Consider the following 57,671-nt stretch of genomic DNA (forward strand, 5'->3'; position numbering starts at 1 on the left):
CACGCCGCCAGCGTTCGTCCTGAGCCAGGATCAAACTCTCCAATAAATTATATTAGAGAACCTTGATAGGCTCTTTAAAAATCTAAATTATCTTTTTTGTTAAAAGAAATTGTTAGTTGTTGTTTTCAAACGCAAGCGTTCGAAAACCGCACATCTGGCTTGATACATGTTGGTGTACATATATCTTTTTGTTTTCTACATTGTTTAGTTTTCAAAGAACACGTTGCTGGCACTTGCTTAAGTCAGCTTGTATAGATTATCACATCCGCAAACGGCTGTCAATATCTTTTTTCGAAACCAGTTGATGACTTGCGTTAAAGACAAGTGAATCGATGATTTCGTTTTTTGTTTTCGCCGTTGTTATTGGCGACTTGTAATATACTACACTCTTTTAGTTTTGCTGTCAATACTTTTTTTCGTTATTTAGATGAATTTGTAAATAATTAAACCAATGACGCCAGGTATACCGAAAATACCAGCAATTAAAGCATTTATCAAATTGATTTGTAACCCAACACCAAACAAATTAATAATCCAAAGCATAATTCCGCCGATAATGCTGTTGGTAATAAGTTTCCACAGTAAACGCATCGGCAGAGAAACAACTTTACCAATTGCATAAAGAACAACTAAGCCTATAAAAAAGGCAATCAACATACTAAATTCCATAAAAGTACCTCCAATTTATATTGCAACCGGAGCAAGCCAGTAGCTGCTCCAGTTCTTTGTTTATATTTCACGACGATTTTCGAGTGCTTTCGATAAAGTGACTTCATCTGCATATTCAAGATCGCCGCCAACGGGCAGACCATGTGCGATACGCGTTACTTTGATACCGATTGGCTTCAGAAGCTTGGCAACATACATTGCCGTAGCTTCACCCTCGACGTTCGGATTCGTCGCCATAATAATTTCTTTGACATCCGAGCTGTACAGCCTGTTTAAAAGTTCTTTAATCCGAATATCATCTGGTCCAATTCCTTCAAGCGGTGACAATGTGCCGTGTAAAACATGATACAATCCTTTAAAATCCCGCATACGTTCCATCGCTCCAACGTCACGCGGCTGTTCAACTACGCAAATGATAGAACGATCTCTATTTTCCGATGTACAGATTTTACAAGGATTTGTATCACTTAAATCAAAGCAGGTATTGCAAAAACCAATTTTTTCTTTGGCTTCGATAATTGCATTTGCCAATGCTTTCGCTTTTTCAACATCCATATCTAATATATGGTAAGCCAACCGCGTTGCTGTTTTCGCCCCAATACCAGGTAACGAACGAAAATGCTCAATCAATTTAGCCAGGGGTGCGATATATTGCATTTAAAACATTCCTGGTGGTAAATTCAATCCGCCGGTAAGTTTGCCCATTTCGCTTGCCATCAAATCGTCCACTTTTTTCACAGCTTCATTAATTGCTGCTGAAATCAGGTCTTGCAGCATTTCTACATCTTCAGGATCAACCGCTGCCGGATCGATGATAAGTGACTGGATTTGTTTTTCACCATTCATGACAACTTTAATTGCCCCACCGCCTGCAGATACATCAATTGTTCGAGTTTTTAATTCTTCTTGCATTTTCCCCATTTCGGCTTGCAGTTTTTGAACTTTTTTCATCATACCGCCCATATTCCCCATGTTTCCCATTCCGTTAAACATATAAATGGCCTCCTTCATACTATTGCAAATTTATTTCATTTTGGATTAAATAATCTCTATATCATAGACTATCAAAATTGTGGATTCTCGTCAAACCCTAAATTATCGTTTCAATTGATTATTTCAAATCTTCTTTTTTGACAAAATTATCACCAAATACCGCGACCGCTGTATCAAGAGTTTGTTTTTCCTGCTCCGTCATCGTTGTGTAGTCAATCTCCAGCTTAGCCGGCTGCGTTTGAATCGGCTTCGGCTTGGCTTTTGTCGGTGCTTTCGGCGGAGCGGCAGTTTCTAATGTACAAACAATCCGAATTGGGCGCTGACAAATCTCTTGCAAGATCTCTTCCAGCATTTCGCGATAATCATTTCGTTCAGTACGTGCTTTTTGAAAGGATCCTTTAAATGCAATAAACATTTGTGTATCCGTCAACCCACGCAATACCCCCTGACCAACACATGCTAAAACAGGAGCCTTGCCATGTTCTTTCAGCGTGTTGAGCAGCTGCTGCCAAACAGATTGTGCACTTGCATCAATAGCCCCATCGCTAGGAAGATCCCGTACTTCACTTGTTTTAGGCTGCTGCTTTGCATACTGTGCTCCACCTGAAGGTCCACTTGTCGCAACAGACACTGGCCTCGAAGCTGCGACTGGTTGTTTTTTCATAAGTTGTAAAACCGCTTTCAGCTGCGTCTCCAGCTCGTTCACACGCTCTAGTAGTCCATCATCTGTTGCTAGAACGTCGCCAGAAGTCGATGCGTTTACTTTTGAAAAGCACAATGACAAAAGGGCTGCTTCTGTAGTAATCCTTGGCTGAGGCGACCATTTCGCTTCACTCAGCGCTTCATGCATCTTTTGAATAATAATCGCCAGTTCATTATGCGTAAATTTAGCCGCATGTCCTTTTAAAATGTCTTCACGATCACTGTATAAGTCAATACCAGCAACACTGCCAGCGGCCTGATAAATCATTACGCTTCGCATATGTAATGCAATTTCTGTCAAAATCTGTTTTACATCTTTCCCATTGCGGATGAGTTCATCCAAAATGGTAATAATTTCTTTTGAATCTTTATCTGCCAAAGCATCGGTAATTTTCCAAATCCATTCATGTCCAACCAATCCCAATAGCTGCCGAACTTGATCGGCACTAATTTTTTCAGAATCATTTGCACAACACTGATCAAGGATACTGAGCGCATCTCGCATCCCCCCATCCGCATGAATCGCAATCAATTTCAAAGCTTGCGGTTCAGCGGGGATCTTTAAATCTAGCAGGACCAATTCAAGACGCTTTTGTATTTCAGCTACAGTAATGCGTTTAAAATCATACCGCTGGCAGCGCGAATGAATCGTTGCCGGCACTTTATGTGCCTCCGTTGTCGCTAAAATAAACACGACATGTGACGGTGGTTCTTCCAGTGTTTTCAGCAAAGCATTAAATGCTTCTGTCGTCAGCATGTGTACTTCATCAATAATATAAACTTTATAGCGTCCATCCACCGGAGCAAATTTCACATTTTCACGCAGGTCACGGATTTCATCAATCCCACGATTTGATGCTGCATCAATTTCAAATACATCCATGGATGTACCTTTATTTATTTTTTCACAATTTGCACATACGTTGCAAGGATCAGCCGTTGGACCATTTTCGCAATTCAGTGCCTTGGCAAGAATTTTAGCCATGCTTGTTTTCCCTGTACCGCGCGGCCCCGAAAACAAGTAAGCGTGAGCAATTTTATCTAAATTAATAGCATTGGCCAATGTTTTACTGATATGTTCCTGCCCAATTAAATTCTCAAAATTACTTGGTCGCCATTTTCTATATAATGCTACGTAGGCCATTACCATCTCTCCCTGCCTTACAAATGCCTTTATGCTGCTTAATGCTTATTATAACAAAAAAGCAACCCGACAGGTTGCTTTTATTTTCTATACAATTCCTTTTTAACGTCGGGCCGCAGCCCCCAGGCAACCTCACGGCACATGAAAATGATCACTTACCGCTGCTTCCTTCCGGACCTGACGGGATTCGCAAGTTTCCATTGCGCAAGACCAAGGCACCGCGGTCCGACCTTAAAAAGGAATTTTTATTTTTAATTTTAATGGCGGAGAGTTAGGGATTCGAACCCTAGGTACAGTTTCCCGTACACACGCTTTCCAGGCGTGCTCCTTCAACCGCTCGGACAACTCTCCATTGTGCTTGAATATTGATGAATATTTTGTTACGTTGCATGTCATCTGCAACGATATATATATTATCATCTATTGGCATTATTGTCAACATTATTTTTTTAACGCCAGACTGCTAATATTACAGGGGATCTTAATGATCCCTGAACTCCTGTAATATTAGCATTTAAAAAATGATTTCATCGGCAGCAATAATCAATTCAAAGCCGCCAAAGCGAGTATTTACATGTATAATAGCCTGTTTATTGCCAAACGGTACTTCATTGCGAGCAAATTTTTGCGGTTCCAAGTCAACATCTAAATGCCGGTTGGACAAATTGACAACAAATAATCCATTTGTCACATTTAAAAATTCAGACACACTGTCAATCGCCAATTCATTCACTTCTGTAATATCTTCCTGACTATAACGTCGGGCCATTTCCAAGAAAACGGCTTCTTCTGCCAAAATTCCTGTAGTTAAAATAACATCGCCCATCAACCGCTGCGATACCACAACCGTTTCTTTGTCCGTATGAACCAACTCAGCATGGGGATCAACAACAGCTGCTGTATCCATAAAACGAAGGACTGAGCGTAAGAAAAGATCCGTATATTCCGTATATAATTCGCGAACCTCTTCAATCTCAGAAAAGTCAATTTTGCTCAACTGGATAAGACTTAATGCATCGGTCAAGACCATGTTGCTGTTCTTTTTATAATCTTGAATAACTTTTTCCAACTGAGGTAAAGACATAATATTTTTATCAATGATTGCTTGTCCCAAATTTAAGTTACCACTGTCTTGTGCATGCAAAAGTGTCTTAACTTGTGATTCTGTCAAATAACCTTCATCAATGGCCACTTCACCAAAAAGTCGGTCACAGCTGACCTGTAAATGATGCACTTGTTCCACTTGTTCTGCTGTCATTAGGTTTTGACTCATCGCCAAGACGCCAAGTTTGACATGATGTTTACTTTCAGCATCAAGCAGTTCACGAACCTGCTGCGCTGTCAAGAAATGATGGTTCAGTAGATATTGAGCAAAATATTGGCTAAGCATCCGCCTCAACCTTCTTTCTGATATCATCCAGTGTCTTTTTTATCTGCTGGGTCGTATAGGGCTTTTGAATAAAATCAATGGCTCCGAACTTCAGTGTTTCCACTAGTTTACTTGATGTTCCCGTTGAAGATAACATAATAACTTGCGCTTTCTCATTTATTTTGCGAATTGCCTTTAAGGCTTCAAGCCCCCCTACTTCCGGCATAACGATATCTAAAAAAGTGCCATCCGGCTGATTTGCCAGATACATCATGACCGCTTCTTTACCGTTTTTAGCTTCAAATACTTCGCAACCCAAACTTTCAAGTTCCTGTTTCAACTTTCTGCGTAACAATAGTGAATCATCCGTGATTAAAATCTTCAATTTTCTAGTCAATATCATCCGTCCCCCTTAGCGAATCTGAATGTCTTGCATCCTAAATCAACCCTGTGAACTACCAACTCCAAATATCCATTTTATTATAACATAAATCGTTTTGAATAAACATTCACAAAAATAAGAATTTAGACCTGTTTGTCCGTTTATCAGAAAGAAATTCTTACTTCATCCTATCATTCGTTGAACTAAATATTCTTTGCGTAATTTCCAGTAAGTGGATAAGTGAAGTAGCCTTCTTTAATTCAACTTACCATACTATCCTGCCTTATTATATTCGTTAGCAAAAATAGTTTCCCTTTGTCCAATGTTAATTTTTTAACAAGAATGACTGATTTTATGCTTTTTTCGCATACTCTATTTTTTCAATGTTAGCACCATCTACCGTTCAATTTGTCGATATACAGCTCGTTCTTGTTTTAATTCTTTGATCGTCAAGTTGCGCAAATAGGAATGATGTTGTTCTTCATTTTGATAAACAAAACCAACATGTGTAACAAATGGCTCAATTGTGGCAATTTTTAATAGCGGGGTTACAACCAGCAGTTGTAAATCAAGCTTTTTAAAAAGTTCTAACCCAAATCTGGCGGAATCATCCGAACTTTTTAAAAAGGCTTCGTCGATCACAACAAAACGAAACGATTGTATCCGTTTATTTTTTGCTTCCAGCCCAAAATTATAGACCAGACTCGCAGCTAAGATTGTATAGGCCAATTTTTCTTTTTGACCACCAGATTTCCCGCTTGAATCGGTATAATGTTCATATTCCTCATCGGTTTCACGCCATTTTTCCGATGCAGCAAAGGTATACCAGTTCCGTACATCAATCACTTTATCCATCCAGTGTTGATCTTCTTCAGCGAAATTAGCCCGCCCCCGAAAGCGATCCAGTATTTCTCTGATCTGGTTGAATTTTTCTTCCGTATACTGTTCATCATCATTATTTGCCAGCGCACTATCTGTACAAGATTTCAGCTGCATGCGGAATTGTTTAATTTCATGTTCGGCTGAAATAGTATATTCAATTTGAATATACCGCCCATCATTGTAATCAATGGCATTTAAAGAGTGATTAATCATATCAATACGCTCACGAATTTGTGCACAAGCCAACTCAAGTTTTCCATGAAATAAAGCAATCTGATTGATTGTATTTTCTTTCAGTAATTCTCTGAATTTCGTCTCAAAACGCGGTAAATCATCAAGTTCAAGCCGCTGTAAAATTTTTTCATATTCCCCCACAGCTTCCGGTGCAGCATCGATCGACATCGTCTCTTGCGGGTAAACGACCGAAAACTGTGTCATAAGTCGAGTTAGACTTGTCGCCGTTTCAGCTAAAAGGCAGCTCGCTGTTTCCAGTTGTGCCGAAATCCAAATTGCATATGTATTTTCAAGCGATATGATTTCAAGTAGATTGATCTTTTTATCCCCCAGGGCTGCCGTATAATTTGCTTCAAGATACGGATAAGCCTGCTTTTGGATTGTTGCTTCCACTTGGTCGGCCAACATGCGATTGACCTTCATTTTCGCATTTTTTTGTTCTAGTAACAGCTGTGTCTGGTATAAATGTTTATTTGTCATATTCAAAATTCTTGCTGCATTTTCTTTCAAGGATGTTAATTCTTCTTGTTTTTCTTTTAAAGTTTGCAACGTTTCATTTTGATGTTCAAGCTCCGTCAATCTTTGCAGTTTAGCAAGAATCTGCTTTTCTACGCCAGAGCAATCAATCGTTTCAAAGTCCGTTACTTCCGTTACTATTGTAATCGCCGTAATTCGTGTTTGATTTTCAATTTGTTTTGTTTTGATTTCACGACGGAGTTTTTTCCAGCGTTTTACTTCACCCGTCAAATTTTCAATTTCCTGTTCTAACAGCGAAATTTTCTTTTGATTTGAAAACCCTAAAATGTAGCGGCGCTGATCGTTTAAACTATGTCGATCATCTTTTTCATGGCGCTGTTTGCCAGTTTTAATCTGCCCGCCTTTTGTCAACGCATAGTCGGCAGTTTTAAACTCCTGTACTGTTTCGGCGCATATATGACGGAATCGTTTATGTACTTCGCTGCGCACCCAGTCAGAAAATCTGGCATCCCGTTTAAAATTCAACTTTGTATAGACCATCATGCAATCGTCATCTACTTTAGCTATCGCAACCGCTTCATCCACGATACGATAATACACAAAACGTAAATGCAGTGGTGTTTTTTCAATCCAATTCACGACCTCGGTATAATGGGAATCCGGTATTAACAAGGATAGACCAAACGTATGCAATAACTGCTCAATGGCGCCTTCCCAATCGCTTTCTGTGTTTTTCACTTCAATCAGTTCACCAATAAATGGCATTTCGCTTACAGCTAAATCAAGGCTGCAACATAAACGATTGCGAATTTCAATATACTCACGCGGTATACTTGATTGGCGCAGTCGCAGAGATTCTAGTTCTTCACCAATTTGTTTACGTTCTTTTTCCACTTCATTACAGCTAATTTCATAATCAGCAAGCTCTTCAGCCAGTTCCTGCGCAAGGTCTCCTTCGTCTCGCTTACAGATAGTTAGCTGTTCGCGGTTACAGTGAAAAACAGCTTCTGAAACTGGTGTCGCAAGCCCCAACAGTTCTGCCTGCCGATTGTACTGCTCCAATGATTTTTTACAGGAGGCAAGCATCTGCTTGTCTTTACTAATTTCGAGCTGCAATGTCTCCAGGCGTCGTCCGCCGTTTTGATCCATTTCACGAGAGATCGTGTTCAGCTCAGTTTCCACTCCTTGTAAAATAACCGTTTGCCCTGTACATCTCTGTTCCGTCTCGCTGAGATCAGATGTCAAGTCCGTAACTTCGTCAAGTAAAAGCAGATTTTCTTTTTCAGCAAACCATGGTTTTAAAGTCAACTGCATTAATTGCAGCTGCTTCGTATGTTTGCCCGCCGCATCATAGGTCTTGCCTAATTCGACAAGCGGCTGCAATAGCGCTTGTTGGTTTTTGGCTTTAAGTACTGTTTGATGTGCCATATCCAGATCATAAAAATGCCCTAATAAATTTTTTACATCATCGGCTGTATCTGGTACTTCAAGCATGTTTTGTCGAACAAAGCTTGTCAGTTCATCCACTTTTTTCATTGAAATCGTTTGTTGAAACAAGTCCATGGCTTGCGCTTGGCGAATGCCAAACCGATGACGGAATTCACGTGCATAAGGCGGGTAATCCTCATAGATGTGAATGTAATGATCACGATCCAGCCTTTTCTTGAGATTTTTAATATCACTGCCAAAATTACTGAAGTGCTCCGTAATAAGCAGTGTTTTATCCGCTAAGACAAAAAAACGAGCCGGCCAGCGCTGTTCATCTTTAAACCAAAAGACCTGTGCTAAGGTTACGACTTCACCGAGATTTATATCAGAGAAAGTCGCTAAAATCACGGAATATTGATCGGAATTGCGCAGTGATTCTGGTTGTCCCCCGCCTTCACGCGTCCGCTTTTGTCCATAATACCCACGCACATAGGAAGTTAAATTCCGCTCTTTTGCACTGGCATCCGCAGCTTTGTTATACATCACTTTACGCGGCGGTACCAAAAGTGTACTCAGTGCATCGACCAAAGTAGATTTCCCTGAACCGACATCCCCTGTCAATAAAGATGTATCCCCATTTAAATTTAATGTCCATACTTTATTATGGAATGTTCCCCAATTATAGATTTCAAGTTTTTGTAAACGGAAACCAAGTTTATCGATGCCTTCAGGATTTTCAAAATCAAATAAGTCCATTCATGCCATCCTCCTCTTTCGTTTCCGATTTTGCACCATATTCTATGTAGTCTGCCAATCGTTCATCAAATTCTTGCAGCCATTTCGCATTGACAAAACTCCGCACAATCCGCTCTACCTCATAGGTATCATCCTGCGTTTTCAGTTTGCGTAAAAAGCCCATTTCTTCGACTTTTGCTATATGGCGATCAACCTCCTGGCTGAATTTTATTTCATTCGTCGTAGCCGCAAAGAAAACTCGCATCTTATCCACAATATCATATTTTGTAATCAGCAATTGACTGTCACCATTCACAGAATCATATTCTCCCAGCTGTTTACGCAGCAAAACAAGCAATACAGAAACTGGATAGCTGAGTTGTCGGCGTGGTACCAGACGAGGCAGCGAGTCTTGTTCGCTTTGCCTCAAATATGCATATTCATCCATTTCATCAATAATTAGGATCAGCCCTAACCGTTTCACATAATCAGCAATTAAATGACGATGCTCTAAGACGGACTGCCATAGAGCCAGCTGCCTTTCTTTAAAGACAACACCACGCAGTAATGTAATCAAGACCCTTGAAAAATTAATTTCTTGTTCTTTGTCCATTATAATACCTCCGGTTGAGACGAAAATGTAATCTTCTCTAACTTTGTCAACAAATCTCGCCCTTCCATATCTTTCATAGCTATTTCCTCAAAATCATGTTCACTAAATCCAGCATCGGCTGTTTTACTTGCCAGTACCATATAACTTAATAATTCAGTGAGTCCTTGTTGTAATGGATAGGCATCAATTACCTCAGCCAGTGAGACAGACGTCTTTGTTTTCAATAAAGTTTCAATATTTTGCTGCAAAATCTTTTTATCAACATATACCTGTTCAAACATTGTTTCCACGGATGGTTCTTCTTTCCCTGTTTGCAAAAACTGATTTTGCAGCTGTATATGCTGCGGTGGTACAAAGAGGGGACGATCCATCGGCAGTTCAAAGTCAGGCACTATGGCATCTATCATCATAAAATCACCACGTGGCAAACAATCGCGAACCTGCAGTGCTTTCACTTCGATATTTTGCAGCAAGGCATAAATTCGTTGTTCTTCCGACAGATAATTTTCATCGACATAACGGCGAAGCTGTTTTGATAAAACGGCAATCGTAGACTGAACCTGAGAGGCTGCCGTGAACCAATCTCTATTAATCTGGGTCATATCAATTTCTTTAGCCGCTTCTTCTAAACTTGTAATATGTAAAACTTTATCCATTGTCTGTTGGAAATCTTCTTGTTGAGATGACCGCATTAAAAATTTCCAAAATGCATTAAAACTACGACCTTGCTCCGAATGATTGATACCATCTGACTCTAGAAAAATTTCTTCTAAAAGCTCGCCCTTCCCCTGCGTCCAGGTAACAATTTTATCGAGCATTCGCCTCTCCAAAGCACGAAAATTCTCCTCAACTTCACGAAAATCAGCCAAAATCCCCTGTGCCGTAGCAGCTGCCTGCAAAAACCGTTCCTTGATCTGGACATCGTCTAAGACTTCTATTTTCCCAGCTTTGACCTGTTCAATTTCCCGTTCAATGTTTCGTTTTTCTATTTCAAGATGCCTGAGCCGTGCTTCTGCATTCTGCTCTGAACCCTCTACAATTTGATGCAAAAGATCAAAAACCGTTCGCAGCCTTGATTCCGTTCCGACGAACCGTTGTCGCTTGAGGCTCAAAACCCATTCAATCGCTTTTTGCGCTGCTGACGTCAAATCATAATTTGCTTCATCCTTTAAATAAAAGCGTCTAAGCCAGGCATGCTGAGGATCAGCCCAAATTTCAAGGTATTCTTTAGCTGGTCGGTTAAACTTCTCTTCATTGCCGGATTGATTCACTATATATATAAAATCTCTCAAATCGGCAATCAGTTCAGCCTCTGTAATCGAACGCCGGCTCACAGCAATGAATTCCTGATTTAAAAAAGCCAGAATCAACTGTGTCTGCGGCGCTGCCAAAAGCCGCCAGGCAGCATTACTCGCACGTAATTCGCCAAGCATTTCATATGTCATATGATCTGCAATGTTCACCATATCTTTCACACCTGCTTATTTCAATTTATAGCGTAACCCTAATTCTATGCAAAGCATCCCCAAAATGCAAGGGTTACCTGAATTTCCCTCAATTTTTCATAATCTAGATAAGCTGCATTAAATATTCTACATATAAATCGTCAGAATTTCAAATTCATCCGTCCCCAAAATATTTTTATTTTGTTTATTTAGGTCAAAAGTCTGTTAATTCAGTGGAGATTTTTTTGCATTTTTGCTATAATTAAGAATAATGTGCACTTTATTTAGGAGAGGACGTTTTTTTTATGCAAATCAAACAAAAATTCTTTATTTTAGCTGGTATTGTGGCTTGTATCTTAGGAATTGTTTCGATCACAGGTTATTATACAGCGCAAAAATATCTAACCGCCAGTATTGAAAAAGAAATGACTGGCATTGTAAAATCAAATTCTGCCGATCTCGATCATTGGCTTACGTCGAAAGGCAATGAAATTGAAATGATGTCCCATACACTGCAGACAATGGATATTGCCGGTTCCATTCCTTTGACGCAAGATCATTTAAGCGGTGCCCAAGATGACAAAGATATTCAAGAAGTATATTTTGGCAGCAGCGATGCAAAATTTATTTCGCACTCCAAAGGTCTTGGTGATATTAACCCCTTGACTCGTGGCTGGTACAAAGATGCCAAAGCTCAGAACAAGCTCATCTTTACTGCCCCTTATGTCGATGCATTAACTGGTAAAATGGTCGTATCCGCAGCCTATCCACTTAAAGATAAAGCCGGAAACTTCAAAGGCGTTTTAGGTGCGGATATCGCTCTCGATATTCTCGAAAAACAAACGGAATCTTTAAAATACAACGGTAGCGGCACGGGCTTCATCCTAAATGCCGATGGACTTATTATCGCCGATGGCAATCAAGAAAATATATCGAAAAATATATCGGATCTGCCTGAACTAAAAGAACATGCCAATGACATCCTACATAACGGTACCGGTTTTTTCACGTATGACCTGGGCGGTGACAGAATGATTTTTACCTATAATACAGTACCGTCTACAGGCTGGATTGTAGGCTGCGTCATCCCCGAAAAAATAATATACAGTGACCTGGCTGCCCTCAAATATGGGTATAGTCTTTTAACACTGCTTGGACTTCTTCTTATGATTTTTATTTGTTTGAAATTCTCCGGTAAAATTACACGACCAATAACAAAATTGACGAACCAGGCAAATCAAATGGCAGAAGGAAATCTTCGCTTGGAAAAAATGCCGATCGAATCCGCTGATGAAATCGGACAGCTTACGAATGCATTTAATATTATGAATTCTCATTTGCATGACCTTATCTTTAAAATGTCTACCGTCTCGGAACAAGTTGCCGCATCATCCGAAGAACTCACAGCGGGCGCATCACAATCAGCTGAAGCTTCTAATCATGTAGCAGAAACCATCACCCATGTATCCAATGGAATGTCCCATCAAATGGATACGATTGAAACCACGACAAATCATGTGAATACAATCATTCAGGAAATCACCAAAACCGCTGACCATACCAGCAAAGTAGCTGAAATAACGGTCACAACGGCTACTGCTGCCGAAAACGGCAAAAAATTAATGAATGACGCTATCACGCAAATGAATCATATCGAAACTTCGGTAGGACAGTCGGCTGATGTCGTAACCAGACTGGGCGAAAACTCGAAAGAAATCGGCCAAATCATTGATGTGATTTCTGGAATTGCTGATCAAACGAACCTCTTAGCTTTGAATGCGGCGATTGAAGCCGCCCGTGCCGGAGAGCAAGGCCGCGGATTTTCTGTAGTAGCGGAAGAGGTGCGCAAACTTGCTGAGCAGTCGCAACGTTCTACCGAAGAAATTAAACACCTCGTGGCTACAATCCAGCAAGATACACAAAATGCGATACAAGTTATGCATAATGGTACGGAAGAAGTAAAAACCGGCTCCGCTGCCATCACAAATGTTGGCAGTGAATTCAATCGTATCATTGCTATGGTAGAAGCAATCAGCGCAAAAATGCAGGAAATATCAGCCTCCGTGCAGCAAGTCTCTGCCGGCGGACAAAACATCCTCCAATCCGTCGCAGATGTTAATACGGTAAGTCATGAAACGGCCGAAAAGACGCAGACAATCTCAGCCGCGACACAAGAACAATCTGCTTCCACGCAGGAAATTGCTTCTTCTTCACATGCCCTAGCCGAGTTGGCGGAAGAAATGCATAATATGATCAACAAATTTAAAATTTAACTTATATATAACGCAAAGATTGATATGTAATCAATCTTTGCGTTTTTTCATATATTTTTCAGATAAAAAGTATATAGTAAATCTTGCTTATAAATAAATAAGCCATATTATAAAAACAAATTTATAGATTCCGTTAGGTGAGGTTCCTGTATGAACACAGGCCACTGCCCCGAAACATCGAGAGATGCCAACGGGTAGAACAGGTATTATCGACATAAGGTATTACTTAAGGTGGCTGAGAATTATTTGACTCTACGTTGTGCAGTGCTAAAACTTGAACGATTGGGAAGGCTTCGTCAGCTGTTTTTTCTATGGGAAAATTTTGGACCTTCCGTCTTGCGGAAGGTCTTTTTGTTTTGAAAGGGGTGCTTAAGAATGGACGATAGTGACAGTCGATCGTGTAGTTCAATTTTATTAGAAAGTCAACTAAAAATAGCAACGATATTCTTAATGCATGGAGGTAAATTATCATGGCTTTATTTACAGCAAACATATCAAAACGAAAATTTAGTATAATAGATTTTTTTATTTTAGCCTTTATTTTTATTTTATTCTATACGATTTTAAAACTCGGGGCAGGTATGAGCATTCCTTTTTCACCAGAACAGCAGCCGGCAATCTCACTTGAACCAGACATGCTGCCTTATTACGCCGGACGTTCTTTGCTCAGAATGTTTATTGCCTTTGGAGCTTCTTTAATCTTTACATTTATCTATGGCTATATTGCAGCAAAAAACAAATTTGCCCAAAAGATATTAATTCCATTACTGGATATTCTGCAATCCGTTCCAGTTTTAGGTTTTCTATCCGTAACAATTGTTGCTTTTATGGCGTTCTTTCCCGGAAGTTTACTGGGCGTGGAATGTGCTTCTATTTTCGCCATTTTTACCGGGCAAGCCTGGAATATGACATTCAGCTTTTATCACTCTTTGGTTACAACACCAAAGGATTTGCAGGAAGCCGCCGCTATCTTGCATTTGAACTGGTGGCAAAAATTAATAAAGCTAGAACTTCCCGTAGCAATGATCGGCTTGGTTTGGAATGGCATGATGTCTTTTGGCGGTGGTTGGTTTTTCCTCGCCGCCAGTGAAGCTATCAGTGTTTTAGGCGAAAATATTCATCTACCTGGTGTTGGCTCCTTTTTAGCGGCTGCGGTAGAAGCTGGTAATATGGAAGCAATTTTATATTCCATATTCACTATGCTCTGTATGATTATTTTAGTCGATCAAATATTTTGGCAGCCCCTCGTCGTATGGAGCCAAAAATTCAAAATTGAGTTATCCGAATCCGCAGATATACCTTCTTCCTATGTCTATAATTTGCTACAACGCTCTGCGTTAATTCGCTTAATCAATGAATGGGTTTTGAATCCTTTATGTAAAGTCTTTAACTGCGTCTTCAATCAAATAGCGGAACTTTCAACCGCTGCCAGTCTGCGTATGCAAAGCCAAACATCGATAAAAGGTCTGCCGACTATTGTGCCACTTTGTCTTACCGTTGGCGTTCTTTATCTGTTAGCCGAGCCTGCCCAGGAAGCTTTTGCCATGCTCGCTGCGATGGAGCCTCGTGAACTTTTCTCGATCCTGCAATTAGGCTTCTATACATTTATCAGAGTCATCATTGCTTTGTTATTAGGTCTGATCTGGACCATTCCAATAGGCGTAAAAATCGGTCTAACGCCTAAACTGTCAAAAATATTCCAACCTGTTATTCAGATAGCCGCTTCTTTTCCGGCAAATATGTTATTTCCCTTTATCACCATTTTATTTGTTAAATTCCATGTAGATTTTCAGTGGGGCTGCATTGCACTCATGATGCTCGGTACGCAATGGTATATCCTGTTTAATGTAATTGCTGGTGCTTCCAGCATCCCCAATGATTTAATCGAAGTATCCTCCATATTCAATATGAAGGGTTGGAAAAAATGGAAAACATTGATTCTACCCAGCATTTTCCCCCATCTCGTCACTGGTTTGATTACCGCTTCCGGTGGGGCCTGGAATGCAAGCATCGTATCCGAGTTAGTCAGCTGGCACGAAAACGATCTCGTGGCCACTGGATTAGGTGCCTATATCAGTCAGGCCACAACACAGGGCGACTGGCCCAAAATCGTTTTGGGCATTACGGTCATGTGCATTTTCGTTGTAATGATCAATCGCTTTGTCTGGCATCGCTTATATCGTTTAGCTGAAGTTAAATATCACATTGACTAGGAGGTATGGTTTATGAAAAATTTAGTTGAAATCAAAAATGTAAATAAAACATTTGCTATAGAAGGACGCAGTGCTGCTTCTATTTTAGAAAATATCAACATCAGCATTCAGGAAGGTGAATTTCTGGCCATCTTAGGCCCATCCGGTTCCGGTAAATCAACCTTACTGCGAATTATTGCCGGTCTCATCCCCGCCTCCAACGGTACAGTTTCCTACCTGGGATCTCCTATTGAGGGTGTCAATCCAGGGGTCGCCATGGTCTTCCAGTCCTTTGCCCTTTTTCCGTGGCTTTCCGTTTTAGAAAATGTTATGCTGGGGCTTGAAGGTAAAAACCTTACAAAAACGGAAAAACAAGCAAAAGCCTTACAGGTCATTGATATTGTCGGTTTGGATGGCTTTGAGAATGCCTATCCCAAAGAATTATCGGGCGGTATGCGGCAAAGGGTCGGGATTGGACGGGCGTTAGTTAGTGAACCGGATGTACTCTTAATGGATGAAGCTTTTTCCGCTTTAGATGTGTTAACGGCTGAAAATCTCCGCCGTGATTTGTTGGAATTGTGGCTCGACAAAAAAATCCCCACAAAAGCGATTATTTTAGTTACGCACGGGATTGAAGAAGCGGTCTATATGGCCGATCGAGCCATTATTTTATCAAAAAGTCCTGCTGAAATCGTAAAAGATATCGAGATCACAATTCCGCGCTGGCGTGACAAAAAATCACCTGAATTTCTAGCCATTGTAGATGAAATTTATTCCTTCATGACCAAAAAGAAGATTGCTGCCCTGCCGCCATCTTTGCCACAGTTAAAAAAACTGACACAACTGCCGCAGGTATCAGCTGGTGCTTTAACAGGTTTCTTGGAATTGTTGGAAGATCTGAACGAAAAAACCGATCTTTATAAATTAGCCAGCCGTTTTATGATGGATATTGAAGATTTTTTCCCTTTAGTGGAATTATCAACGTTACTGCAATTTGCTCAAGTTGTGGAAGGTGATATTGAACTTACTGCCGAAGGTATCCAATTTGCCCGAGCGACTGTCCTTGAACGCAAAAAGCTATTCAGCGAGCAGCTATTGGCTCATGTTCCTTTTGTTCAGCAAATGATCACAATTTTGCAGTCCAAATCCAATAAAAAAATGAATATCGAGTTTTTCGAAGATTTACTGGCTCGTACCTTTGGTGATAAAACAGCCCAATCACAAATGGCTTTACTGATCAGCTGGGAACGTTACGCTGAACTTGTCGAATATGACCAAAATAAAGAGCAGGTTTATTTAGAAAGCACCATATAGAAAAAACGCACCTCTCATCTGTTTCAATTGATGAGAGGTGCGTTGTTCTATATTAAATTTTAAATTTCGCGGTAATCGCATTGAGATCTGTTGCCATTTGAGCCAAAGCATCCGAGCTTGCACTCACTTCATGCAAACTAGCACTTTGCTCCTCGGCGGCTGCTGCAACAGTTTGTGCACTGCTGCTCGTTTCGGCTGCAACAGTGCCAATGTTTTGGACATTGTTTACAACAGACTGCATACCATGTGCTGTTTCATCAACAGCCTGACTAATCTGCCCCATACCATGTCGAACTTCCGATAGTTTGCTGATAATAGTCTGGAACCCTTGCTGCGTTGCGTCCGTTGCGTCTTTCCCAGCCACCACTTCCTGATTGGCCTTGGCTACGACATCAACGGTGAACTGAATATCCGCTGTCATTTTTTCAATAATTTCGCCAATCGTATTTGTAGCACCCGCACTCTGTTCGGCAAGTTTGCGAACTTCTTCGGCTACTACCGCAAAGCCCCGACCGACTTCGCCCGCTCTGGCTGCTTCAATTGCAGCATTTAATGCCAGAAGATTCGTCTGTCCAGCAATCGAACGAATCGTTGTAATAATTTGCTGAATATCGCCCGACCCTTTTACCAAAGCTTCTGAAACATTTGTAATATCGATCATAGATGTCTGTATTGTATCATTTTGTGCAACTAACCTATGTATTAACTGCATTCCATTATCCGCATCCCCTACAGCATCCTGCGTAACCTGATTGACATGTGAGGCACTGGCACTCATTTCTTCTGTACTAGCACCAACCTGCTCAATCACAGCTGATATTTCCGTTATGTTTTTGGTATTTTTATCCGCACCAGCTGAAACCTCAGTGATGGTTTTCGCCACACTTTCCGATACCTGCATTTGTTCTTCGACAGATGACGAAAGTTCTTCGCTGGAGGCCGCAAGCACATCTGCATTATTTCTCAGTAAACCTACAATATCACGCAGTGCTTTTTTCAGCTTGATAATTTCGCCTGCCATATCACCGATTTCATCATTACGAGTCGCCTGCACATCGGGATGCGATAAATCCAATTTACTTACAAATAAAATATTCGTTTGCAAACTTTGAATTCGTCGTGATAAATTCCGACTGTATAAAAATAAAAGAACTACGATCATGAAGATTCCGATTAAACTGGTAATAATTACACTTTTAAAAATCGTCGCCTCTTTGTCATTGAGGTTACTAATTTTCGTTTGCAATGCTTCAGCCTGAAGTGTCATCGTCTTATCAAACAAGACATTGACTGTTTCGGTTTTTTTACGCAATACTGTGAGTTGATTGTTATCCTGCAGCTGATTCTTTTTTTTCAGCTCGATGATCTGTTTCATCTCATCTATATAGCTACGCATTTCTTCCTGTAAGGTTTCGCCTGTTTGTTTATTGCCTGTTGTTCCATCCATTGCTGCCGTAATCTTCGTTACAGCTTCAGCACTTTGTCCAAGTAAAGTCAATGTATCCACAGCATATTTTTCATCATTGTAAGCAAAATAGCCGCGAAAATCGCTTAAACCTTCGTGGAAATCATCTTGGGCACTTTGCAGTGCCATGGTTCGTGAAACAGTTCCACTTAAAATACTCTGGTACTCCAGATTCGTTTCTCTCAGTTGATAAAGTAAAATCCCAACGAGAATAACCATTAATGTTAATGCAATTCCCATCAGCATACCTAATTGAATGCCAATTGGCAGACGTTGTTTCATATGCATTCCTCCTAGAATTTTATTCATTTATCGCGCCAAAAGGTTGTATAGCCTATTGGAAACAATCTTTTAATCCAGACAAGTTATCTCGTAAAAAATCGGTGCGCTCACTCATCTTATGATATTTCCTCGAAACAGCTTTTAACCAATCGGCAATTCTAATAAATGTTGCTACTAGCAAGGAATGGTTCTATGTATTGTATTATTTATCGATCTACTACATTTATCTTACTGAATTGACCCTAGTTCACCTTTCCTAAGAAAAGCTCTTTAATGCGGCGTTAGCAAGTTTCTGTAAATACATCATTTTATATTTTATGCTCACCAGTATGATTCAAAAAAACATATCATGCTCATTCTATAATTTTATCCTTTTTAGTATTAAAGTCAATACATATTTGTATGGTAATTGGTAAAAATTTTTATGCTACACTAGCTATACGAGTATATAAAAAGGAGCATAAATCATGAATATTGGCGAAAAAATCAAAAATATAAGGAAATCACAAAATATAAGTATGAATTACTTAGCAAAAAAAGCCGAGGTCTCACAAGCAAATTTAAGCCGTATTGAAAACGGACAGCAGCAGCCAACGTTTGATACGATCAAACGTATTATTGCAGCCTTAGGATATAATCTCAACGATTTTTTTGCAGCCAGCTCCAAAGAAGAACCCCCTGATACAAAACATCTGTTAGACAGTATTCGAAAATTGAATATTGAACAAAAACAAGCTTTGCAATTGTTTTTGGAAGAGATGCTAAAATAAAAAGCATAGCAAAAAAACCTCACGTATACAAAGATAAATGTGAGGTTTTTTGCTATCCCCTTATTATATTTTCCGATTAACCAACTAGCTGCAAAAAGACTTGCATTATGCCGCCGCAGGCCATGCCTTCTTCACTGGCAGCACCGTTAAGCATCGTGACCGTATGAAGTGATGATTTTCCTGCATCGAATACACATAATGCGGCCATTTTCACGTCCGCTTCACCGCAGCCGCCGCCAATCGTCCCCCGTACCTGCCCATCAGGAAAAATAAGCATTTGGCTGCCGGTTTTTCGTGGTGTAGAACCTTTGGTTTCGACAATCGTCGCTAAAACAACTTGTTTTGACTCTTTTAATGACTCACAGATATGAGGAATTAATGTTATGTCCATTTGTTAAACCTCCAACCTTTTCAAGGGATCGTGCTCACCATTAAAAACATCAATAAGCTCGGCTGCAATGCTTACGGCAATTTCAGCCGGAGATTGCGCAGCAATCGCTATACCAATCGGCGAATGAATTTTACTCAGCCGAGCCGGATCTTCACCTTCTTCGAGCAGTCTCTGCATCGTCGCTTTGACACGAGATTTGCTGCCAATCATCCCCAGATAGCCAAAATTCGCCCGCAGAAAATTTTTCAAACAAAGAAAATCATAGCGATGTCCCCGCGTAACAATAACAATAGCTGTATTGGCATCAACTGTCGGCATCAGGCGAGAAATAATATTTTCGAAACTATCACACAGCACCATCTGTGCCGTAGGAAAAGACCGTGTATTCGCAAAGTCAGGACGGTCATCCGCCACGATTACCTCATATTCCAAAATCGATAAAATAGCTGCCAACGATCTGCTTATATGTCCAGCACCCAAGATGAGAACCTTGGGCTGCGGTAAAACGCAATCCCAAAAAATTTGCTGCGATGCCCCCTGCGCATCGACCATGGTAAACAAAACAGGTTTGTTCCAACTGTGGTTCTTTTGATAGGACTTTATTTTGTTGGTAAAATCAAGATTGATAATTTCACCGACTATTTCTCCATTTTTATAAAGCAGGAGCATTTGCGGTTCGCCAGATGAACTGATCAGCGTCATAACATCAACACTTTGTTTTTGCTCAATTGCTGCCTGCATCGCGGCAAAAGCTGATTTTATTGGATTTTCTTGCATAACAAACCTCCTGCGATATGTTTTATTGGTTAAGCGCGGCGCAAAACTTTGCCGGGGCATCTTTTTTCATAAATTCCTTGCTGTAAAACGAGTTCACCATTTATAAAAACAGCCTGAATTCCATCTGGATACTGAATTGGTTCAATGAAGGTCCCCCGATCCAGTATGACGTCTGGATCAAAAATGACAAGATCAGCAAAGTTACCAATTTGAATCATGCCTCTGTCTTTAAAACCAAATACCGCAGCTGGTTTTCCCGTCATTTTATAAATTGCGGACTCCAAAGTCAGTGCTTTTTCTTCCCGCACATATTTACCCAAAACTCGTGGAAATGAACCATAAACCCGAGGATGCGGTTTCCCGCCCAAAAGACCATCCGTGCAAACATTTTGTTCTGGTCGGCACATAAATCGAATGACATGTTCTTCTATACCATAAAAATCAACCATGCCAACGGCATTTTCCTCTTCATACAATAAATCAAAAACCGCCTCATAGGTATCTTTCTGACGAATTTGACCAATTTCCACTAAGTTTTTACCAATAATATCCATGTTTTTCTCTGATTTGACACTCGTTACAAAAATCTGGTCCAACCCGGCAAAATCAACAAAATTATCCCAGCCATACAAACCATGTTCCATATCGTAAATCATTTTTTGCCGAAGGTCTGCATCTTCTAATCGCTTCAACAGCTGATCTGTACCACCGTCATGGGCCCACGGTGGCAGGATAACACCAAGCATGGTGCTACCGGCAACATATGGATATTGATCAAAAGATACTCGTAGACCTTCCGCTTTGGCCTTATCTAAAAGGGCAATCACCGATTCGATAAAGCGCCAGTTTTTGCGACCGCACACTTTAAAATGGGAAAAGTGAAGTTTGACGCCCGATTGACGGCCAATTTCCAGGATCTCTTCCATCGATTCTAAAATAGTATCCGCTTCACTGCGCTGATGAACAACAAAAACGCCATCGTACTTTGCTACTACTTTACACAAAGCGACAATTTCGGAAAGCCCCGAATAGGCACACGGCATATAAATAAGTCCAGTTGACAAGCCATAGGCACCGGCCTGCATTTCACGATTAGTTATGTCACACATTTTTTGCAGTTCCTGCGCTGTCGGAGGGCGATTCGTAAGCCCCATCGCTTCCATGCGGACATTCCCATGTGGTACTAAATAAGCTTCATTAAGTCCAACACCTTGTTTTTCCAAAAGTTTCAAATATCCGTCTGTCGTCTCGTAAGACCAATCAATCGTATCACTGTCACCATCGAGCCCTGCCAGATTTTTTCGCCAAGGTGAGATGTACTGAGCAGGCAAGGGAGCCATTGAAATACCATCTTGTCCCAACAACTCCGTTGTAACTCCCTGCCGAATTTTCGGTTCAATATAAGGGCTGACCAATACCTGCAAATCAGAATGACTATGTGTATCAATAAATCCTGGCGCAACAATTTTACCTCGGACATCGAATATTTGATCAACATCCGCTACATCAATAGCATCAATAGCACCAATAGCTGCAATTCGTTCATTTTCGATAAGCAGGTCCCCCGCAAAACGTTCTTTGCCTGTGCCATCGATAATCTGTCCATTTTTTATCAGGTATTTCATTGGATTCACCCCACTTTACAGACTGCAGTCAATATACCATAATACCCTGCCATAGCTTTTTCAAGCTGATCTACTTCAATATATTCATCAATTGTATGTGCTAAATTTTCCCGTGATGGACCAAACCCGATTGTTTGAATACCAGCTTCCCCCGCATAATGGCTGCCATTGGTACAAAATGAATATTGGGTAATTTCCGGTTTCAAACCAGCCTTGCACAATCCAGTAAAAGCTGCCTGAACAAATTCATCCTGTTCATCATACAGCCACCCCGGAAAAAAGCGTTCGCCAGCGATATGATTTCCCGTATAACATTTTTCTTCGCCCTGGGAAAAATAGGCCTTGGCTTTCAGCTTTGGATCTTCCCTCTGGCACGTATCAATGAGTTCTAAAATCGGCGCCAAAACAGCTTCTTTGCTTTCACCCACTAATAAACGGCGGTCATACGTTGCACGGCATAAATCAGGCACTACCGACGCGCCCGGATAAGGTGAAGATTTTATATCCGTCAACTCCAATATTCCCTGTCCCAAGACTGGATGTTTAGTCATGGGCAAATTACAGATTTTAGCAATGAGATTTGCCATTTTATAAACCGCATTAATACCCATCTGCGGATTTGCTGAATGAGCGGATTTGCCTTCCGTTTCAATAACAATTTCAGCTCGGCCGCGCTGTCCGCGTTTTAAATTGAGTTCAGATGCTTCGCCAATGACCACATAATCCGGTTTTACCCTTTTACTAATAGCCCTAGCAGCAATTCCTTCGAAGCATTCTTCATGGACAACACCAGCAACATAAATATCTCCGGCAAAATCATGTTGACAATCTTTGGCAAAATAATGTACCGCCAAAATCATGGCACTAACTGCACCTTTCATATCAGAAGCGCCGCGTCCATATATCCGGCCCGCTTCGACTTCTCCGGCAAACGGATCATGCTGCCATTTAGCAGGATCAGGGACTGGCACCGTATCAATATGTCCATCGAGTAAAATCGATTTCCCTGGTCTTTTCCCTTTCATATGGCCAATAATATTTCCATATTCATCTACAATAATCTCATCGTAACCCAGTGTTTCAAATGTTTTTTTAATTTTATCCGCCACTAAATTCTCTGATCCAGAATAGCTTTTCTGCTGAATCAAGCCTTGACACAAACGCATCACTTCTTCCGTTCTCGCCTTTACTAGCATAGATTTTCGCCCCTTTTCATCTGTTTTTATTTATAAACTCTCATTTGCATATAAACCATCCCAAACAATTTTCCTATATGCATCTGGATCAGTATCTCCTTCCGTGCTAATCAAAAGAACTTGTGAGGTTTCATCGAGTCCCAGCTGTGCTTTTGCCGTTTGCAGTTTTGGATCTGTCAGCAGCAAGCAAAGCAGTCCCATGGTTACAGCCCCAGACTCACCTGATATAATACGACTGTCATCGCCGCTTGGGTTGCCTAAGACACGCATTCCATGCGCCGTAACTTCATCTGGGCAAGAAAAAAACAGCTCTCCATTGTCACGCAAAATGCTCCAGCCGGTCTCATTGGGCTGACCACAGGCTAATCCAGCCATAATAGTTGCCATATCCCCCGTTACAATTCGTGCGGATTCATCCGCTGCCAGTGCTGATTTATAAATACATGCTGCTAAATCCGGTTCAACCACACTGATTTTGGGTTTATTCTGCCCAAAATAATCACTAAAGTAACCAGCAATCGCTCCCGCAAAAGAACCAACACCAGCCTGTAAAAAAATATGTGTTGGTTTCGCTGCTTTATACTGCTGCAGCTGTTCCAGAGCTTCCGCGGCAATCGTACCATAGCCCTGCATAATCCATTCGGGAATATCCTTATAACCTTCCCAATCCGTATCTTGAATAATGACCCAGCCAAATTCATCAGCCTTTGCCGCTGCCAGACGTACGGCATCATCATAATTTAAATCGGTAATGGAGGCTGTTGCACCTTCCGCCTGAATATTTTTCAAACGTATGTCGGATGATCCTTTCGGCATGTAAATAACGGCTTTTTGCTGCAGCTGCCTTGCCGCCCAGGCCACGCCGCGCCCATGATTGCCATCTGTTGCCGTAACAAAGGTTATTTCTCCTAACCGTTTTTTTATAGCTGGCGAACGCAATAAAGCAAAATCTAAATCCTGAATATCCATATCCAGACGTTTCGCCAAATATTTTGCAATCGCAAAAGAAGCTCCCAGCACTTTAAACGCATTCAGCCCAAAACGATAGGATTCGTCTTTGACAAAAATCCCGCCCAATCCTAATTTATTGGCTAAATTCGACAAATTCCGTAAAGGTGTCGGTTGATATTCAGGAAAACTCGCATGAAAGTTCTGCACGGTTTTCACTGTCGCCGCACTTAAAAAAGCCGTTGATACCCCTTGCTGTTTTTTCATCGAATTTGCCGTCCATAAAATTTCTTTCATTATCCCAGCTCCTCAGCCCAAATTTTTTTGATCTATATAATGAATGCATTAAAGAAATTGCAGTAGTCTATTAGGCTGCCAGGAATGGGGTATAGGGCATCGTTTGCTTCCTGCGTAACGCCACTCAACCCTATACCCCATTCCTGACGATTGCCATATAAAATATTTAATGCAACTTAATATATATAAAACAAACTACGATTTACCTTGTTCGTTGTCGTTTAATATACTTTCCTTGTGGTTCTTCCACGGCAATACCATCAGCAACAATCTTTTGTCCCCGCAAAAATACATAGCGTGGAGCCCCTTTTTGTCTAAAACCTTCATAAAGATTGTAATCCACATTCTGTTGTTGCTTATCGGCTGTAATAATTGACCGTACCGCAGGGTCCCATACGACGATATCCGCATCGCTCCCCACAGCAATCGTCCCTTTTTGCGGAAAGAGTCCAAATAATTTTGCCGCATTCGTCGACGTAACCGCCACAAACTGATTCAACGTCAAATGTCCCGCCACTACTCCATATGTATATAAAAGGCCAAATCTATTTTCTATGCCAGGTCCACCATTGGGTATCTGGGAAAAATCCTGACGACCCAATTCTTTTTGCCCGGCAAAATTAAAGGAGCAGTGATCGGAACCAACCGTGGCGAGCAGAGAATGTTTTAAGCCATTCCAAAGAAAATCCTGATTGTTTTTTTGGCGAAGCGGCGGAGACATCACATATTTTGCCGCGAAAAAACCAGGCTGTTCATACGCTGATTCATCCAGTAATAAATACTGCGGACAGGTTTCGCCATAGATAGCTAGCCCGTGACTTTTTGCGGCGACAATTTCCTGTAAAGCCGCATGCGAACTTACATGAACTACATACAGAGGTGATCCGGCAAACTCAGCCAAGGCAATCGCTCGAGCCGTCGCTTCTTTTTCCACAAAAACCGGGCGCGTCTTGGCATGGTATTTGGGCTCAGTCTGCCCCTTTGCCTGTGCCTTTTTAACAAAAGAATCAATCAGATCACCATTTTCACAATGCACACACACTAAGAAACCAGCTTTTTTACTAATTTCCAGAACTTCAAGCAGTGCTGCATCATCTACTTGCATCGTGTTTTTATAAGCTAGATACAGCTTAACGGATGTTACACCTTCAGACGCGGCAATAGACGCTAACTCGACTTTTACCGATGTGGTAAGATCACAAACAGCCAAATGGAAGCCATAATCGATAAAGCTTTTTCCGTTTGCCTTTTGATGCCAGACTTGGATTGCCTCTTGTAAACTCTTGCCTTTATCTTGCGTAGCAAAATCAAGAATGGTCGTTGTCCCGCCCACTGCAGCAGCTTTCGTACCGGTAAAAAAATCATCGGCCGTTCTTGTCGCTCCAACTGCTAAGTCCAAATGCGTATGCGGATCAATGCCGCCGGGGAAAAGATAACAGCCGTCTACCGCGATTCTTTCATCGCCCGCTTGCGCGGGAAAAAAACCAATTGCATTGATTTTTCCATTTTCGAAACGTATATCGGCCTGATATGTTTCCAGTGCCGTAACGATTGTGCCGCCCGTCAGTATCTTTGCCATAGCCAAGCCCCCATTTATTTTCTTATTTAAAAGCTCAATGCATTTTGCCGGCAGCGGCTAATACATAAACCACAACCAAAACATTTATCCGCCGCGATGTTTAATTTCGTATCACGCGAAATAGCATCATAAACACAGCTCACCATACAAAGGCCACACAGCGTACATTTATCCATATCAATAGTTGGTATCGCCACCGTAGCTGCTTTTTGCTGCTCGGCGACTTTTCGTTGTGTCAAACCTTGTATTTCAGCTAATGAAGCGTACCCATGCTGCTCCAAAAAAGCATCTAATTCTTTGACAATTTTCCCATAAATGGTTGGACCCTTTAAAATGGCTTCCGTGCAAACCTGCACAGCAGCAGCTCCAGCCATAAACATTTCTGCCACATCGCGGCCACATGTAACCCCACCTACACCAATAATGGGAATTTTTACAACCTGTGCTGCATCATAAATACAGCGCAGAGCCAATGGTTTAATCGCCGCACCAGACAACCAGCCATAGCCGTTTGCACTCCCCATTAAAGGAAGTCCTGTTTCCAAATCAATTCCCATACAAGGACCAAATGAATTAATCATAACCAGTCCATCGGCTCCTGCCGCTTCAACCGCTTGCGCTATTTCCTGGATATTAGGATGTGGACTCATCTTCATGAACACCGGTACATCCACTGCTTTCTTAGCCGCTTTTAATGCATTGATGATGGGAGAAATATCATTACCAACATAATGCGTCGAAAGCTCCAAAGCATCCGCATAAGGTGCCACCAACGGTGCCAGAATTTCAATCTGTTCAGCTGTATAACCAAGTCCAATAATCAGCGGCAGTCCTGTATCTTTTGCCAGTTTATATTCTTCTGCCAGCCATTGTTCTTTCGGCAGTTCCGACCATAATTCTGTATTTAAAAAGCCTCCTTTGACCTCTGCCATACAAGGTCTTGGAACATCAGCCGGTTCAACCGAAATAGTTTTGGTTACGATAGCTCCCGCTCCACCACGCGCTGCCGCCTGACACATAAGTCCATCCCGTACCGGTGGTCCGGCAGCCGGCATAACTGGATTGCTAAACTCCATACCACAAATTTTTATTTTTAAATCAGCCATCTAAAAAGCCTCCATCACTTTACATACTTCTGCAGCTTTCTACAGATTCATTTCGTTATTTTTTGATTGATTCCTGTTCTATATAAGTTGCATTAAATATTTAGGCACGTCTATTTAATACACCATTTAAAACAATTGCCGTTACACTACCAACTGTAATCCCGCTATTAAAAATAATTTGCAAGGAACCCGGAAATTGCTGATAAAAGTTTGGTACCGCTAATGGAATCAAACCAACGGCAATGCTGATTGCTACCACCATAAGATTATGATTATCATCAAAGCCTACTTTGGAAAGTGTTTTTATACCGCTGGCCATAACCATTCCGAACATTGCAATCCCGGCACCACCCAAGACAGGTGCCGGAATGGAAGCAACAATCGCCGCCGCTTTTGGAAAAAGGCCAAGAACAACCAAGATGATACCTGCTGCAGCTACAACATACCGACTTCTAACCCGTGTCAAACCAACAAGTCCAACATTTTGTGCATAAGCCGAATAAGGAAAGGCGTTTAGTAACCCGCCCAGTAACGTAGAAAAGCCATCCGCTTTCAAACCGCGTGTCAACATATCCTGCTTGATTGGTTTATCAACGATTTCCCCAACTGCAATAAAATCCCCTGTCGTTTCGGTCATAACAACCAGCATAACAACCGTCATCGCTAAAATAGAAGGCAAATCAAACACCGGCAAACCAAAAGCAAATGGTGTTGTAATTCCCACCCAGGCAGCATTTGAAATGCCGGAAAAGTTAACCAGTCCAAAAGGAATTGCTATAAGTGTACCTGCCGCAAGTCCCAGCAATACAGCAATATTGCTTAAAAATCCGGTAAAATAGCGATAGAAAAAGATAACTAAAACCAGCACCAGAAATGCTAATCCCAAAAAGTGCAGATTACCAAAATCTTTGGCACCGGGGGATCCTCCACCAGCCCAGCGCACAGCAACCGGTAAAAGCGAAACACCGATAATGGTAATAATTGAACCTGTTACAACTGGCGGGAAAAAGCGAATCAGACGACTAAAATAAGGACTGACAAAATACACAATAATCCCTGCTACCATAACCGAGCCGTAAATACCGGTTAGACCATGTTCTTTCCCAATCAATATCATCGGTGTCACCGCCGCAAAGGTTACCCCTTGAATAATCGGCAGCTTGATGCCCATGTTCCAAAACCCCAGTGTCTGGATTAACGTTGCCAAACCACACGTAAATAAATCAGCATTGATCAAATAAATTAATTGATCCTTTTCCAGTCCCAATGCATTTGCTAAAATCAGCGGAACGGCAACCGCACCAGCATACATAGCTAAAACATGCTGTAATCCATATAAAAACATTTGATTTAACGGTAATTTTTCATCAACAGGATGATTCTGTTTTAATACATTCATGATCTTACCCTCCATTTATCGACTGCATACACACAGTCCAAGCTCTCCAGTCGCTGCAAACAAAGAAAGCGCTTTCTTGCTTGCATAAAAAAGGCGCTCTAAAAAAGAAAATTTCTTTTTTAGAGCGCCTTCGCTCATCGTTTAACATTTATCTGTCAACGATATATTTTTTATTGTATGAAACATATATTATCTCATTTTGAGACAAGTGTCTACTATATTTTTTCTAAAACTTAATTTTTTTTAAATAAGTTCATATTCTTTAATTTTGCGATACAATGTAGCTCGACTGATGCCAAGCATTTTAGCGGCCTTTTCTTTGCGACGAACCTGCCCTTCGACTTCACCAAGTGCTTTAACAATTGCATCTTTTTCCAAACTGCCTAAATTAAGCGGTAACAGAGCTGTTTGTCCAGCAGCAGAGTTTGGTAAATTGTTTATGATGAGTTCTGCCATCTTGACAATAAACTGCAGCATCCATTCTTTATTTTCTAATAAACGTTTCGCCTGAACCGGATCAAAACTAACTAAGCCAATGACGCCAATTGGGCGATCATTACTTAAAATAGGCGTTGCCAATTCTGCATATTCAAAACACTGACCACACTGTGGGCATGGCCAGCAAAGTTCATGCTGACCGGGATTTTCAATAAGAACCATTTCCCCCGTGGCCAAAACATGCTGATAAACAAAACTTGCTTGCATAACCTGCCCACAATTTTCTTTATATTGTCCAGTTCCAGCAACTCGCACCAAATTTTCATCAGCTATTTCCACTTCGATTTTTAAAACATCTGCAATAGCTTCGGCTGTTTTTTGTACTGTCTGTTGAATGTGCTCCAATGGGCTCATATCATCCACCTCAAATCCGTTTCCACATTTTTGCTGCCAGTTCTCTGGCTTTGGCTTTTATCTTCGCTTCATCAAGTTCTGTCAGCTGCCCTTCTTTTAACAAAAATTGTCCATTAACCATAGTCGAATCAACCGCACGCCCTGACATCCCAAATAAAATATGGCTGTCAATATTATCAGTTGTCATCGGTGTCGGCGGATCGTAATCAATCACAACAAGATCGGCCAGTGCCCCAGCTTCCAAACTCCCGATTTTCTTACGAAAAGTCATCGTTGCAATCTGGCTATTCGCCGTAAACAACATATGGGAAACTTCCCTGCTGCCAATACTAGGATTCGCTTGTTGGTGCTTATGGATCAGGTTTGCCGCTTTTAAAGATTCAAACATATCGGTCGTATAGCCATCGGTTCCCAAACCAACGCGAATTCCTTGCTGCACCATAGCAAGAACCGGCGCGCAGCCTACAGCATTGCCCATATTCGATTCAGGATTATGAACAACGTTCGTCTGACTTTTTGCCAAAAGATCCATGTCCGTTTTATTAACATGAACACAATGCGCCGCAATCGTCTTCGGTCCAAGTACCGCAAAATCCGCAAATCGCTGAATCAGCCGTTTGCCAAAAGTCTGCTCGGCATGCATGGCATCAGCCAGACCTTCCGCTGCATGTACATGAAAGCCAGTTTCTAAACCAGCCACTGCATTGGCACATTTAAGCAAAGTATCATCACTTAATGTAAAGGATGCATGCAGCCCAAACAATCCTTGCACCATAGAATCATCATTTTCTTGACAAGCCTTAATAAATTGTCTGTTTTCCTCAATTCCCTGATTGCACACTGACACGCCATCCCGATCGGATACTTCATAACAAAGACAGGCTCTGATTCCAGCCAGTTTCGCCGCTTCTGCCAAACGAAACAAACTCTCCGGCACAGCCCCGGGACTGGCATGATGATCAAAAATTGTCGTCGTGCCGCTTTTGATCAAATCAACCAAAATGGCTAAGGCACTATAATAAACATCTTCCAGTGTCAGCATTTTATCCAGTTTCCACCAAAGGCCTTCCAATATTTCCAAAAAATTTTGCGGTGATGCTGTTTGTAGAGTCATCCCCCGCGCAAATGTGCTATATAAATGCATATGGGTATTGATCAGCCCCGGCATAATCACCTTTCCCTGTACATCCATAAAATCAATATCCTGATAGGTTGCTTTCATAGCCAAAGTGGGTCCTATATCCATAATGATATTATCTTTAATCAGAACACAACCATTTTCTAAGTATGGCTGCTGACTATTCCGGGTAATAACCCGACCATTACCAATTAACAGCATAATGTTCAACTCCTTGAATTTTCTATTGATTACAGAAAAAAGGCTCTAAAACAAAATCATCGTTTTAGAGCGTCATTGCCTATAAATACTATAATAGAACTGATATAAATTCATCATATCTCAAAACGAGACAATTGTCTACCGAAAATGAAATTCACGTATAATAAAGCAACACGTTCTACTTTGTTTATATAGAACGCATTAAACATTTTATATGGCAATCGTCAAAAGGGGGTATAGGGTTGAGTGGCATTACGTAGGAAGCAAACGATGCCCTCCTATACCCCCTTCCTGGCAGACTGATAGACTGGATGGAATTTCTTTAATGCGTTATATATAGCACAAATTTTCAATTTGTTTTATGGATCATCTACTATTTATTCAGACGTGGATTGTTTGCATGTCCAATCAAGAAGTTTCTGATAATCGTCCGGTGTATCAATATCCATGCCGCAAGCCTGGTCGGTGACAGGAACATATTGTGTCTGCTGTACATACTGCTCCAAAACCACTCGCAGCCCGCCATTCTCCTTACATGTAAGAATGGCTTTAAAACAAGCTTTACCCACCAAAACCGGATGCTTTTTTCGTCCCAGCAACGTGGGAAATACTACCGCCGCCCCCGTCTTTTCCATGCATACCCAAACTTTAACAAAGGTCTCTACCGCAATCGCCGGCATATCCGCTGGCATAAAATAAACTGCATTCGCTTTTTTGATTTGCCCCAGCCCTAGCTGTATCGATTCGAGCATATCTCCTTTTGCATAATTGGGATTAAAAACAATTTTCACATGCTGCATCGACTGAATTACCGCTTCAATCTCCTGCCCGCGATGACCGACAACAACAATAATTTCTTCAACCCCGGCATTTTGCATATTTTCAATCGCCGCTTGAATGATTGTTGTATTGCGATAAGGCAGCAATGGTTTAAAGTCTCCCATCCGACTAGACATTCCAGCCGCAACTAGAATTCCGCCTTTTATCATGGATTGTTTTGGCATTGGCTCACCCCTTCTTATATATAATAATTACAGCTAGACTATCAGTCTGTCAGATCCAAGTCAAGAACTGATTTTGGCTCATGTATACAATATTTCATATTGACAATTGCCGTTATTCTTGTTATATTTATCAGAAATTCATATATTGTTCATGATAATACAAAGGCGTATTTCATAAAAGGAATCTTTTATGAAATGCGCCTTTTTTGTATTCTTGTATAAGTTCATAAATAAGGTATGGGCGTTTCTACCAGACAACCTTAAATTGTCATAGGCTACAAGAAGCATGAAATTATTTTACTTTACTATATCAACTGCAATATTATAGTAAGGTCTAATATTTTTTTGCTTTTTGCAGCCTATTTTGTTTAGCCAAACAAAATCAAAGGCGAAAAATCCGATAAATAAGGAGGTTTCACTTTTCGTTTTAGCAATGTTTAGAAGAAAAAACAACAGTATAAGGAGTGTTCTTATGACCACAAATGAAACGACCGAAAATCAAGATATTTTAGAAAAATTATTTAAAATCAAAGCAAAAGGAACTACGATAAAAACAGAACTGCTCGCAGGACTGACGACCTTTGTTGCCTTAGCCTATATCATGTTTGTCAATCCAAATATCTTAGCCGATGCCGGCATTCCCAAAGAAGCCGCTATCGCTTCAACGATCTGGGCCACCGCACTCGCCACCAGCCTCATGGCTTTGTGGGCGAATTATCCAATTGCTTTAGCCCCAGGCATGGGCTTAAATGCTTTTTTTGCTTATTATGTTGTTGGTGTTTTACATCTTTCTTGGCAAGTCGCATTAGGTGCCGTATTTTTCTCAGGAATTTTATTTTTAATTTTAACACTGGGTGGCATTCGCCAAGCTATTATTCGTTCCGTGCCGATGAATTTAAAATGTTCTATCGGTGTTGGCATTGGACTTTTCATTGCCTTTATCGGCCTGAAAGGTGCCGGTATTATTGCTGCTGACAAAGCAACATTCGTCAGTCTGGGTCATTTGCTCGATCCTAAAACTTTACTCGCCTGCTTTGGTCTGATTCTCACCGCAGCGTTAATGGCTCGTAAAATAAAAGGCTCGATTATTATGGGTATCTTAGCAACCACTCTTTTAAGTATGATCTGCGGTGTATCGCCGACACCACAATCATTGAATGATATCATCAGCTTCAATCTGCCAAGCATGGGTGAAACATTTCTGCAATTAGACATTGCCGGTGCCTGGAATTATGGTATCTTCTCGATCATCTTTACCTTCACGATTGTTGAATTATTTGATAATATGGGAACTTTAATCGGTTTAACCCGCAAAGCCAACTTAGTCAATAAAGATGGCGAGATCGAAAATCTTGATAAAGCTTTAACAACCGATGCGGTTGGTACGTTAGGCAGTGCGTTATTTGGTACATCAACGGTCACATCTTATATCGAAAGTGCTGCCGGCATTGCCGAAGGCGGAAAAACAGGCTTAACTGCACTAACCGTTGCCGTGTTATTCCTTATCTCTTTATTTTTTGCCCCGCTGATTGGTTTAGTTCCGGGTTTTGCAACAGCACCAGCATTGATTTTAGTAGGTGCTCTAATGATGTCTGATATCAGTCAGGTTGATTTCACCGACTTCACGGAAGGGTTCCCCGCATTCATGACAATTATCATGATGCCATTGACTTCCAGCATCGCCAATGGTTTTGCCTTTGGTTTTATCAGCTATACGTTTATTAAATTTTTCGCCGGCAAAGGCAAAGACGTGAGCTGGATTATGTGCTTAGTCAGTTTGGCTTTTTTAATTAATTTCTATATGCGCCTGCAATAAAAGGCTCATAGCGAAGGAGCGAATCATGCCATGAATAACACCAATATCGGTATTCGCGTAAGCAAAGTCGACAATCAAGAAAAAACAAGTGGATCCGCAAAATATATTGCCGATTTAAAATTTGATAATATGCTCTATGGAAAAACCATTCGTTCTACCAAAGCACGGGCTAAAATACAAGCCATTCACTATCCAGTCTTACCAAAAGAGTATTTTATTATTGATCACAACGACGTTCCCGGGCAAAACCGCGTAAAGTTCCTCGTTAACGATCAACCCTTTTTAGCCGAAACGATGGTGAATTATATTGGTGAGCCAATTGTCTTAATCGTGGGTCCGAATCGGCAAAAGCTCAAAGAGCTGGCAAATAAAATCACGATTGAATACCAGCCACTGACAGCGGCACTCACCTATGAAGAATCCTTGCGTTGTGCCGGGGGTGCGATTTTTGGCAAAGACAATAAATTCGCTTCTTATGCCTATGAAAAAGGTGATGTTGCACTGGCTTTTAGCCAAGCAAATAGCATTGAAACCGATGAATATACCACTGGTTATCAAAAACACGCCTATTTAGAAAACCAAGGAATGATTGCTGTTCCTGAAGCCGATGACAAAGTAACGGTCTATGGTTCTATGCAATGTCCTTATTATATCAAACGCGCTTTAGAACAGGCGCTTGCTCTGCCCGAGGAAAAGGTGCGCATTGTCCAGACGACAACCGGCGGCGCATTTGGCGGTAAAGAAGATTATCCATCGATTTTGGCAGGTCATGCCGCCATTGCCGCAAAAAAAGTTGGACGACCTGTTGCTATTTTATATGACCGGCTGGAAGACATGGCTTCGACAACCCGCCGTCATCCGGCACAAATTACTTTTCAAACCGCTTTGGATGAATCCGGTAAAATTATCGGCATGAAAATCGATGTCATTCTTGACGGCGGAGCCTATGCCGGAATATCCGATGTTGTGCTCCAGCGAAGCCTTTTTAACATCACAGGTGTCTATCACATTCAAAATCTAGAAGTACATGGCTGCGTTGTCGCCACCAATACAATTCCCAACGGAGCTTTTCGCGGCTTCGGTGCACCACAAGCTTTTTTCGCCATGGAAATGCACATGGAAATGCTGGCAAGAAAGCTGCAAAAAAATCCTTTAGACTATAAAAAACTCCATATGGTAAAGCAAGGAGACACAACAGCTACCAGTGGGCTCTTTCTCGACAAAGTACCTTTACCAGAAATGCTTGCGACCATCGAAAAAATGTCCGATTATACAAAAAAATACGAACTCTATCAAAAAAATGGAAATCACCACGGCATTGGTATTTCACTCTTTCTCCATGGCTGCGGTTTCACTGGCAGTGGTGAACGTGATATTATCAAAGCAAAAATAAAATTACGGCGCCAAGCCAATTCCCAGCAAGTGGAAATTCTTGCGGCCAATGTCGATATGGGACAAGGTTTGAAAACAACCTTCAAAAAAATTGTTGCTGCTGCTTTGGTCATACCAATGACCGACATCATCTTTAACAATCCTGACACCGACCACGTTCCTGACTCGGGTCCAACCGTTGCATCACGTTCTATTATGATTGTAGGAAAACTCTTAGAAGATGCGGCCCGAAAGTTGAAAGCACGCTGGCAGGAAAAAGGTGCGATTGAAATCACCCAAGCCTACAAGCAGCCAGAGCGAATGCATTGGGACAGCGAAAAATCACGCGGGGATGCGTATCCGGCCTATGCCTGGGGAATCAATGTTGTCGAAACAACCGTAGACCCTTTGACACTCCAAGTCGATGTTAATGGTGTCTGGACTATATTTGATATTGGACAGGCAATTGATGAACAAATTATTCAGGGTCAAATCGAAGGCGGTGTCCTGCAAGGCTTAGGTTATGCAAGCATGGAAGTAATGACGAATGACCAAAACGGAAAAATAATGCAAGACAGCCTAACGAATTATACAATCCCCACGATGGTTGACTTTGGCAAAGTTCATCACAAACTTTTCACGACCTATTATGATAATGGTCCTTTCGGTGCAAAAGGTGCCGGAGAACTGACACTGATTGGTGCAGCTCCCGCCTATGCTGCTGCCGTAGCACAAGCCTTGAAAATCCATATAGATCGCCTGCCCGTAACACCGGAATATCTCTTGGAGGTCCTGCAAAATGAAAACCATTTCCTTTACGTTAAATAACCAGCCGGTAGCCATTCAGACCAATCTGCAAAAAAGACTTGTGGATGTTCTAAGAGAAGATTTCGCCCTAACTGGTGTCAAGGAAGGCTGCGGTGAAGGTGAATGCGGAGCTTGTGCCGTCCTCGCTAACCATAAGCTTATCAACAGCTGTATCACGCCGATTGGCAGTGTCGAACAACTGGATATCATGTCAATTGAAGGGTTTAAAGATACGGAACGCTATCACATTTTAGCGGCTGCCTTTGCGGAGGCTGGTGCTGTACAATGCGGATTTTGTACCCCGGGTATGCTGCTGGCTGCCGAAGCCTTATTACATGTGAATGCTTCGCCAAATGAAACAGAAATACGACAGGCACTCTCGGGAAATCTCTGTCGCTGTACCGGTTATAGTATGATTATCGATGCGGTAAAAATCGCGGCAAAAAATGGAGACGGCTTATGGTAAAAACATATCTGCCACATACCTGGCAAGAAGCTCTATTTATCCGGAACAACGACGACACAACGCTCCTCGCTGGCGGAACGGACCTCATGGTCAAATACCATGGCAGTCCCGGTATAATCGGCAATTTTCCGAAACCATTATTATTGCTGAGTCAGATAAGCAGCCTGAAAACAATTAACGTTGAAACAGACTCGATCACGATCGGCAGCAATGTCACCTTAAACGAAGCGGCGACGATCAGCACCCTGCCGCTCATCCTAAAACAAGCGCTTAGAGAAATGGCTTCACCCGCGATTCGAAATGCAGGTACTTTAATTGGTAATATCTGTAATGCTTCGCCTGCCGGAGATACATTACCACCACTTTATGTTTTAGATGCTCAGCTTACGATTGAAAGTCTGAACGGTACTCGGCAGATTGCCCTGGCAGATTTTATTCAAGGACCGGGGAAAATCGACTTAAAAACAAACGAAATTGTTCGCTGCCTGACAATTCCTCGACAAAATAATACAATCTGTTTTTATAAAAAGGTAGGTATGCGCAAAGCCGCGGCAATTTCGAAACTTTCCTTTGCCGCTATCGCGCAAAAAACAGATCAAAAAATCACCTATATAGCCGCGGCCCTTGGCGCCGTTGGTCCTACAATCATCCGATCAAAAGAAGCCGAAAATTTGCTTACAGGCAAAACCGAAATCTTGACAGATACTTGGGAAACTATGCATACTATATATAATTCTCTGCTTTGCCCTATCGATGATAAACGCTCCAGTGCAATCTATCGAAAAACGATTGCTTTAAATCTGCTGACTTATTTTTATAAAGAGTATATTTGGCAATAAACTTATAAAGCGAGGTCTATTATGGGAAAAAAATATATTTTAATTTTAAAAGGTACCATTTTATTCACGCCGACCGCTGGCAAATTCGAAATTCACCCCGATAGTTATTTGATTTCACAAGGTGGTGTTATCTGTGGTATCTACAAAGATTTACCCGAAGAATATAAAGACCTAATGGTCGAAGATTATGGCAGCTCCTTAATCATTCCCGGTTTTGTCGATCTGCATACCCATGCCCCACAGTTTAACCAAATCGGCTTAGGGCTTGATTATAAACTATTGGATTGGTTAAACCATTACACTTTTCAAGAAGAAAATAAATTCAGGCAAGTAGAATATGCCCAAAAAGTCTATGAAAAATTTGCCAATACACTGGTAAGCAGCGGCACAACAAGATCGGCTATTTTTGCAACCATCCATCCTCAAAGCTGTCAAATCTTATTTGAAATTCTCAAAAAAAAGGGACTGGGTGCCTATTTGGGCAAAGTGAATATGGACACAAAATGTCCGGATTTCATCAAAGAAAATACCCAGCAATCCTTGGCTAATACAGAAGAACTTATTCTTGCCTGGTCTGACAGTGAACTGGTAAAGCCAATCATCACGCCACGGTTTGCCCCGACTAGTACCCGCAAACTACTAGAAGGTCTCGGTAAATTAGCACTCAAATATAATCTACCAGTTCAATCCCATTTAGCCGAAAATCCTGGTGAAATCGAATGGGTTCAGGCATTATTTCCTGAACATGATGCTTATTATAAGGTTTATGACCATTACAATTTATTTGGTCAAACACCAACCTTAATGGCGCATTGTATCCATTTAACCGATGATGAAATCGACATTCTAGCAAAAAAGAAAGTCATTCCCGTCCATTGCCCTGATTCCAATTTAAATCTCACCAGCGGTATTATGCCCGCTCGCAAAATGCTAAAAGCTGGTGTTAATATTGGTTTAGGCAGTGATATAGGTGCCGGGCATTCCTTATTTATGCCACAGACAATCGTTCGAGCAATTCAACTTTCGAAAATTTATTCGCTCCAGCATGAGGAAGATGCACCACTTACACTGCCAGAAGCTTTTTATATGGCGACAAAAGGCGGTGGCAGTTTCTTTGGCAAGGTAGGCAGTTTTGAACCAGGTTATGCTGCCGATGCTCTCGTTATAAAAAATGAAAATCAGCTGTCTGAATTGTCTCCCCTTGAAGAAATCCAACACTTCATCTACACTGGCAATGCCCAAAACATCGCCGCTCGCTATGCGGCAGGGAAAAAATTATAAATTCTTGTTCCCAAAATTAAATAAAACGGACCGATCAAAGGGTAACCTTTGATCGGTCCGTTTTATTTAATGTGCCTCAACCCGAATAAATTCACGACCTTTGTCCGTGATTCTAGTTCCACCGCGGCCCTGCTTCATTAAAATCAAATTCTTGAGTTCCATATTTTTCAATATAGTTCGCACACTTTGTTCTGTCGAAAAAATACCTTGCTGCAAAAGCTGTTCCGCTATTTTCTTACGACCAATATAGGATTGGTTTTCATACGCATCTTCCAAAATTCGTAAAATAGCTTTAATTTCCGTCAGATCACCCCATGCAGAAACATCGGCTTGCACCTGCATTCTCTCTTTTTCCCCGTAATTTAAAATATGTGCTGGGAGACTTTGCAGCGAAAAAGAATCTGATAAACTAGTCATCGAGTAGAGACAATTTTTTAATTCCCTAATATTCCCCGGCCAATTATAAGACAAAAGCCGTTGCATAATATTTTGCGGTATATCACTTTTTATATAATTTTCTTGCAGAAAAGATTGAACCAAAAATGGAATATCATCCTTGCGTGACCGCAGCGGTTCAACCTTGATATTGATGACATTTAAACGAAAATACAAATCCATTCTGAATTTTTTCTTATTCATGCGCTTATACAAATCCTGATTCGTTGCCGTAATAATTCGAACATCAATGGGAATGATCTTCGTCCCGCCCACCCGAATTAGCTCCCGCTCTTGCAGAACTCTGAGCAGTTTAGCTTGGGTTTTTTGCGAAATTTCCGCTATTTCATCCAAAAATATGGTTCCTTGATTGGCCGTTTCAAACAGTCCCTGCCGACCATTTTTATTCGCACCGGTAAAAGCACCTTCCTCATAACCAAACAATTCACTTTCCAGTAAAGACCCGCTCAATGCCGCACAATTAAAAGCAACAAATGGCCCCTGACTGCGCTTGGAATAATTATGGATGGACTGGGCAAAAAGTTCTTTGCCCACACCACTTTCGCCTTCAATCAAAATATCGTGTTCGGTACTCGCTGCTTTTTGGGCTAGCTCAATTGTTTTTTTCAGCGCACTATTATTACCTAAAATATCAGAAAAATTATATTTTGCGGTATACCCCTTCGCCGCACTGCTGCGCTGTATTTTAAAATTATCTTTATTTTCTTTAGCTGATTTTTGCAGCGTTAAAATTCCACCAACGGTTTCGCCTTTACTTAACAAGACATTTTTATTTACAATATAAGCATGTCCATACAAAATAAATACTTCATCCGTTAAGCGCTCTGCCCGCACAATCGACGAATCCGCTATATCATAAAATAAAGCATCCAAGGTTTGATTTAAACGAATTGATATTTTATGGGCAAAAAAATCAAATGCTTTTTGATTATACATTGTGATTTGATTCGTCGTATCAAAGGTTATAACTCCATACGTAATCATATTAACAAGTTGCTCAAAATTTTCTTTTGTATCATAAAATTGCTTAAACATGGTGACAAAGCCCGGACTGAGTGGAATCATTTCATTCATATGTTGAAATAAAACATGTTTTGTTTCAACATTGACTAAATTCAATTTATTCAACATATCAAAAATAGTCGAAACATCAACCAAGCGAGACCCAATATCCGTAATGTATTGGATACTCTCGGGAACCAGATCAACCTCATTTGGGGTGATCGCATATTCAATGCCCTCATAATTATTGACCGTATGATCATAAGGAATAAACTCGAATTGATATAAGCCCAATTCATATAAAACAGCAATTGTCTGAACTGACATTTCCCAATATGTATTTACTACTAAAACTTTCGTTCCCGCAGGTATTTTATTAATTTTTTCCCAAGCATTTTTTGATACAGTCCGCCGTACAACAATAATTTCCGTGGAAGGCATAAGGTATTGCTTAACGAGTCCCACCACCTCATTAGAAGGTGTTAAGGCCAAATCACAGTTAATATAGGAATGAATACCTTCCTCTAGCGAATAACTGGTAAAATCTATATACTCCCCCAAAAGTGCTTGGAGTTGATAAACAAAATGGAATCTTTTACAACGTAAAATAACTGCCACACGTGGTTTCATTTTAGTGCTCCTTTAATTGGTTTAAATGGTTGAATGGTTTTATAAGTTTACACCATTTAATTATAGCATACAATAAAGTCCTCCACAAAAAAGCTTTTATCTTTTATATTTTTAGCAAATACCCTAAATACAGCACAAAATTTATGCACAAATACAATATTTTAACAGATATTAATCTTGGCATGAAATTTGCATATATTATAAAGCAAAGGATAAGGAGCACTATATGCAAGATGAATCTTTTGAATCCACTTAACTGAAACGAGGTAACGTAATGACAAAATCATTTACACTGGCAGAATATTTACAAGATCTAGAGTTTCTTGTCAATATCGACAGTGGTAGTTATACACCAGCCGGAACAAAAAAAGTCATGGAATTTTTCCAAGAAAAATTTAACCTATTAGGCTGGAACACTAAAATACACAAAACATCGGATAAAGTTGGTCCGTGCTTACAAATCAGCAATTGTCCGGACGAAGGATATGATGTCCTGCTGCTCGGCCACATGGATACCGTTTTTCCTGAAGGCACTGCCGCTAAGCGACCTTATGCTATTGATAAAAAGGCAAAAGTCACCGGTGCCGGCGTAAGCGACATGAAAGGCTGTCTGTTAATGACCTATTTTGCGTTAAAGGAACTTGATCAAAGCAAAAAACTCGCAGGAAAAAGAATTTGTTTTTTATTAAACAGCGATGAAGAAATAGGTTCCCTATATTCCCGCACCTTAATTGAAACATTGGCAAAAAAATCAAGTTACGCCCTCATCGTTGAAGCAGCTCGTCCAACTGGCGATATGGTCAACAGCCGCAGTGGTATTGCCTCCTGTGACTTAACAGCTACCGGAATCGCCGCTCATGCCGGCGTAAATCCACAAGATGGCAGCAGCGCCATTAACGAACTTGCCGCGTGGATTTTAAAGCTTCACGCACTAAGCAATTATGAAGTGGGCACCTCCATCAACGTCGGTATTATTAAAGGCGGCAGTGCTCGCAATGTAGTAGCTGAACAAGCGCAGGCGCAAGTCGATATTCGCTTCAAACAACATAGTGAATTCGAACGAATCAGCACCGCTTTGCATGAACTTGAACAGCAATCCTTCACGGCCGGCGGAGCCAAAATAACCTGTAACACCATTCTCAATCGTCCTCCGATGAATCCAAGTCCACAAACGCTAAAACTATGCAAAAATATTTCCGATTTAGGAAAATCGCTTGGAATTGATTTCAACTGGGTGACAACAGGCGGTGGCAGTGATGGTAATTACTGTGCCGCGCTTGGCATCCCTACAGTCGATGGTCTCGGACCTGTCGGCGGCGGCGGTCACAGCGTCCACGAATGGCTCGATGCCAACTCCGTTAAGCCTCGTCTCAATTTATTGATAAAAACGATTGAGTTCATTACGAATAGCCCAGTCAAATAAACAGACTACAAATAGCAAAACTTCAAGCTGCTATTTTATAGTATAAAAAAATAAATTTACGCGTCACTTAAGAAAGGAGCTTTTATCATGCCAGAAAAAAATACAATTGATTCTCTAACCGATGAAAAAAAAGCACTATTAGCGGGAAAAATAAATGTTCCCATCAGCGGTTATATTGCTTTGATCGTAGCCATTATTTTCTTTTCCGGACTATTGATGAATATCGCCGGCATGAAATGGATCAGTGCCTTTGATTTCACATCCTTAATTGGAGCTTTTGGAACGATGAAAGAACCCGCAAAAAACAGTTTTGTCGGTGACGGTGGTTACAGTGCCAGAGCAGGCTTCTTGTTTGCTTTGTCATTGATTCCTACAACCATGCTAGCCTTAGGTTTTTTAGAAATCTTAACCTCCTACGGTGCCATGAAAGCAGGACAACGTCTATTATCCCCAATTTTAAAACCACTATTAGGTATTCCCGGTTTTACTGGTTTAACCTTAATTACAGATTTACAAAGTACCGATGCCGGAGCAGCTTTAACCAAAGAATTATATGATGACGAATTAATCACCAAGAAAGAACTTATCATTATGGGTTCTTGGCAATTTTCTGGTGCTGGAGCCATCAATAATTATTTTTCTATCGGCTCTGCGCTTTTCGCTTTTTTAACAGTTCCATTAATCGTGCCATTATTTATCATTATCATAATGAAATTCGTTGGTGCTTTTTTTATCCGAATTTTATTAAATACTGTATATAAGGAGGATTTCAAACATGAATAAAAATCCTTTCGATACTTTTGTTATCGGTGCCAGAAAAGGCTTCCAAATTGGCATCAACAACTTACTGCCAAACGTTTTAATGGCCTATACTATTTCTGAAATCTTAAAATTATTAGGCGTAATGGAATTCATCGGCAAAGTATTTGGTCCGTTCATGGGAATTTTCGGACTCCCCGGTGAAGCAATCACCGTACTCTTAACAGCTTGGCTCTCTTCCTCAGCCGGTGCGGGAATTGCCGTAAATCTTTACGCTTCGGGTGGCATCAGCAATACGCAAGCCACAATATTACTGCCGGCTATTTTTCTCATGGGCGCACAGCTGCAATACATGGGACGTTTACTCGGTGTAGCAGATGTACCAAAAAAATATTGGCCTGCATTATTTGTAACCAGCATTGTAAATTCGCTGATTGCTATGTTTATTTTAAAAATTTTCGCCTAAAAAAACGACTATTCATAGCCGTTCATAGAGAGGATCTTATGTATGTCGTCTGTTTTTGATTTTTACAAATATCTACACACCATCCCGGAACTCGGTCATCAGGAATTCAAAACAGCTGCATTTTTAGCTGACCGACTCGAAAAATATGGCTTTCAAGTCACCCGAAATGTCGGTGGCAGCACCGGAATTGTCGGAATATACGACAGTAAACAGCCCGGTCCAACTTTAGCATTGCGTGCCGACATGGATGCATTAGGTTCCATGGTTGATGGCGTAGTAGCTGCTAACCATACCTGTGGACACGATGCCCATTCTTCGATGGTTTTAGCTGCCGCAAAAGAACTGCTCGAAACCAACGCAATCCAAAAAGGTAAATTAAAAATTTTATTTCAACCCGCCGAAGAAATTGGTACTGGCGCTTTATCCATGATCAAAGCCGGTGTCATTGATGATGTGGATATCATCTTAGGTCAGCATGTACGGCCTTATCAAGAAACGCCAATGGGCAAAGCGGCTGGTGCTGTATATTATTCTGCATCAACACGCATTATCGCAAAAATCACGGGGTTAACGGCTCACGGAGCGCGTCCACACCTTGGCATCAACGCCATTGATGCGGCAACTGCTGCGATTACCGCAGTCAATGCTATCCACCTTGACCCTGCTTTATCTTATAGTGCCAAAGCAACACGCTTCATTTGTGACACCAGCGTAACCAACGTCATCCCAGACGAAGCAACTGTTACCTGGGATGTACGCGCTGAAAAAAATTCAACCATGAAGCATTTATGTGAATTCGTTGAAAAAGCAATTCTCGCCGGAGCCGCAACGGTTGGCGCTACAGCCTCCGTTGCTATCGTAAATCCTATTCCGGCTGCAGAATTCGATCAAACGATTATTGATGTTTTGAAAAAGTCAATTATTGCCATCCTCGGTGAAAATGGTCTCCAACCAGATATTTTTACCCCTGGCGGTGAAGATTTTAACTTTTTTAAACAATATAAACCCACTATTCAGGCAGGTTTCATCGGGCTTGGCTGTGATCTTAAGCCAGGCCTGCATCATCCGGCAATGCATTTTAATCGAGATGCATTGCCAACCGGCGTAGCAATTTTGGTCCACGCCACGAAACAAATCCTTGGATAAAAATCCTCAATAAACAAACTATCAGACAGCACGACCGCTAGGTGAAATTTCTCCCAACCAAGATTTTCATCACTAGCAAAAAAACGCCCCGAATTAGTTAGTCTAATCCGGGGCGTTTTTTATTATTTTATTAGGACAACAAAAATGCCCGATAACCTTTTGTTGCTTCGTATACGTCGGCTTTACTCACAACTTCCCATGGTGCGTGCATATTAAGCACGGCCACACCGCAATCGATTACCTGCATCCCGTAAAGTGACAATATATAAGCGATCGTACCACCACCACCAAAATCAACTTTTCCAAGTTCAGCTGTCTGATAGGCAACATTCTGTTCGTCCAAAATCTGTCTCAATTGTCCAATATATTCTGCATTGGCATCATTTGAACCGGATTTCCCTCTTGATCCCGTAAATTTGTTTAATACCAGCCCTTTGGCAAAATAAGCCGCATTTTTCTTCTCAAAAGCGGAAGCAAAGACTGGGTCAAATGCCGCACTGACATCCGAGGATAACATTCTTGAATTAGCCAGTGTCCGTCGAAGGATAAGATCTGAATTTATACCCATTGCATTTAATATTTCCGCCACTGTATTTTCAAAGAATTTTGATTGCATACTCGTTGCCCCAACACTGCCGATCTCTTCTTTATCAACCAGAATCGTACACGCCGTTCTACCTACGTGCTGAAACTCCAGCATTGCTGCCAGCGAAGTATAGGCACAAACCCTATCATCATGACCATATGCCATAATCATACTCTTATCCAGCCCGGCTTCTCTTGCCTTGCCAGCTGGAACAATTTCTAATTCTGCCGAAATAAAATCTTCCTCGTCGATATCATACGTATCCTGTAAAAATTTTAATATGTGTTTTTTCACAGCATCTTTTTCTTCCTTTTGTAATGGTTTATTGCCAATAATTACATTCAGGTCTTCACCCTCAATGAACTTATTTGCCTTTTTTTCCATCTGTTCTTGTGATAAATGAACCAGTAAATCCGAAATAAACATAACCGGGTCCATATCTGCTTCACCAATTACCAATTCAAGAACCGTTCCATCTTTTTTCACCACAACACCATGAATCGCCAGTGGAATCGTAACCCATTGATATTTTTTTATTCCACCATAATAATGGGTATCAAGATAAGCTAGTTCGGTGTCTTCATATAAAGGATTCTGTTTAACATCGAGTCTTGGTGAATCTATGTGGGCGCCTAGAATATTCAGGCCTTCTTCGATTGGATTTTCGCCAATCAAAAACAAAATAATTGCCTTTTTCATATTCGTGGCATAAACTTTGTCACCAGCTTTTAATTTTGTTTTATTTTTTATAATATCAGCAAGATTTTTATAACCGTTTTTTTCTGCCATATCCACCGAAATTTTCACACATTCTCGTTCTGTCTTACCACTATTGAGAAATTGTATATACTCCTTATTGACCAACTCTACTTTTTGCAATTCTGTTTCATCATATTTTAGCCAAATATTTTTTCGTTCCATACGAACACCTGCTTTTCTTATTATTTTCTCATCCATCAGCGAAATACTCTCCATAACCAGCTCTAAGATCGTCCGCCGATATTTTATAACAGCAGACAAGTTCTTTTTCTTAGCCAAAAACCGTTCCAGTAATTCATCATATACTGGTTTGCCATCAAGCGCATCCATAACAACATATGCTAACATGAAATCATTTTTTCTTTTTTATAGCAAAATAAATACAAAAAAGACCTCACACGCAAGCCTATGAAGCCTAATAATTCACTACTGCGTTTTCTTCACCATTTCAAAGATAAATACTAACCTTAGTATACCATAGTTAGAGCCGTCGACAAACACGCCGACGGCTCTATTTTTTCTGCATCTGTAATATCTATAGTGCTGCATTCTGCAAAATAAACAGCTTTTAAAACGCTATATCTTTTGGTATCTTCCCTTTGATTGGACTTTTTACACGAACAATTTATACAGCGCAATCATTTCATTGATATGGCTCAGAATAATCTTGGTGCAATTATACTTTTCTTACGGGTTCAATATAAGTATCATTATCACAAGCATCAAAAAAGCAAGTGCATCAACAGTTGTCCTGTGGATTATCTGCATTTTCGTCATTCTACGACCTCCGCAATTTCCATGCAGTTTTCACTTTTATTTGTTCGATTTTGACCTCAGACAATTTCTTTTTCGCAGCTACGTATTTTTCAAACTCCGAAATATTCATCCAACTGTCTTTCAACGGATAAGCATAATAAAAAGCATACCCACGAACACTCCCAAATTCATCTTTATATGCAACGGTAATGTGTTTCAATCTATAAATTTCAAAATACGATGCTACGATTATTACGATCGGTATTAATACAATCCAAATATTCATTACATTACCCCCTAGTATTTGTTTTTACTGCTTTTAATTTTAATACTTATATTGCTTATTAAGTAACATTCTTTATTTTTATCATTTTCCCTTTTTAATATATATTTTATTTATTATTGTCTATCTACGCTGACAACACAGGATCATTTGATGATACTATTTACGAATACTTTTACAACGAAATCAGCCATTTTGTCTTCGATATTCGACAGGTAAACAGCCTAGTTCTTTTTTAAATAATTGACTGAAATATTTTGCATCGCTATACCCCACTTTTGCTGCAATATCAGAAACTTTAACATTTGTATTTTTTAGCAAGTTCTTTGCATAGGCAAGCCTCTTGTTCTTTATATATACACTAAAGTGACAACCTACTTCTTTGTAAAATTGCGTTCCCAAATACTCGGGAGTTATTTTAAGTTCTAACGATATTTCACCTAAAGATCGATTCAATGACAACGGCGAACTGAGTATATCACACACACGCTGAATCAATGGTGTAAAATCTTCTCCATTTGTAAGCATTTCCTCTTCATTACTATAGTGATCGTCTATTTTAGCTAGTACATCAATCAAATAATTGACCGATATAGGTTTTAAAATATATTCTGTCACTCCAAAAGATATAGCCTTTTGTGCATAGGAAAAATCTGCAAATGCACTTAGGATGATAACCTGTGACATAATTTTCCCTTGGCGCATCTGTTTTATCATTGATAAACCATCCATTATTGGCATTTTTATATCTGTTATAACTAAATCTGGTACATGTTTTTTGATCATACCCAAACCAACACAGCCATTTTCCGCAGTCGCAACCACCCTATATGAAGGTTTTAACCGCCCCAGAAGATTTACTAAGCCTTCACGGCTTCTAATTTCATCTTCGACGACTATAATTTTCATCAATGCCCCTCCTCAATTGGAATCCCAATAGATATGCTCGTTCCGTGCTTTATTTCGCTTTCAAATTTTATTATGACCTTATCTTGATAATAAAATTTGAGACGATTAAAAACATTGTAGAGACCAATCTTACCTTTTATCGGAAGTTGTGGGTTTTCTGCCATTTTTATTATGTTTGCCAAAACATCTGCCGGCATACCACTACCGTTATCCTTAATACTGATATACAACAGATTATCCTGTGTCCAAATCTTCACATCAATCCAATTCATTTCATTGATTTCTTTTAATCCATGTAAAATGGCATTTTCAACAAAAGGTTGCAGAATCATTTTATAGATTATGCAGTGTTCCGCATCTTCACTCAAACTAATTTGATAATCAAAGCTTCCCTTAAAACGCATCTGCTGTAAATGCAGATAACGGTGTAACCAGACAATTTCTTCTTTTATCGGAACCGGTGCATTAATATCAGCTATAGAATAGCGTAAAATCTGCGCTAATGAATGCACTGCATCGCTAATCTGGTATTCTCCGGCATCAATGGCCATCCAATTCACCATATCCAGGCTATTATACAGAAAATGAGGATTGATCTGCATCTCTAAAGACTTTATCTCATAGTCCTTTTGCTGCTTCGTAATGTATTTTATCTGCGCGATGAGTTCGTTGATATGCAACAGCATATGGTTGAAATTCTGGTAAATCATGTATATTTCCGTAATAATTGGCATACGATTATTCATCATAACTTTACCACATTCAGAAATTTTCATATTTTTGATCAGACGATTCAATGATTCGAACACAGTTTTATTTATAAAAAATATTATACTTCCCAATAAAATCGACATTGCTAAAATAATCAATGCGGTCATTTGATATTGTTTATTTATGTAGTTCATAATATTACTTGTATCAGACACACGAATGAATTTCCAACCGATGTTTTCATCATTTAAAAACTGCACATCAATGTTGTCTCCCTGCATTAAATTATTATTTTTGACAAACCCCTTACAAGCAGACCTTATATCATGGCTATCTGTACTCAGTAAATTTTTTCCTATAAACTCAGCTTGAGGAAAAGACACAATATTATTGTTTTGATCAACAATAAAACAAAATCCTTGATTCGAAGGAATAGCCTGGGAAGATAAAGTGACATTACTAATCTTATTTAACACATCCGCATTGATACTCAAAATAATAATTCCTTTTTTATGTTTTACATCCTTGTAGTCCATAATCGAATGTGCAATATGGCAATAATAATAAATTTGGCCGGAAAAGTCTGCACTGGATTTTGTGGAAAACATATTCGTCTTATCCATACTCAACGTTTGTTTATAAATATGTGCTATCGGAATTGATGAATCCTTAAGCCAACTTGTTTCTGTATGATACCCTTTTAAACGATCAAAAAAGAAAATTTTTCCACTATCCGTTATAACGGAAACTGCTTGTATGTAGGATTGCCCATAAATAAATGTACTTAAAGCATTCGTAAGTTCTATACGGTTTTTTTCTGTTTCATGCCCATTGTTGATATTATCAATAATGGCAATAATGGTTCGATCTGTGTAAATTTGATAAAGCATGTAATCGTATGCCGCTAAAGTCATTTGCAAGCTTTTTTGAGTCTGCATAAGATTTTGCTGTGAAAAATCATCCATTGTATGTTTGATCATATTAATATTATTGTAATAAGACATAATATTAATAAATATAATCGGCAAAATAAATAAGAACAAAAAAGTATAAATTAAAATATATTTGATTGAAAACAATGGTTTATTTCTGCTAAAATTGGGGCGCCACATTATGACCATCTCCATTACTGCAAGAAAAAATTTTTAACCATATTTACTTTATTTCAATACGTTGCAATAATTTTTCCTTTAATCCTTCGGCTTAAGGAAACTCGTTCGTTCAAACATAATCCAGTTATTACATACTATTGTATTTGCCGTACTTTCATAAAATACATTTATGGTCTCAAAAAGCAGGCATTGATTAGGCATGCCTGCTTTTTATTCTATAAATGTATATACCTATCATAATCCGTAAACAGCAAATACTTTGCTTCAACATCCTCATCTATTTCTGGCAACCGAGACTTTGCCTGGTAAAAGCGATTATCGATTCGATCATCGTTCGTTGTCGATACCTCAAATAAGACGATATCCCCGCTTCCAGGAACACCTTGCCATTGATGATATTGCCCCGGTCTTAATGTAATGCTCTGTCCCGGTTCAAGAAAAAGTTCGCTGCCTGCTTCAACAACAACTTTCTTACCATCAACACTGACCGTCACTGGCGAATTACAAAAGCCTTCTTTTTTATCTGAATTATATATTTTAATTTTAAGGATTCCTCCGCCTCGATTAATAATATCTTCCATTTTACTCCAATGAAAATGAAATGGTAAGATTTGTCCATCTTTGACAAACAATAACTTTTCCGCATACGGCTTCGGATACGTTTCTTTTTTCTGAAAATTCCCATTACGAAATGTAAATATAGTTAGTCCAATATGATCAAAGTCTCCTGTGCCAAAGTCTGTAACATCCCAGCCCAACATATTATCTACAATCTCACGCTGATTTTCGCCAATTGATTGCCAGTCCTTAAGTTTATAATAAGCAAAAGGTGGCAAAGGAAATTTGTAATTTTCCGTTACATTTATCGTATAATCTACTATATCATTCAATTCTGAACGTTTCAAGAAATCTCCTCCTTGATTATATTATTTATTCATCATACGAGAACGCATTGTTTTGGAATAAGCAGAAAATGCGACTGCACCAATTAAAACAATCCCTTTAACAAATTGTTGCACATAATCATTAATATTACACATGATCATACCCGTTCCCAAAACACCCATGATCAAAACGCCGATAACTACCATGCCGATGCGTCCTTCTCCGCCCATAATGTTAACCCCAGCTAACACCACTGCTGTTATTGCATCCATCTCATAACCCAAGCCAGCTGCCGGTTGTCCACTATTTGTTCTTGAAAGCAGTACCAGTCCAGCTAAACCAGACAGTAGCCCACTGACAGCATAAGCAAAATATTTTATACGCACGACATTTACTCCCGAAAGACGTGATGCTTCTTCATTGCCGCCCACACCATACAGATATCTACCCATGCATGTTTTTTCTAGGCTAATAAAAGCTACGATAAATACTGCCGCTGCAAGGATTACTGGATAGGGAAGCAGCCATAAAGTGCTGCTGGCAAAAGAGCCAAAATTATCATTGAATCCAAAGACTGGCATTCCATCTGTTACAATATATGCCAATCCTCGCAATGAAGTCATTACACCTAATGTGACAATTAAGGCTGGTATATTGAAGTGGGTTATGAAGAATCCGCTAATCGCTCCATATACAAGAGAAATCAGTAATACGATAATACAAGCCGGCACAATTGGCACACCATGCATCATTAAAATTGCAGCCGTAACTGCCGATACTCCCGCAATAGACCCCACCGACAAATCAATTCCACCCGTTAGCATAACATACGTCATCCCAACAGAAATAATTCCGATGATAGATACTTGTTTTAAAATCGTAAATATCGTCGACAATTTCATGAAATTTGCCGTGGCAAAGGAAAAACTGATCACCAATAAACACAAGATTAATATAATTCCATAATTTAGCAACCAACGTACTACATTGTTGCGTTCCATAATAACCCCTCCATTGTTAATGAATTGATGCTAACTCTAAGATCTTTTCCTGAGAAAATTCTTTTTTATCGAGTTCTCCAGCAATATTGCCTGCACACATTACAATAATCCGATCTGACATGCCAATCAATTCTGGCATATCAGAACTTATCATGATGATGCTTTTCCCCTGATCCACAATTTTGCACATCAACTGATAAATTTCGTATTTAGCACCAACGTCAATGCCTCTTGTTGGTTCATCAAAAATCAATATATCACATTCTGTAGAAAGCATTTTCCCCAAAACAACTTTTTGTTGATTTCCTCCAGATAAATTACGCACCAATTGGTCCACACCAGGAGTCTTGATATTGAGTTCATGTATATATTTATCTACATAAGCACGTTCTTTTTCCGGCTGTATATAGGAAAACATCTTCTGACAGCAGCGATCCAAGACGCTATATACAATATTATCCTTTATACTAAGCCCCAGAATAACCCCCTGATTCTTTCTATCTTCTGGAATTAATCCAATTCCAGAAGATAGAGCATCACCCGGCAAATGCGGTTTATATGCTTTGCCTCGCAAGAGCATATTGCCACTTTCATAAACATCTGCGCCAAAAAGAACCCGGGCTAATTCCGTTCGACCTGCACCAACAAGACCCCCAAAGCCTAAAATTTCACCTCGATGAAGATCAAAAGAAATATTTTTAACTCTGTAATTTGTTAAGTCCTCAACTTTTAAAATAACCTCACCACAATTGCTGTTTGGTTTTGGATAGTCATCCGCCAAGGCTCGACCTACCATAAAGGAAATAAGCTGCTTTTTGTCTATTTCCTTTACTGTTTTCGTTGTAATATATTTTCCGTCACAAAAAACGGTAACTCGTTGACAGAGTTCAAAAACCTCTTCCAAGCGATGTGAAATAAAAATTATTGTTACTCCATCTTTTTGCAGCTTTTTAACAATACCAAAAAAAATATTTGTTTCATTGATTGTCAATGGAGCTGTAGGTTCATCCATAATAAGCAGTTTTGCTTTTCTGGACACAGCTTTCATAATTTCCACAATCTGTTGATATGCCACACCTAAATCGCAAACTCGATCTTCTACATCTATATCAACGCCCATTTCCACACAGAGTTTTCTAGCCACTTCATTCATTTTTTGCATATCACGAAATATACCTTTTTTTAATTCTCTACCAAAAAAGATGTTTTCAGCTACCGACAAATAAGGAATTAAACTAAATTCTTGATAAATCACACTGATGCCTAATTCCATCGCCTCATGCGGTGTAAAATGATCATATTTTTTTCCCGCGAATTCTATGCTTCCTTTCGTCGGCGTATTCGCACCCGTAAGAATTTTTATAAAGGTTGACTTACCCGCCCCATTTTCACCACAAATCGCATGTGTATCACCTTCGTAAATTTCAAAATTAATATCATCCAAAGCTTTTACCCCCGGATAATATTTTGCGATATGATTAATTTTGAGTATCGGTTTTTCCATTACCACCCCTCCTAAAAATAAAATGTGCACGCTACTGGCAGACAAGCATGCACATTTTATTACAAGCTTCAGCCTTTCGGTACGTATTTACCGCTAAGCAAGTCTTCGACTGGAACTGGAACCGGTGCAAAAATTATAGTTTCCTGCTGCGCCGGAATACCTTCTCTGATATATTTAATCAATGTTTTAGCACTTTCATAACCAGCCTTGTATGGGAACAAGTCAACGGTGCCTCGGTAAATAGAATTTGGTTTTTTCATTGCCGCTAAGCATTCTGCCGTTGCATCACCGGAAAATACCGCTCTATCATCACCAGAAATATTGGCTGAAACCATTGCTTGGTATCCGCCAAGTCCCCCAGAGTCATTTGTTGCGACTACAACATTGAGATCTGGATGCTGCTGCAAAACACTTTCAATGATCTTCATGCCAAGTTCCGGAGTATCACCCGCCTGTCTAGCAACAATTTCAACGTTCGGACACATTGTTTTTATAGTTTCTTCCACGCCATTTCCTCTAGGAATTACAGAATCCACATTATCCTGAGAAATAATTGCTACTTTCACCTTTGGATTTGAGGCTAAATTTTTGTTGATCCATTCTGCTGCCTGTTTACCAATAAATTCACCATACGTATGTTCATCAACAATATACCGCATATTCGTATTATCTTGGCTCTGCGCAACACAGCTCGTCGCAATACCAGCAGCTTTTGCTTTTTCTACAATATCTTTTGTTGCATTTTTATCAATAGGAGCTAGCATAATAGCACTATACCCTGCATTTACAAGACTCTCCATGTCGCTAACCTGTTTATCGACTTTATATTGCGAGTCTATAGTCAATGCATCAACGCCCTCTTCTTTACAGGCATCCTCAAATCCCTTTTTTACTGAAACAAACCAAGGATTTCCTAAATTCATACAAACAAAGCCCAATTTGATCTGCTTATCCGTTTTACTCGAACCTGATGTATTTTCTGTCGATCCAGAAGATGTACCGCACCCCGTCAGCAGGGAACTGATTGCAAATAAACAAGTCATTAAAAGTAAAAAATTTTTTTTCATTACTTTCTTCATCTCCCTTTTTAAATTTATAAAATCACTAACTATCATCATGATAGTTCCATTCGCGTGTTTTTTGAAAAAACACGCAGAACGTCTTTGGCATGCTCTTCCATCGCCTCCGTTCCCCAAGCAAAAATATCATGATAATAGGGAATCCCCTTTGCTTCCTGAAGTTTATCTCTGACCTTTTCTCCAGCATATTTCGCCATATATGTATAATAATTAATTTTTCTTATACCTGAAGATATTGCCTTCTGATAGTCATCAAAAGATACGCCCGAGCCGCCATGCATGACTAATGGAATTTTTATCAAGCGTGAAATCTCTTTTACTCGGGAAAAATCCAATAGAGGTTTTTCTTTATAAATTCCATGGGCTGTCCCAAAAGCACAAGCTAATGCATCAATCTGAGTACTTTCAACAAAAATTTTAGCAGTCATCGGATCTGTATACATATGTTCCATTGTTTTAAAATAAATTTCATTTTGGCCACCTTCTCTATTGATAATACCAATTTCAGCTTCAACTGAAACATTATATTTCCGCGCCATCTGCACAACTTTTTTTGTATTTTCTACATTTTCTTCATAAGGCAGTAACGAACCATCATACATCACTGAGGTGAATCCTAGTTTCATTGCTTTTTCTAGCAAAGTTATACTTTTTCCATGATCCAAATGAACACAAACTGGTACTTTTGCTCGTTTTGCCATATAAAGCATGATTGGACCAATTATATCAATAGGTATCAAATTCTCATGAACTTCGGCATGCATAAGGATTACGGGGCAGCCTAGCACTTCAGCTGCATTCAGCACACCTAAAATCGATTCTAAATTCGGTGTATTAAAAGCTCCTACGGCAACTTCTTCTCTTTGCGCACTTTCTAAAACATCACTTAATTTAGCCAGCATAAAATCCCACCTACCTTACTGTTTTTAATAAGTTATATAACTTTTTGTATTTTTCATATTGTTCAGAATATTGTTTCGTATAGTCTTTACGAGCCTTATACTTATGCGCCATATGAACGAACTTTTTTGCTGCATCTTCAATGTTTTTGTATTGTCCTAAAGCAACTGCTGCAAGCATAGCTGAGCCGACAGTTCCAGCTTCATCCCCTTGTACGGATATAAGCTCTTTATTTAACATATTTGCCTTAATTTGCATCCAAAGAGCAGATTTAGCACCACCACCCGTTGAATGCAAATAATTCAACTTAATTCCCGCTTTTTCCAAAAACATTATATTGCCAAGCATTTCATATGCCACACCTTCCATCAATGATTTATAAATATCTTTTGCTGTATGCGACAAAGACAACCCGATTATAGCACCTTTTGCGCCTCCATCCATGTAGGGTGTAGCCGCACCATTAAAATGAGGAACAACCAATATATTTCCCGGGACTGCCTCGATGTCTTCTTCCAGTAAAGAATAACTATCTGTTTGTTTTTTCTCTGCCAAAATTATTTCATATTTTGCAAAATTATCTTTATACCATTTTATCAAAGATCCACCAGCGAATGAAAACGCATAACAGACATATTTATTGGGTATGATGTATGGTACAATTGCGATTCCACCTTCGGACAAAATATCACTATCAGGAAACCCCTCTATTACAGGGGTTATACATTCTACTGTTCCAGCACCATCCACTGCACTTCCTTCTGCAAATATCCCACACCCTACTGCGGCAGCAACTTGATCATGACATCCTGTTACAATTATTATATTGTCCGAAATCCCCCATCGTTCTGACAGTTCACTTTTAATCTTTCCAGCAGGAGTTCCCGATGGAACTGGTCGTGACAATAACTTTTCACTGATTCCACTATAATTCAAAAGTTCCTGATCCCACCGTTTTTCTTTTATATCAAAAGCGAGTGTGCGTGCCGCTATAGAATAATCAATCTGTAAAGTTCCAGTAAGCATATACACAATATAATCTTGAATCAAAAGTATATGTGCCGTCTTGCGAAAAATATCTGCATGATGCTGTTTTATCCACATCAATTTAGGCAAGGAAAACATGTAATGTATCTTCGCGCCCGTGACAGCTGCGACTTTTTTAAAATCAAAATCTTTCATCATTTGAGTGGCTTGTTCACTCCCCCGAATATCCGTATACATGAGTACCGGAAATAGCACTTGGTCCATCTCATCCAATAAAACGAATGATTCACCAAAAGAAGTAACCGTTATTGCCTCTATATTCCCGATTTTTTGTGCAGCAATTATAATAGATTTTCGAACAGAACTCCATATGTCATTTGCATCGATTTCTTCTTGTTCCTGATAACGCTTGCCAGCATAGTTTTGATGTACTTTAAATATATATTGACCATTTTCATCATATACAATAATTTTACATCCACTTGATCCAATATCGATGCCTGCTACAGCCATAGTTTCTTCCTCCCATCTCTCTGCTTTCATTATATGTATAAATGTAAAATTATAAAACGCAGAATTTTCTAATAATAGTAGGAAAAATCCAACCTCTGTGTATTGTCGTGGAAATATTCGCAAAATTCATCATAGCTTTGAACTATTTAGTTAACGAATTTCCGGAATTTTTCTCGACACTATTCTATACAATAAAAGCAATTAAGACAAGAGGTTACTAATATTGCACCTATACACAAAAACCTTTAACCTCCTTCATTATAAACAAGTCATGAATTTAAATTCTATTTTTACGCAAAAAAAAGGCTCCGCACAAACTAGACGAAGCCTTAAAATTACTACTGGCAGATAGATTTGACCCACGCACCTTGCAGCACTATTGAATCATCCGCTAATCATGCCTCACTCAAACACCTTTTATCCAAAACTCAAAATGTTTATCTTCATTTTTTTTCATGTATTCTTCCAAAACAGGTGCCCCCCAGGAATCATCACCGCCTACACCACACATTCCCAGCGAAGCTCGAACGAAGGTATGGTGAATTTGGGGAAGATCATAGGCATGACGCGCATTTTCCAATTCATGCACTGTATATGGCAAGGCCGAGGCTTCAAAAGGCAATGGAGCAAATAAACGCAAGCCACGTCCGCGGCGATCTGTTGCTTCAATCCAGCGAACACCACAATGATTTCCACTTTCTTGAGGACGCAGATACGGTTGAATTTCCTTTTGGGTTGTTGTAGCAAAAAGTCCCAAACGTGCCCCTGCTTGACGGTCAATATAATTATCCTCTGGTCCATATCCATAATAACGAATCTGATCATAGTCGCACGGCAAGGTAAAAATCAACGAAAAGTCAGGAACTTCCGGTAATCCTTCAACCTTTTCATAATCCATTTCCACTTTAACCGTCCCTGAGCCATCTACCGTATATGTCACACAACAAACAGATATCGGTGCCGTTGCCAGTTCATAGGTAAATCGGACAGCAATATGATCTGTATCGTATTCGGCATTACCCTTTTCACCAAAAAATTTCAACTTTTCATTTTTTCCCGCAGAGTTGCTATTCTCGATTATTTCAACACCAATGCAACGCTTGTAAAGGCTGGCTAGTTTCCATTGCGCACACTGATTCATTAACTGGTTTCCATAGTCGTTATCAATTGGAGCTCGCCAAAAATTAGGTTGTGGCATTTCCTCAATGAGTTCCACCCCATTATATTTATAAGAAACCAAATTCCCCTGCGCACTGGAAAACATAACGCTAAAGCCTTGACCAAGTACACCAAGATTAATATCGCTTTGAACAACATGTAACACGTTTTTATTTGCAACCGG

46 protein-coding genes, 1 tRNA gene and 2 riboswitches (1 of these 49 running past the window's edge) are annotated in these 57,671 nt (G+C 40.1%); of the genes, 13 read left to right on the forward strand and 34 right to left on the reverse strand.

All coding sequences use genetic code 11. The features are described from left to right. Positions 1–423: 423 nt before the first annotated feature. From F606_RS0104995 to F606_RS0105040, 10 genes are all read right to left on the reverse strand, one after another. Complete coding sequence (locus tag F606_RS0104995; RefSeq protein WP_019552781.1) at positions 424–669, reverse strand: pro-sigmaK processing inhibitor BofA family protein; 246 nt, start codon at positions 667–669, stop codon at positions 424–426. 60 nt (positions 670–729) lie between these two features. Beyond that, positions 730–1,326, reverse strand: coding sequence for a recombination mediator RecR (gene recR, locus F606_RS0105000; RefSeq protein ID WP_019552782.1), 597 nt, complete (start codon positions 1,324–1,326; stop codon positions 730–732). Continuing rightward, positions 1,327–1,662 (reverse strand): YbaB/EbfC family nucleoid-associated protein, encoded by a 336-nt coding sequence (locus F606_RS0105005; RefSeq protein ID WP_019552783.1) that lies wholly within the window; start codon positions 1,660–1,662, stop codon positions 1,327–1,329. It abuts the gene before it with no gap. A gap of 118 nt (positions 1,663–1,780) precedes the next feature. Beyond that, positions 1,781–3,508 (reverse strand): DNA polymerase III subunit gamma/tau, encoded by a 1,728-nt coding sequence (gene dnaX, locus F606_RS0105010; RefSeq protein ID WP_019552784.1) that lies wholly within the window; start codon positions 3,506–3,508, stop codon positions 1,781–1,783. A 261-nt stretch (positions 3,509–3,769) separates the two neighbouring features. Further along, positions 3,770–3,859 (reverse strand) — tRNA-Ser (locus tag F606_RS0105015). A gap of 163 nt (positions 3,860–4,022) precedes the next feature. Further along, positions 4,023–4,898 carry a hypothetical protein gene (locus tag F606_RS0105020; protein ID WP_019552785.1) on the reverse strand — a complete coding sequence of 292 codons (876 nt, stop codon included), beginning with the start codon at positions 4,896–4,898 and terminating at the stop codon, positions 4,023–4,025. Next, positions 4,891–5,280, reverse strand: coding sequence for a response regulator (locus F606_RS0105025; RefSeq protein WP_019552786.1), 390 nt, complete (start codon positions 5,278–5,280; stop codon positions 4,891–4,893). The genes F606_RS0105020 and F606_RS0105025 overlap by 8 nt, the downstream gene beginning before the upstream one ends. Positions 5,281–5,655: 375 nt before the next feature. Beyond that, positions 5,656–9,036 carry an ATP-binding protein gene (locus F606_RS0105030; protein WP_019552787.1) on the reverse strand — a complete coding sequence of 1,127 codons (3,381 nt, stop codon included), beginning with the start codon at positions 9,034–9,036 and terminating at the stop codon, positions 5,656–5,658. Next, entirely contained in the window at positions 9,023–9,628 is a 606-nt protein-coding gene (locus F606_RS0105035) for a DUF4194 domain-containing protein (RefSeq protein WP_019552788.1), read from the reverse strand. The genes F606_RS0105030 and F606_RS0105035 overlap by 14 nt, the downstream gene beginning before the upstream one ends. Further along, on the reverse strand, positions 9,628–11,094 hold the full coding sequence (locus F606_RS0105040) for a DUF3375 domain-containing protein (RefSeq protein WP_019552789.1): 1,467 nt from the start codon (positions 11,092–11,094) through the stop codon (positions 9,628–9,630). The genes F606_RS0105035 and F606_RS0105040 overlap by 1 nt, the downstream gene beginning before the upstream one ends. Positions 11,095–11,378: 284 nt before the next feature. Here F606_RS0105040 and F606_RS0105045 point away from each other — a divergent pair, with 284 nt between their 5' ends. The 3 genes from F606_RS0105045 to F606_RS0105055 all read left to right on the forward strand — a co-directional run bounded on the left by F606_RS0105045 (position 11,379) and on the right by F606_RS0105055 (position 16,852). Further along, positions 11,379–13,346: a methyl-accepting chemotaxis protein gene (locus F606_RS0105045; protein ID WP_019552790.1), complete on the forward strand. Its 1,968-nt coding sequence runs from the start codon at positions 11,379–11,381 to the stop codon at positions 13,344–13,346. A gap of 122 nt (positions 13,347–13,468) precedes the next feature. Continuing rightward, a riboswitch (M-box (ykoK) riboswitch) is annotated at positions 13,469–13,640 on the forward strand. Between the two features lie 176 nt (positions 13,641–13,816). Further along, on the forward strand, positions 13,817–15,559 hold the full coding sequence (locus F606_RS0105050; RefSeq protein ID WP_019552791.1) for an ABC transporter permease: 1,743 nt from the start codon (positions 13,817–13,819) through the stop codon (positions 15,557–15,559). Positions 15,560–15,571: 12 nt separating this feature from the next. Continuing rightward, positions 15,572–16,852: an ABC transporter ATP-binding protein gene (locus tag F606_RS0105055; RefSeq protein ID WP_019552792.1), complete on the forward strand. Its 1,281-nt coding sequence runs from the start codon at positions 15,572–15,574 to the stop codon at positions 16,850–16,852. 52 nt (positions 16,853–16,904) lie between these two features. Here the strand turns inward: F606_RS0105055 and F606_RS0105060 are convergent, their stop codons facing one another. Beyond that, positions 16,905–18,599 (reverse strand): methyl-accepting chemotaxis protein, encoded by a 1,695-nt coding sequence (locus F606_RS0105060; protein ID WP_019552793.1) that lies wholly within the window; start codon positions 18,597–18,599, stop codon positions 16,905–16,907. 467 nt (positions 18,600–19,066) lie between these two features. Here F606_RS0105060 and F606_RS0105065 point away from each other — a divergent pair, with 467 nt between their 5' ends. Beyond that, positions 19,067–19,369 (forward strand): type II toxin-antitoxin system RelB family anti-toxin, encoded by a 303-nt coding sequence (locus F606_RS0105065; protein ID WP_019552794.1) that lies wholly within the window; start codon positions 19,067–19,069, stop codon positions 19,367–19,369. 76 nt (positions 19,370–19,445) lie between these two features. Here the strand turns inward: F606_RS0105065 and F606_RS0105070 are convergent, their stop codons facing one another. From F606_RS0105070 to F606_RS0105120, 11 genes are all read right to left on the reverse strand, one after another. Continuing rightward, positions 19,446–19,760: an XdhC family protein gene (locus tag F606_RS0105070; RefSeq protein WP_019552795.1), complete on the reverse strand. Its 315-nt coding sequence runs from the start codon at positions 19,758–19,760 to the stop codon at positions 19,446–19,448. A gap of 3 nt (positions 19,761–19,763) precedes the next feature. Next, positions 19,764–20,537, reverse strand: a complete 774-nt coding sequence (locus F606_RS20615) for an XdhC family protein (RefSeq protein ID WP_019552796.1) — start codon at positions 20,535–20,537, stop codon at positions 19,764–19,766. Between the two features lie 29 nt (positions 20,538–20,566). Continuing rightward, a complete protein-coding gene (locus F606_RS0105080; protein WP_019552797.1) occupies positions 20,567–22,162 on the reverse strand; it encodes an N-acyl-D-amino-acid deacylase family protein in 1,596 nt (531 codons plus the stop codon). Between the two features lie 5 nt (positions 22,163–22,167). After that, positions 22,168–23,358, reverse strand: coding sequence for a YgeY family selenium metabolism-linked hydrolase (locus F606_RS0105085; protein WP_019552798.1), 1,191 nt, complete (start codon positions 23,356–23,358; stop codon positions 22,168–22,170). 30 nt (positions 23,359–23,388) lie between these two features. Beyond that, positions 23,389–24,603: a diaminopropionate ammonia-lyase gene (gene dpaL / locus F606_RS0105090; protein ID WP_019552799.1), complete on the reverse strand. Its 1,215-nt coding sequence runs from the start codon at positions 24,601–24,603 to the stop codon at positions 23,389–23,391. 202 nt (positions 24,604–24,805) lie between these two features. Beyond that, positions 24,806–26,182, reverse strand: coding sequence for a dihydropyrimidinase (gene hydA / locus F606_RS0105095; protein ID WP_019552800.1), 1,377 nt, complete (start codon positions 26,180–26,182; stop codon positions 24,806–24,808). A gap of 26 nt (positions 26,183–26,208) precedes the next feature. Then, complete coding sequence (locus F606_RS0105100) at positions 26,209–27,288, reverse strand: 4Fe-4S binding protein (RefSeq protein ID WP_019552801.1); 1,080 nt, start codon at positions 27,286–27,288, stop codon at positions 26,209–26,211. A 100-nt stretch (positions 27,289–27,388) separates the two neighbouring features. Then, positions 27,389–28,687 (reverse strand): nucleobase:cation symporter-2 family protein, encoded by a 1,299-nt coding sequence (locus F606_RS0105105; protein WP_019552802.1) that lies wholly within the window; start codon positions 28,685–28,687, stop codon positions 27,389–27,391. A gap of 243 nt (positions 28,688–28,930) precedes the next feature. Beyond that, on the reverse strand, positions 28,931–29,539 hold the full coding sequence (locus tag F606_RS0105110; RefSeq protein ID WP_019552803.1) for a helix-turn-helix domain-containing protein: 609 nt from the start codon (positions 29,537–29,539) through the stop codon (positions 28,931–28,933). Positions 29,540–29,549: 10 nt separating this feature from the next. Next, positions 29,550–30,878 carry a putative aminohydrolase SsnA gene (gene ssnA / locus F606_RS0105115; RefSeq protein WP_019552804.1) on the reverse strand — a complete coding sequence of 443 codons (1,329 nt, stop codon included), beginning with the start codon at positions 30,876–30,878 and terminating at the stop codon, positions 29,550–29,552. Positions 30,879–31,255: 377 nt separating this feature from the next. Continuing rightward, positions 31,256–31,882 carry a nucleotidyltransferase family protein gene (locus F606_RS0105120; RefSeq protein ID WP_019552805.1) on the reverse strand — a complete coding sequence of 209 codons (627 nt, stop codon included), beginning with the start codon at positions 31,880–31,882 and terminating at the stop codon, positions 31,256–31,258. Between the two features lie 194 nt (positions 31,883–32,076). Next, positions 32,077–32,180, forward strand: a riboswitch (purine riboswitch). 174 nt (positions 32,181–32,354) lie between these two features. Here F606_RS0105120 and F606_RS0105125 point away from each other — a divergent pair. The 5 genes from F606_RS0105125 to guaD are packed head-to-tail and all read left to right on the forward strand — an operon-like array spanning position 32,355 to position 38,462. Next, entirely contained in the window at positions 32,355–33,698 is a 1,344-nt protein-coding gene (locus F606_RS0105125; RefSeq protein WP_019552806.1) for an NCS2 family permease, read from the forward strand. A gap of 30 nt (positions 33,699–33,728) precedes the next feature. Beyond that, positions 33,729–35,897: a xanthine dehydrogenase family protein molybdopterin-binding subunit gene (locus F606_RS0105130; protein ID WP_019552807.1), complete on the forward strand. Its 2,169-nt coding sequence runs from the start codon at positions 33,729–33,731 to the stop codon at positions 35,895–35,897. Next, positions 35,869–36,342, forward strand: coding sequence for a (2Fe-2S)-binding protein (locus F606_RS0105135; protein ID WP_019552808.1), 474 nt, complete (start codon positions 35,869–35,871; stop codon positions 36,340–36,342). The genes F606_RS0105130 and F606_RS0105135 overlap by 29 nt, the downstream gene beginning before the upstream one ends. Continuing rightward, positions 36,336–37,181: an FAD binding domain-containing protein gene (locus F606_RS0105140; protein ID WP_019552809.1), complete on the forward strand. Its 846-nt coding sequence runs from the start codon at positions 36,336–36,338 to the stop codon at positions 37,179–37,181. Before F606_RS0105135 ends, F606_RS0105140 begins: the two co-directional genes overlap by 7 nt. 21 nt (positions 37,182–37,202) lie before the next feature. Beyond that, positions 37,203–38,462, forward strand: coding sequence for a guanine deaminase (gene guaD, locus F606_RS0105145; RefSeq protein WP_019552810.1), 1,260 nt, complete (start codon positions 37,203–37,205; stop codon positions 38,460–38,462). 66 nt (positions 38,463–38,528) lie between these two features. Here guaD and F606_RS0105150 read toward each other — a convergent pair whose 3' ends face one another. Beyond that, positions 38,529–40,550: a sigma-54 interaction domain-containing protein gene (locus F606_RS0105150; RefSeq protein WP_019552811.1), complete on the reverse strand. Its 2,022-nt coding sequence runs from the start codon at positions 40,548–40,550 to the stop codon at positions 38,529–38,531. A gap of 274 nt (positions 40,551–40,824) precedes the next feature. Here F606_RS0105150 and F606_RS0105155 point away from each other — a divergent pair, with 274 nt between their 5' ends. From F606_RS0105155 to F606_RS0105170, 4 genes are all read left to right on the forward strand, one after another. Next, positions 40,825–41,973 carry a M20 family metallopeptidase gene (locus F606_RS0105155; protein WP_019552812.1) on the forward strand — a complete coding sequence of 383 codons (1,149 nt, stop codon included), beginning with the start codon at positions 40,825–40,827 and terminating at the stop codon, positions 41,971–41,973. An 87-nt stretch (positions 41,974–42,060) separates the two neighbouring features. Beyond that, the gene (locus F606_RS0105160; RefSeq protein WP_019552813.1) at positions 42,061–42,756 is read left to right on the forward strand and encodes a nucleoside recognition domain-containing protein; all 696 of its coding nucleotides are present in this window, start codon (positions 42,061–42,063) and stop codon (positions 42,754–42,756) included. Continuing rightward, the gene (locus F606_RS0105165; protein ID WP_019552814.1) at positions 42,749–43,198 is read left to right on the forward strand and encodes a YjiG family protein; all 450 of its coding nucleotides are present in this window, start codon (positions 42,749–42,751) and stop codon (positions 43,196–43,198) included. The genes F606_RS0105160 and F606_RS0105165 overlap by 8 nt, the downstream gene beginning before the upstream one ends. 42 nt (positions 43,199–43,240) lie before the next feature. Further along, positions 43,241–44,344, forward strand: coding sequence for an amidohydrolase (locus tag F606_RS0105170; RefSeq protein ID WP_019552815.1), 1,104 nt, complete (start codon positions 43,241–43,243; stop codon positions 44,342–44,344). Positions 44,345–44,474: 130 nt separating this feature from the next. Here the strand turns inward: F606_RS0105170 and F606_RS0105175 are convergent, their stop codons facing one another. The 11 genes from F606_RS0105175 to F606_RS0105230 all read right to left on the reverse strand — a co-directional run. Beyond that, positions 44,475–45,905, reverse strand: coding sequence for an aminopeptidase (locus tag F606_RS0105175; protein WP_407635972.1), 1,431 nt, complete (start codon positions 45,903–45,905; stop codon positions 44,475–44,477). 562 nt (positions 45,906–46,467) lie between these two features. After that, on the reverse strand, positions 46,468–46,731 hold the full coding sequence (locus F606_RS0105185; RefSeq protein WP_019552818.1) for a hypothetical protein: 264 nt from the start codon (positions 46,729–46,731) through the stop codon (positions 46,468–46,470). 183 nt (positions 46,732–46,914) lie between these two features. Next, complete coding sequence (locus tag F606_RS20620) at positions 46,915–47,637, reverse strand: response regulator transcription factor (RefSeq protein ID WP_019552819.1); 723 nt, start codon at positions 47,635–47,637, stop codon at positions 46,915–46,917. Then, entirely contained in the window at positions 47,637–49,352 is a 1,716-nt protein-coding gene (locus tag F606_RS0105195; RefSeq protein ID WP_211210034.1) for a sensor histidine kinase, read from the reverse strand. The genes F606_RS20620 and F606_RS0105195 overlap by 1 nt, the downstream gene beginning before the upstream one ends. Before the next feature lie 323 nt (positions 49,353–49,675). Continuing rightward, entirely contained in the window at positions 49,676–50,365 is a 690-nt protein-coding gene (locus tag F606_RS0105200) for a D-lyxose/D-mannose family sugar isomerase (protein WP_019552821.1), read from the reverse strand. Positions 50,366–50,386: 21 nt separating this feature from the next. Further along, positions 50,387–51,346, reverse strand: a complete 960-nt coding sequence (locus F606_RS0105205; RefSeq protein ID WP_019552822.1) for an ABC transporter permease — start codon at positions 51,344–51,346, stop codon at positions 50,387–50,389. A gap of 16 nt (positions 51,347–51,362) precedes the next feature. Beyond that, the gene (locus tag F606_RS0105210; protein WP_019552823.1) at positions 51,363–52,850 is read right to left on the reverse strand and encodes a sugar ABC transporter ATP-binding protein; all 1,488 of its coding nucleotides are present in this window, start codon (positions 52,848–52,850) and stop codon (positions 51,363–51,365) included. 68 nt (positions 52,851–52,918) lie between these two features. Beyond that, complete coding sequence (locus F606_RS0105215; RefSeq protein WP_019552824.1) at positions 52,919–53,917, reverse strand: sugar ABC transporter substrate-binding protein; 999 nt, start codon at positions 53,915–53,917, stop codon at positions 52,919–52,921. Between the two features lie 47 nt (positions 53,918–53,964). Then, on the reverse strand, positions 53,965–54,831 hold the full coding sequence (locus F606_RS0105220; RefSeq protein ID WP_019552825.1) for a class II fructose-bisphosphate aldolase: 867 nt from the start codon (positions 54,829–54,831) through the stop codon (positions 53,965–53,967). Between the two features lie 10 nt (positions 54,832–54,841). Further along, the gene (locus tag F606_RS0105225; RefSeq protein ID WP_019552826.1) at positions 54,842–56,329 is read right to left on the reverse strand and encodes an FGGY-family carbohydrate kinase; all 1,488 of its coding nucleotides are present in this window, start codon (positions 56,327–56,329) and stop codon (positions 54,842–54,844) included. A 406-nt stretch (positions 56,330–56,735) separates the two neighbouring features. Next, positions 56,736–57,671: the end of a beta-galactosidase, LacZ type gene (locus F606_RS0105230; RefSeq protein WP_019552827.1), read on the reverse strand. Its footprint extends 2,208 nt past the window's final position; only the last 936 of its 3,144 coding nucleotides appear in the window; the start codon falls outside the window, past its right edge — the gene reads right to left on this strand; the stop codon is at positions 56,736–56,738.

Source organism: Propionispira raffinosivorans DSM 20765 (assembly GCF_000381065.1).
Taxonomy (GTDB): Bacteria; Bacillota; Negativicutes; order Selenomonadales; family Selenomonadaceae; genus Propionispira; species Propionispira raffinosivorans.

Coding starts and splice junctions, on each gene's coding strand:
- F606_RS0105135 (WP_019552808.1), top strand. CDS start 35,869: ATGAAAACCATTTCCTTTACGTTAAATAACCAGCCGGTAGCCATTCAG.
- guaD (WP_019552810.1), top strand. CDS start 37,203: ATGGGAAAAAAATATATTTTAATTTTAAAAGGTACCATTTTATTCACG.
- F606_RS0105050 (WP_019552791.1), top strand. CDS start 13,817: ATGGCTTTATTTACAGCAAACATATCAAAACGAAAATTTAGTATAATA.
- F606_RS0105110 (WP_019552803.1), bottom strand. CDS start 29,539: ATGAGCCCATTGGAGCACATTCAACAGACAGTACAAAAAACAGCCGAA.
- F606_RS0105060 (WP_019552793.1), bottom strand. CDS start 18,599: ATGAAACAACGTCTGCCAATTGGCATTCAATTAGGTATGCTGATGGGA.
- F606_RS0105225 (WP_019552826.1), bottom strand. CDS start 56,329: ATGGCTGTAGCAGGCATCGATATTGGATCAAGTGGATGTAAAATTATT.
- F606_RS20615 (WP_019552796.1), bottom strand. CDS start 20,537: ATGCAAGAAAATCCAATAAAATCAGCTTTTGCCGCGATGCAGGCAGCA.
- F606_RS0105120 (WP_019552805.1), bottom strand. CDS start 31,882: ATGCCAAAACAATCCATGATAAAAGGCGGAATTCTAGTTGCGGCTGGA.
- F606_RS0105125 (WP_019552806.1), top strand. CDS start 32,355: ATGACCACAAATGAAACGACCGAAAATCAAGATATTTTAGAAAAATTA.
- ssnA (WP_019552804.1), bottom strand. CDS start 30,878: ATGCTGTTAATTGGTAATGGTCGGGTTATTACCCGGAATAGTCAGCAG.
- F606_RS0105070 (WP_019552795.1), bottom strand. CDS start 19,760: ATGGACATAACATTAATTCCTCATATCTGTGAGTCATTAAAAGAGTCA.
- F606_RS0105055 (WP_019552792.1), top strand. CDS start 15,572: ATGAAAAATTTAGTTGAAATCAAAAATGTAAATAAAACATTTGCTATA.
- dpaL (WP_019552799.1), bottom strand. CDS start 24,603: ATGAAAGAAATTTTATGGACGGCAAATTCGATGAAAAAACAGCAAGGG.
- F606_RS0105140 (WP_019552809.1), top strand. CDS start 36,336: ATGGTAAAAACATATCTGCCACATACCTGGCAAGAAGCTCTATTTATC.
- F606_RS0105150 (WP_019552811.1), bottom strand. CDS start 40,550: ATGAAACCACGTGTGGCAGTTATTTTACGTTGTAAAAGATTCCATTTT.
- F606_RS20620 (WP_019552819.1), bottom strand. CDS start 47,637: ATGAAAATTATAGTCGTCGAAGATGAAATTAGAAGCCGTGAAGGCTTA.
- F606_RS0105130 (WP_019552807.1), top strand. CDS start 33,729: ATGAATAACACCAATATCGGTATTCGCGTAAGCAAAGTCGACAATCAA.
- F606_RS0105210 (WP_019552823.1), bottom strand. CDS start 52,850: ATGGAAAAACCGATACTCAAAATTAATCATATCGCAAAATATTATCCG.
- F606_RS0105085 (WP_019552798.1), bottom strand. CDS start 23,358: ATGCTAGTAAAGGCGAGAACGGAAGAAGTGATGCGTTTGTGTCAAGGC.
- F606_RS0105040 (WP_019552789.1), bottom strand. CDS start 11,094: ATGGTGAACATTGCAGATCATATGACATATGAAATGCTTGGCGAATTA.
- F606_RS0105185 (WP_019552818.1), bottom strand. CDS start 46,731: ATGAATATTTGGATTGTATTAATACCGATCGTAATAATCGTAGCATCG.
- F606_RS0105100 (WP_019552801.1), bottom strand. CDS start 27,288: ATGGCTGATTTAAAAATAAAAATTTGTGGTATGGAGTTTAGCAATCCA.
- F606_RS0105220 (WP_019552825.1), bottom strand. CDS start 54,831: ATGCTGGCTAAATTAAGTGATGTTTTAGAAAGTGCGCAAAGAGAAGAA.
- F606_RS0105020 (WP_019552785.1), bottom strand. CDS start 4,898: ATGCTTAGCCAATATTTTGCTCAATATCTACTGAACCATCATTTCTTG.
- F606_RS0105155 (WP_019552812.1), top strand. CDS start 40,825: ATGACAAAATCATTTACACTGGCAGAATATTTACAAGATCTAGAGTTT.
- F606_RS0105105 (WP_019552802.1), bottom strand. CDS start 28,687: ATGAATGTATTAAAACAGAATCATCCTGTTGATGAAAAATTACCGTTA.
- F606_RS0105045 (WP_019552790.1), top strand. CDS start 11,379: ATGCAAATCAAACAAAAATTCTTTATTTTAGCTGGTATTGTGGCTTGT.
- F606_RS0105030 (WP_019552787.1), bottom strand. CDS start 9,036: ATGGACTTATTTGATTTTGAAAATCCTGAAGGCATCGATAAACTTGGT.
- F606_RS0105065 (WP_019552794.1), top strand. CDS start 19,067: ATGAATATTGGCGAAAAAATCAAAAATATAAGGAAATCACAAAATATA.
- F606_RS0105175 (WP_407635972.1), bottom strand. CDS start 45,905: ATGGAGAGTATTTCGCTGATGGATGAGAAAATAATAAGAAAAGCAGGT.
- F606_RS0104995 (WP_019552781.1), bottom strand. CDS start 669: ATGGAATTTAGTATGTTGATTGCCTTTTTTATAGGCTTAGTTGTTCTT.
- dnaX (WP_019552784.1), bottom strand. CDS start 3,508: ATGGCCTACGTAGCATTATATAGAAAATGGCGACCAAGTAATTTTGAG.
- F606_RS0105195 (WP_211210034.1), bottom strand. CDS start 49,352: ATGTCTTATTACAATAATATTAATATGATCAAACATACAATGGATGAT.
- F606_RS0105205 (WP_019552822.1), bottom strand. CDS start 51,346: ATGGAACGCAACAATGTAGTACGTTGGTTGCTAAATTATGGAATTATA.
- F606_RS0105215 (WP_019552824.1), bottom strand. CDS start 53,917: ATGAAAAAAAATTTTTTACTTTTAATGACTTGTTTATTTGCAATCAGT.
- F606_RS0105170 (WP_019552815.1), top strand. CDS start 43,241: ATGTCGTCTGTTTTTGATTTTTACAAATATCTACACACCATCCCGGAA.
- hydA (WP_019552800.1), bottom strand. CDS start 26,182: ATGGCAAAGATACTGACGGGCGGCACAATCGTTACGGCACTGGAAACA.
- recR (WP_019552782.1), bottom strand. CDS start 1,326: ATGCAATATATCGCACCCCTGGCTAAATTGATTGAGCATTTTCGTTCG.
- F606_RS0105080 (WP_019552797.1), bottom strand. CDS start 22,162: ATGAAATACCTGATAAAAAATGGACAGATTATCGATGGCACAGGCAAA.
- F606_RS0105035 (WP_019552788.1), bottom strand. CDS start 9,628: ATGGACAAAGAACAAGAAATTAATTTTTCAAGGGTCTTGATTACATTA.
- F606_RS0105165 (WP_019552814.1), top strand. CDS start 42,749: ATGAATAAAAATCCTTTCGATACTTTTGTTATCGGTGCCAGAAAAGGC.
- F606_RS0105160 (WP_019552813.1), top strand. CDS start 42,061: ATGCCAGAAAAAAATACAATTGATTCTCTAACCGATGAAAAAAAAGCA.
- F606_RS0105005 (WP_019552783.1), bottom strand. CDS start 1,662: ATGTTTAACGGAATGGGAAACATGGGGAATATGGGCGGTATGATGAAA.
- F606_RS0105025 (WP_019552786.1), bottom strand. CDS start 5,280: ATGATATTGACTAGAAAATTGAAGATTTTAATCACGGATGATTCACTA.